This is a genomic window from Mycobacterium sp. NGS51, from assembly GCF_059812525.1.
The window spans coordinates 224,166-281,115 of the sequence record NZ_JCALCV010000005.1; the positions used below are offsets into that span (position 1 = coordinate 224,166).

Consider the following 56,950-nt stretch of genomic DNA (forward strand, 5'->3'; position numbering starts at 1 on the left):
TGCCACTCCGGTGTGCCCGGCGCCGACACAGATGCCGCCGGTTCCAGCAGTAGCGCCAGCCACTGGGCGTCAGTACGCGACCACTCGGGATCGAACGCGTGATAGAGAGGCCGGACCTCTATTGTCCCCACCTTGGCGACCGGGATGGCGCGGGCCAATGTCAATGCCTCGTCGAGGTTCTCCGCTTCAAACACGTAGTAGCCGCAGGCCACTTCGGCGGATTCGGCGAACGGGCCGTCGGTGACAACTGGAGCGTCCGGGCCGCCGGTAATCCGCACCGCGGCCGCCGCCGGCGTCAGCGCGTCGCCACCGCGGAGTGCGGAGGCGGCGCCGGCTTGGAAGCTTTCGAATTCCGCCATCAGCGCGGCCCGCTCGTCGGGCGTGCGGTCTCGCTCCTGGCTGGTCAACAGAGCCAAGTACTGCATTGTGATCACCTCCGGTAGTGAGCGAAACCCCGTGTTTCACTCTCTACCTATTCGACGAACGAGGCGAGGCGAATCCGACAAGCCGCGATCGCCGCTTAGGCCGCCGCCGGCTTGAGATAGGTGACCAGGCTGACGTCCAGCGACTCGTCGGTGAAGTAGTACTCACAACCGCGCAGGTACTTCATGTAGCGCTGGTAGACCTCTTCGGACTGAATCTCGACGGCCTTGTCGTGGTGGGCCTCCAGTGCGTCGCCCCAGATCCGCAACGTCTTGATGTAAGAAGGCCGCAGCGAAAGCGGCTCGGGCACAACGAAACCAGCCTTCTCGCCATGCTCAACCATCATGTTGGTGGTCGGCAGCCGGCCGCCGGGGAAGATCTCGGTGAGGATGAATTTGATGAACCGCGCGGTCTCGAAGGTCAGCTTCTTGCCGCGGGCATGCAAGTCGTACGGGTGGTAGCTGACGCTGCTCTGCACGGTCATCCGGCCGTCGTCGGGCGTGATGTTGAAACAGTTCTTGAAAAACCGGTCGTAATTCTCGTGGCCGAAGTGCTCGAACGCCTCGATGGACACAATCCGGTCGACGGGATCGCTGAAGTCCTCCCAGCCGCGCAGCAGCACCTGGCGTGTGCGATTGGTGTCGATGCTGTCCAGCACCTGCTGAGCGCGGGCGCGCTGGTTCTTGGACAGCGTCAGGCCGATGACGTTGACGTCGTAGCGCTCCACGGCGCGCTTCATCGTGGTGCCCCAACCACAGCCGATGTCGAGCAGCGTCATGCCCGGCTTGAGATCCAACTGATCGAGGTTCAGGTCGACCTTCGCGATCTGGGCTTCCTCGAGCGTCATGTCGTCACGCTCGAAATAGGCGCTGCTGTAAGTCCGAGTCGGGTCCTGGAACAGGCCGAAGAAGTCGTCGGAGAGGTCGTAGTGCGCCTGGATGTCTTCGGGACGCGTTCGTATCTCTATCGGAGCGGCTGGCTTGTCAGGCATTGATGCTTGTCGCCTTTCTGGTGAACTAATTCCCGCGCAACTCATCGACTGGTGAGAGCACCATACCTGTCCTTCACCAGTGCGGGGCGACGACTGGCCTACTTCTCCAGCGTGAACTGATTGACGTCGATATACCCGGTGCGGAACCCCTTCGCGCAGCCGGTTAAGTAGTGCATGTAGCGGTTGTAGACCTCTTCGGACTGGATCTCGATGGCCTTGTCCTTGTTGCCCTCCAGCGCCGCGGCCCAATGGTCGAGCGTCTTGGCGTAGTGCGGCTGCAGCGACTGCCGGCGGGTCAGCGTGAAGCCACCCTTCGACGACCGGTCCTCGACCATCTCGATCGACGGCAGCCGACCGCCCGGGAAGATCTCGGTCATGATGAATTTCAGAAAGCGGGCCAGCTCGAAGGTCAGCGGGATCCCGCGCTCGACCATCTGCGGCCCGGTCAGGCCGGTGATCGTGTGCAGCAGCATCACCCCGTCGTCGGGAAGCGCGCCGTAGGCCATCTTGAAGAAGTCGTCATAGCGGTCGTGGCCGAAGTGCTCGAACGCTCCGATCGAGACGATCCGGTCGACCGGCTCCTCCCATTGCTCCCAGCCCTCCAACAGAATCCGCTTGGTGCGCGGGCTGTCCATCTCGTCAAGCGTCTTCTGCACGTGGGCGGCCTGGTTTTTCGACAACGTCAGGCCGACGACGTTCACGTCGTACTTCTCAATCGCGCGCCGCATGGTGGCGCCCCAGCCGCAGCCGACGTCGAGCAGCGTCATCCCGGGCTGCAAACCCAGCTTGCCCAGCGCCAGGTCGATCTTGGCGATCTGCGCTTCTTCCAGCGTCATATCGTCACGCTCGAAGTAGGCGCAGCTGTAGGTCTGGGTCGGGTCGAGGAAAAGCCGGAAGAAGTCGTCGGACAGATCGTAATGAGCTTGTACATCCTCAAAATGAGGCTTCAGCTTTTGCGCCATGGTGTGCGCCTTCCTGGTTTTACGACGTCTCCGCCTCGACTGAGCGGGACTCCCCACCCGTACCCCCATATCCCCCCGAACATGCTAGTCGATCAGGGGTGGGGAACCGAATTGCGAAACGAGCGGGTATCAGCCTTCGGCGAATGTGGCCGTCAGCTCGCCGATCACCCGGTCCCACAGCTGCTCGGGCAACTCGTGGCCCATGCCGTCGAACGTCACCCAGCGCGCCCCGCGGATTGCCCGCGCCACCGCACGCCCACCGGAGGGCCGCATCAGCTTGTCGGCCCGACCGTGCAGCACCACGGTTGGCGCGGTGATCTGCCGGTCGTAGCCGACCAAGCTGCCGCTGGCCAGCACTGCGCTGAAATGACGGGGAATGCCCCACGGGTAAAAGCTGCGCTCGTAGCCCTCGATGGCCTCTTCGCGGATCTGCTGCTCGGGTGCCGGGTAGGCAGGGCTGCCGATGATCCGGGTGACCCGGACCGCGTTGTCGATGATGACGTCGCGCGGCGATCCTGGTGGCGGTCCGTTGAGCAGCGCCAGCAGCTGCCGCGGTCCGGGCGGCGGCAGGAATCGGCGGTTGTTGCTGGAAAAAATCACCGCCAGCGACCGCGTCCGATCGGCAAATCGCGCCGCCACGATCTGGGCGATCATGCCGCCCATCGAGGCGCCGACGACATGCGCCTGCCGGATCCCCAGATGGTCGAGCACCGCCGCGGCGTCGTCGGCCATCTGTTCCAGCGCGTAGGCCGATGTGCCGGGCAGCCCCAGCCAGAACCGAAGCATCCGCAAAACCAGCGGCCCACCGGAGCTTTGGCCCCGTTCGGTCTTGCTGGACAGGCCGACGTCGCGGTTGTCGTAGCGGATGACGCGCAGACCCTCGGCGACCAGCTTTTCGCAGAACGCGGTGCGCCACAGCAGCAGCTGTGCGCCCAGACCCATGATCAGCAGCACCGGCGGGTCGTCGGGGTCGCCCATGTCCTCGTAGTAAAGCTCGACATCACCCGATCGGGCAGTCCCGGAGCGGACCTGCACTACACCTCCACGTCGCTTTGGTGCTCGCGGCTGACCTCCACCATGAAGTTGGCGAAGTAGCCGGTGAGCTGCGGATCAGACATCATCTGCCAGCGCGGTGCCAGCAGCTTCATATACCGCTCCACGTAGAGGAACTGCTTGCCGATCAGTACCAGCTCGCGGGGCAGCTTGACGTCATAGGCATCGGCCAGCGTGGAGAGCTGCCGGCCGATGTCCGCGTAGGACATGTCGCCCAGCGACTGCATTGTCAGCGGGGTGGCGAACTTCTCCAAGTCCTTGGCTGCCTGAGCCTCGGGTTTCATGGTGCCGACCGCGCCCATCAACACCACGATCTTGCCCGCGGCGGCGTGGTCCTTTTTGACCAACAGCGCATAAACCAGCTCGCGCAGCAGCCAGCGGGTGCGCGGGTCGATGCGGCCCATGATCCCGAAGTCGAAGAACACGATGCGGCCCTGATCATCGACGTAGAGGTTGCCGGCGTGCAGGTCGCCGTGGAACAGGCCGTGCCGCAGTCCGCCCTCGAACAGGCTGAACAGCAGCGCCTTGACCAGTTCGGTGCCGTCGAACCCGGCTTTACGGATCTCGGCGGCGTTGTCGATGCGAATGCCGTGCACCCGTTCCATCGTCAGCACCCGATCGCTGGTGTAGTCCCAGTACACCTGCGGCACTCGGATGTTGCGGCCCAACGGCGAGGCGTGCAGGTGGGAGACCCACGCCTCCATCGACTGGGCCTCCAGGCGGAAGTTCAGCTCCTCGGCCAGGTTGTCGCTGAAATCGGCGACGACGTCCTGCGCGGAGAGCCGGCGGCCCAGCTTGGCCAGTTCGACGGCCTGGGCGAAACGTTTGAGGATCTGCAGGTCGGCGGCGACGCGGCGACGGATCCCCGGCCGTTGGATCTTGACGACGACCTCTTCGCCGCTTTTCAGCGTCGCGTAGTGCACCTGGGCGATAGAGGCCGATGCGAACGGCTTCTCGTCGAACCTGGCGAACAGCTGCGACGGTTCGGCGCCGAGCTCGTCGATGACGAGTTTCTGCACGTCGCCCTGATCGGCGGGCGGCACCTTGTCGAGCAGACCCCGAAATTCCCGGGAAAGCTGTTCTCCGAAGGCGCCTGGGCTGGACGCGATGATCTGGCCGAACTTGACGTAGGTGGGACCCAGGTCAGCGAAGGTCTGGGGCAGCTGCTTGATCACCTTCTGTTGCCAGGGGCCGCGGCCGGGCAGCTTGGTGACGATGCGGGCAGCAGTGCGGGTGAGCTGCCAACCGGTCACGCCCACGCGGGCCGCTTCGACCGGCAACGGCACCCGGTCAAGCTTCGCTAGCTCGCGATGATTGCTGGAACTCATCCGTGCAGTCTATGGGCGGGCGAGCGCGAAGTTCTCCGTCAGCGTCTCGACGATCGGACGCCACACCGGTTCGGGCAGGTCGTGGCCCATGCCGTCGACCACGACAAACCGCGCGCCGGGGATGGCCGCGGCGACCGCCTGCCCGTTACGTGGACGCAGCATCGGATCCGCCGACCCGTGCACCACCACCGTCGGCGCAGTGATCGCCTTGCTGTAGGCCAGCAGGCTGCCGGTGCCCAGCACCGCGTCGACATGGCGCCGCATGCCGGCCGGATAGCTGCCCCGCTCGGCCAGCTGCTGGACCCGCTTGCGCAGGTCTGCATTCGACGGCAGGAAGTTCGGGCCGTTGAGCGCCGCGATGTTGCGCACCTCAAATGCCAGCCGCTGCTCGTCGGATGCGTCTTTACCCGGGGCGTCGAAGACCAGCTTGATCACCGCCCAGGCCGGCGGCGCTGAGAAGAACCGCTTGCCGGTGGTCGACATGATGATGCCCAGCGACACCACCCGGTCCGGCTCGGTGGCCGCCAGAATCTGGGCGATCATGCCGCCCATTGACGCGCCGACGACGTGCGTGCGGCTGATTCCGAGGTGGTCGAGCAGCGCGACGGCGTCCTCGGACATGTCGCGCAGCGTGTAGGGCACCGTGCTGGTCTTACCGATCAAGTAACGCCAGGCACGCCGGTAGGCCGTGCCGTCGGCCCGATGCCCGTCCATCTTGGCCGACAGGCCGGTATCGCGGTTGTCGAACCGCACGACGCGGTAGCCCGCGTCGAGCAACTGCGCGCAAAAACCGTCGGGCCACATCGGCAGCTGGGCACCCAGACCCATGATCAGCAGCACCGGCGGATCGGCGGGGTCGCCGAGGTCCTCGTAGTAGATCTCGACGACGCCGTCCGGGGTTTCGCGGCGCGCGACGCCGCTACGGGTCAGCATGCGTGCGCCACGGCGTCACCCACGGACGTGGTTCCCACTTCTCCAGGCCGGCGATCAGCTCGTACATGGTGGCGCCGTCGATGCTTTCCCGGATGATGTCGGCGTGCCCGGCATGCCGGGCCAGCTCGTTGATCACATGCAGGATCACCCAGCGCACCGACCAGGCCTCGAGACCGTCGGGGAACCACGGAATATCCTCGGGAACCGGCACAGGGGCGTCGAGGTCGACGTTGTCGACGAGCCGCAGTGATTCCGCGTTCTGCGCCTTAAAACCGCCCAGCAGCCCGGCCAGTGTCTCGTCGGGCCGCATCACATGCTGATCGCCGAACTCCTTGGCAATCTCCTCGAACGGCCGAGGGTCTTTGGGCGGGGCAGCCGGGGCGGCAGCGACCCGTGTCATCCAGGTCCGCTGCAGACCGGTGGCGTGCTTGACCAGCCCGCCGATCGACAGGGCGCTCACCGACGGGGTGGCGCGAGCCTGCTCGTCGGTGAGTCCATAGGACACCGCGAAGTAGGCGCTTTGGTGATAGGCCAGATACTCGCGCAGCGCGCTGCGCTCGTCAGCGACCGGTGCGGCCAGAGCGGGCATGGGTAGTCCCTATCACGTCGTGATGCCCAGGCGATCCGCGAGGACCAGAAACGCGACCGCGAAGTCGTTGCCGACGGTGTCTGTGCGCAACCGGTCCCAGTCCAGCTGCTCGCGAACGGCGCGGACAGCCGGCAGCAGCGACGCGAAATCGCAATGGTGTTCGGTCAGCGCGCACAGCTTCTGGGTCATGACCTGCGTCGGTGACAACACCGGCATCCGGAGTGCCAACACGTCGCGGCTGGCCGCCGAATCGAGCAGGTCCGCGTCGACCGGCACGCCGTTGATCCGGTGCAGCACATCGACCAGCGCGCCGTCGAGGCAAGCCTTGAACAGCCAGTCTTCGGGGGTGCGGTCGATGGCGAACCCCGCTGTGGCCAGTGTCTGCGCGGCGGCGTCGGCGTCGGACTCGGCGACGGCGAAGTCGACGTCGTGCACGGGTTCCGGTGCGCCGTACACCCACAGCGCGTAGCTGCCGGCCAGCGCGAACCGGGGCCCGTGCGCCTTGAGCGCCGACGCCGCACGGCGCAGTGCCTCGCGCAACTGTTCATTGGATGCGAATGCGGTCATGTTGGGTAGGTACTACCCATGCGGATGGCCACGTTCAACATCCTGCACGGTCGCAGCGTCCACGACGGCGAAGTCGACGTGGGCCGGCTCGCCGACTGTGTGCGACGACTCGATGCCGACATCCTGGCCCTGCAGGAAGTCGATTGCGACCAGCCCCGCTCGGCGATGGCCGATCTGACCGCGGTGGCCGCCGAGGCCATGGGTGCGGTCAGTCATCGGTTCGTCGCGGCGATCTCCGGCACGCCCGGCGCGACGTGGATGGCCGCCACCGGCGACGAACAGCCGGGCACCGCGGCCTACGGCATCGCGCTGCTGTCCCGGTTTCCGGCGCTGAGTTGGCAGGTGCTGCGGCTGCCGCGGATCCCGGTGAAGTTTCCGATGTATCTGCCGGCGCCGCGGCGGGTGCAGGTGGTCGACGAAGAACCTCGGGCCGCGGTGATCGCCCGGCTCGACACCGACCTGGGCGAGCTGACCGTGGCCAATACGCACTTGTCGTTTGTGCCGGGCTGGAACCGGCTGCAGTTGCGGCGACTGATCCGCGATCTACGCGGCTTCGAGGGCCCGCGGGTGCTGATGGGTGACCTGAACATGAGCCCGGCCACACCGCAGCGTCGGACCCGGTTGCGTCCGCTCGCGTCGGTGCTGACGTTTCCCGTCGATGCCCCCGATCGCCAGCTCGACCACATCTTGACCGACGACAGCCAACTGGTTGCCGAGGCGTGCTCGACGCCCGCGCTGCCGATTTCGGATCATCGGCCGCTTGTTGTCGACGTCTCGCGCCACAACCGGCAATGATCGCGTCATGCTCACACTGTCCCTCGACGTCGGGGGTACGAAGATCGCCGCCGGCCTCGTCGACCCCGATGGCGCGCTGGTCCACGCGGACAGTCGGCCTACTCCGAATAACCAACGCGCAGAAGATGTTTGGGCTCTGGCTCAAACGCTGATCCGCGAGGCGCTGGATGTCGCCGGCGGCACCGTCGGGGCGGTCGGCATCGGATCGGCCGGTCCGATCGACCTGGCCGGCGGCACCGTGAGCCCGGTCAACATCGGCTGCTGGCGTGATTTTCCGCTGCGCGACCGGGTCGCCGCCGCGGTGCCGGGCGTCCCGGTGCGCCTGGCCGGCGACGGGCTGTGCATGGCACTCGGCGAGCACTGGCGAGGTGCCGGACGCGGCGCACGCTTCCTGCTCGGCATGGTGGTCTCCACCGGTGTGGGTGGGGGACTGGTACTCGACGGCGTCCCGTATCAGGGCCGCAGCGGCAACGCCGGACACGTCGGGCATGTGGTCGTCGACATCGGCGGTATGCCGTGCTCGTGCGGGGGCCGGGGCTGCGCAGAGACGATCGCGGCCGGTCCGTCGATGACGTGGTGGGCTCGCGCCAATGGCTGGGGCGGCAGCGATGCGATGGCACTGGCCGAGGCGGCCGCCGCCGGTGAGCCGGTGGCACAACGGGCGTTCGGCCGCGCCGCGGGCGCACTGGCCGCGATGATTGCCTCGGTGGCGGCGGTGTGCGACCTCGACCTCGTCGTGATCGGCGGGGGAGTCGCGAAGGCCGGGGAGGTGCTGTTCGGCCCGTTGGGCGTGGCGCTGGCTGACTACGCCGGCTTGGACTTCCTCGCTGGGCTGCGGGTGGTTCCCGCGGCGCTGGGTGGCGGGGCCGGGCTGGTAGGGGCGGCCCGGCTCGTCACACCTGTCACTTGAGTCACTGGCCAGAACCATGCGGCAGTTGTTACCGCTGCCGACGCTGACCATCGGCTGTTTTGGCTGATAGCCGATGGCCACGCTATTGTGGTGGCCGATCCACCCAAGACCGTTGGTCACCGAGCAATCGGTTGAAGGTCCGGGAACTCCCGGCGGCCCACGCAGGAGGACGAGGCAACCGTACGTCGGCGCGCGCCGACGCCATGTTCACGCCCCGACCGCATCCTGCGTCGGGGCGTTCGTGATTTCCGGGTCGCGACGATCGCAAGCGCGGCGAAGCCGGGCGCAGCGGGTCGTCGCGCGACAGGTAAGACCACCCCAAGGAGGCATGCATGGCCCGGGCTGACAAGGCCGCCGCCGTCACGGATATCGCCGAGCGTTTCAAGGCATCTACGGCCACCGTGATCACTGAGTATCGCGGTTTGACAGTGGCCCACCTGGCCGAGCTGCGGCGATCGCTGGGCGACTCCGCCAGTTATCGGGTGGCCAAGAACACGCTGGTCAAGCAGGCCGCGTCGGAGGCCGGTGTCGTAGGACTCGACGAGCTGTTTGTCGGGCCGACGGCGATCGCGTTCGTCACTGGCGAGGCCGTCGACGCCGCCAAGGCCATCAAGACCTTCGCCAAAGACCACAAGGCGCTGGTCATCAAGGGCGGCTACATGGACGGTCACCCGCTGACCGTCGCCGAAGTCGAGCGGATCGCCGACCTCGAATCCCGCGAGGTGCTGCTGGCCAAACTGGCTGGCGCGATGAAGGCCAACATGGCCAAGGCCGCCGGCCTGTTCAACGCGCCGGCGTCGCAGGTGGCCCGGCTCGCTGCCGCCCTGCAGGAGAAGAAGGCCGCCGAGGCCCCCGCCGCCGAAACCACCGAAACCACCGAATAAGCCCCGTACCCACACCAAGGAAGGACACCACTATGGCCAAGCTCTCAACCGATGAACTGCTCGACGCGTTCAAAGACCTGACGTTGCTGGAGCTCTCGGAGTTCGTGAAGAAGTTCGAGGAGACCTTCGAGGTCACCGCCGCTGCTCCGGTCGCCGTCGCGGCCGCGCCCGGCGCAGCCCCGGCTGCCGGCGCCGAAGCCGCCGAGGAGCAGTCGGAGTTCGACGTCATCCTCGAGGCCGCCGGCGACAAGAAGATCGGCGTCATCAAGGTCGTGCGCGAGATCGTCTCGGGCCTGGGCCTCAAGGAGGCTAAGGACCTGGTCGACGGCGCGCCCAAGCCGCTGCTGGAGAAGGTCGCCAAGGAGGCCGCCGACGAGGCCAAGACCAAGCTCGAAGCTGCCGGCGCCACCGTCACCGTCAAGTAATTCGATTCGCAACAGCCCCCGGAGCGCTTACGCTCCGGGGGCTTCGCGTATTGCCGAGCGCTGCGACTGCTCGACCCGTTCGGGTAGATCACCCAGCGCGACAAGAAGATTTTTCGTCATCGCGGCCAGCACCGGCCCGACGGCCGCGCCGTCGCCGCCGTAGTAGCCGGCCAGCTCGAGCATCACGAACCCGTGGATGGCCGCCCAGAACTGGGCGGCCACCGCCACCACGGCGGCGTCGTCGTCGGCCGAGCCGGCTGAACCCCCGGCGATCCGGCCCGCCTGCATCGCGCGGTGCACCGGTCCCACCACCCGCGCGAAGCTGGGATAGCGGTCGCTGATCTCGGCCACCGACAAGGCGACCACGTTGTGTGCCGGTGCGTTGATCCCGTGCGCGCTGGTGCTACCGAACATCAGCCGATACATATGCGGGCGTTGGATCGCGTAACGCCGGTAGGCGATGCCGGTAGCCATCAGGTCAGCGACCGGATCGTCGGTCGACGGCACTGCCAGCGCATCGGCGAACTGCCGCAGACCCTCCTCGGCCACCGCGGCGATCAACGCCTGCATCCCGCCGAAATGGGTGTACACCGCCATGGTCGAGGTGCCGGCCCCGCCGGCGACCTTGCGCGTCTGCAACGCGTCGGGCCCATGCTCGTCGAGCAGGCTCACCGCCGCATGCACCAACCCCGCACGCGCAGTCGGCTCGGTCTGGGAAGTCATCATTGCCATCTTGGCACAGCAGGCGTACGGTCCATAACATCGAAATAACATCGTTATAGGAGCTGAGATGACCGCTAACGCCAGCACCAAGACCCGCAACCCGTACCTCGAGGGCTACCTGGCGCCGGTGGCCACCGAGGTCACCGCGACCGACCTGCCGGTGACCGGTCATATCCCCGAGCACCTCGACGGGCGCTACCTGCGCAACGGCCCCAACCCGGCCGCCGAGGTCGACCCCGCCCTCTATCACTGGTTCTCCGGCGACGCGATGGTGCACGGCGTCGCCCTGCGCGACGGGCAGGCCTGCTGGTATCGCAACCGCTGGGTGCGGACCCCGGCGGTGTGCGCCGCGCTCGGCGAACCCGAACCCACCGGCCTCGACCCGCGCGCCGGGATGCTTTCCGTCGGCCCCAACACCAACGTGCTGACCCACGCCGGACAAACGCTTGCGCTGGTCGAAGGCGGCGGCGCCAACTACCGGCTCACCGATGAGCTCGACACGATAGCGCCCTGCGACTTCGACGGCACCCTGGCCGGCGGCTACACCGCCCACCCGCACCGCGACCCGGCCACCGGCGAACTGCACGCGGTGTCCTACTCCTTCGCGCGCGGGCGAACCGTGCAGTACTCGGTCATCGACACCCAGGGACGCGCCCGCCGGACCGTGGACATCGCGGTGACCGGATCGCCGATGATGCACGACTTCTCGCTGACCGACAAATATGTGGTGATCTACGACCTGCCGGTGACCTTCGACCCGGCGTCGGTGTTGCCGGCGACGGTCCCGCGCTGGCTGAGCGCGCCGGCCCGGCTGGTGGCGCAGGCGGTGCTCGGACGGGTCCGGATGCCCAGCCCGATCACCGCGATGGTCAACCGCGATAGCCGGCCCATCCACACGATGCCCTACAGCTGGGATTCCGACTATCCGGCGCGCATCGGCGTCATGCCCCGCGAGGGCGGCAACCGCGACATCAAATGGTTCGACGTCGAACCGTGCTACGTCTACCACCCGCTCAACGCCTACTCGGAAACCCGCGAAGGCGCCGAGGTGCTGGTGCTCGACGTGGTGCGCTACACCCGGATGTTCGACCGCGACCGGCGCGGTCCCGGCGACAGCCGGCCCACTCTCGACCGCTGGACCATCAACCTGGCGTCGGGAGCGGTGACCACCGAACGCCGCGACGACCGGCCGCAGGAGTTTCCCCGCATCAACGAGAGCCTGTTGGGCGGCAAGCACCGATTCGGCTACACCGTCGGCGTCGACGGCGGCTTCCTGGACGACGGCGACACCGACATGTCCAGCGCGCTGTACAAGCACGACTACCTGACTGGGTCGGCCACCGCAGCCGCGCTCGACCCCGACCTGCTGCTCGGCGAGATGTCGTTCGTGCCCAATCCGGTGGCCGCCGCCGCCGAGGACGACGGCATCCTGCTCGGGTATGGCTATCACCGCGGCCGCGACGAAGGCCAACTGCTCTTGGTCGATGCGCAAACCCTCGAGTCGGTGGCAACGGTTCATCTGCCGCAGCGGGTGCCGATGGGTTTTCACGGCAACTGGGCGCCGCGGTATTAGACGTACGTGTCATTGCTGGCAGGCCGCCGCGACCGCGGACGATAGTCGTGTCGCTGGTCGCGTGCATGCGCTAAAGTGACTGAAACCACAGGCCACACCAGCAACGTCATCGAGAGGATTTCGCATGGGTATCGGCATCCAGGTCGAAGGACTGACCAAGTCCTTCGGATCCCAGCGAATCTGGGAAGACGTCACCATGGACATCCCGGAGGGCGAGGTCAGTGTGCTGCTGGGCCCCTCAGGTACCGGCAAATCAGTGTTCTTGAAGTCGTTGATCGGCCTGCTGCGCCCCGAGCGCGGATCGATCATCGTCGACGGCACCGACGTCACCGAGTGCTCGGCCAAAGAGCTTTATGACATCCGCACCCTGTTCGGTGTGATGTTCCAGGACGGCGCACTGTTCGGCTCGATGAACCTCTACGACAACACCGCGTTCCCGCTGCGCGAGCACACCAAGAAGAAGGAAAGCGAGATCCGTGACATCGTCATGGAGAAGCTGACCCTGGTCGGTCTGGGCGGCGACGAGAAGAAGTTCCCCGGCGAGATTTCCGGCGGTATGCGCAAGCGCGCCGGCTTGGCCCGCTCGCTGGTGCTCGACCCGAAGATCATCCTCTGCGACGAGCCCGACTCGGGTCTGGACCCGGTCCGTACCGCCTATCTGAGCCAGTTGCTCATCGACATCAACGCCCAGATCGACGCCACGATTCTGATCGTCACGCACAACATCAACATCGCCCGCACGGTGCCCGACAACATGGGCATGCTGTTCCGTCGCAAGCTGGTGATGTTCGGTCCGCGCGAGGTGTTGCTGACCAGCGACGAGCCGGTGGTCCGCCAGTTCCTCAACGGCCGCCGGATCGGGCCGATCGGGATGTCGGAGGAAAAGGACGAGGCCACCATGGCCGAAGAGCAGGCGCACTTGGACGCCGGCCACCATGACGGCGGCGTCGAGGAGATCGAGGGTGTGCCGCCGCAGATCACTGTCACGCCGGGAATGCCCGAACGCAAAGCGGTCGCCCGGCGCCAGGCCCGGGTCCGGGAGAACCTGCACACTCTGCCCAAGGGTGCCCAGCAGGCGATCCTCGACTCCCTCGAGGGCACCAATGAGTACTCAGCCAGCGAGTTCGGCGACGAGGGTGACCGTGGCCGCCATCGCGACTACGACGCACCCACCGAGACGATCCGTACTCAGTAAGCGACAACGGCGCGCAATATGTGGAAGGAGTTCTGCTGACAAGTTGGCGCGTCAACCCTTGACGGGAGGGCCTGAAGGGGCCAATCTGTTGGGCAGCATGTGTGCACGGGAAGGCGAAGACGGCGGCCAGCGCCAGATCGCCGGTACCCCCGGAGCGCGGTAGTTGAGGAATGCGCCGTCCTGCGCTATTGTTGGACGTTGCGCTGGCTGCCTCCTGCCCACCTCACCCGCCACTTGACACCGTGGTCCTAGCCTGAGCCCGTTCCGGCTCAGCGATCTAGCTGCGTGCGTGAGTTTCGGACAGTTCGTTCGCCAGCCGAACCGACACAGTTATCGCGGCGAACAGGTCCGGTGCCCGCCGGCTTTCGTTAGTCGCACGAGGTGCTGGAAGGATGCATCTTGGCAGTCTCGCGCCAGAGCAAGAAGAACCCCTCAGGTACTCAGATTTCGTCAAATGGCTCCGTTCCCGGAGCGCCTAACCGAATTTCTTTCGCCAAACTGCGTGAACCGCTCGAGGTTCCCGGTCTTCTCGACGTGCAGACCGATTCCTTCGAGTGGCTGATCGGCGCGCCCCACTGGCGCGAAGCGGCCGCTGCCCGCCCTGATGGCAGGACCACCGGCGGCTTGGAAGAGGTGCTCGAAGAGCTGTCGCCGATCGAGGACTTCTCCGGCTCGATGTCGCTGTCCTTCTCCGACCCGCGGTTCGACGAGGTCAAGGCACCCGTCGACGAGTGCAAAGACAAGGACATGACGTACGCGGCCCCGCTGTTCGTCACGGCCGAGTTCATCAACAACAACACCGGCGAAATCAAGAGCCAGACGGTGTTCATGGGCGACTTCCCGATGATGACCGAGAAGGGCACGTTCATCATCAACGGCACCGAGCGGGTGGTGGTCAGCCAGCTGGTCCGCTCGCCCGGCGTGTACTTCGACGAGACCATCGACAAGTCGACCGAGAAGACGCTGCATTCGGTCAAGGTGATCCCGAGCCGCGGCGCGTGGCTGGAGTTCGACGTCGACAAGCGCGACACCGTCGGGGTGCGCATCGACCGCAAACGTCGTCAGCCGGTGACCGTGCTGCTCAAGGCGCTGGGCTGGACCAGCGAGCAGATCACCGAGCGGTTCGGCTTCTCCGAGATCATGATGTCGACGCTGGAGAAGGACAACACCGCGGGCACCGACGAGGCCCTGCTGGACATCTACCGCAAGCTGCGCCCGGGCGAGCCGCCGACCAAGGAATCGGCGCAGACCCTGCTGGAGAACCTGTTCTTCAAGGAGAAGCGCTACGACCTGGCCCGCGTCGGCCGCTACAAGGTCAACAAGAAGCTCGGCGTCAGCGGCGCTTCGACGACCACCCTGACCGAAGAGGACGTCGTCGCCACCATCGAGTACCTGGTGCGCTTGCACGAGGGGCAGCCCACGATGACCGCCCCGGGCGGCGTCGAGGTGCCGGTGGAAACCGACGACATCGACCACTTCGGCAACCGGCGGCTGCGCACGGTCGGTGAGCTGATCCAGAACCAGATCCGGGTCGGCATGTCCCGGATGGAGCGGGTGGTCCGCGAGCGGATGACCACTCAGGACGTCGAGGCGATCACGCCGCAGACCCTGATCAACATCCGCCCGGTGGTTGCTGCGATCAAGGAGTTCTTCGGCACCAGCCAGCTCTCCCAGTTCATGGACCAGAACAACCCGCTGTCGGGTCTGACCCACAAGCGTCGCCTCTCGGCGCTGGGCCCCGGCGGTCTGTCCCGTGAGCGTGCCGGCCTGGAGGTCCGCGACGTGCACTCCAGCCACTACGGCCGGATGTGCCCGATCGAGACGCCGGAGGGTCCGAACATCGGTCTGATCGGATCGTTGGCGACCTACGCGCGGGTGAACCCCTTCGGCTTCATCGAGACGCCGTACCGCAAGGTGGTCGACGGTGTAATTACCGACGAGATCCACTACCTGACCGCCGACGAGGAAGACCGCCACGTGGTGGCGCAGGCCAACTCGCCGATCGACGACGACGGCCGGTTCACCGAGGCCCGGGTCCTGGTGCGCCGCAAGGGCGGCGAGGTCGAGTACGTGTCCTCGGCCGAAGTGGACTACATGGACGTCTCGCCGCGCCAGATGGTCTCGGTCGCGACCGCGATGATCCCGTTCCTCGAGCACGACGACGCCAACCGCGCCCTGATGGGTGCCAACATGCAGCGCCAGGCGGTTCCGCTGGTGCGCAGCGAGGCGCCGCTGGTGGGCACCGGGATGGAGTTGCGCGCCGCGATCGACGCCGGCGACGTCGTCGTCGCCGACAAGAGCGGCGTCATCGAGGAGGTGTCGGCCGACTACATCACCGTGATGGCCGACGACGGCACCCGGCAGACCTACCGGATGCGCAAGTTCGCCCGGTCCAACCACGGCACCTGCGCCAACCAGCGTCCGATGGTCGACGCCGGCCAGCGGGTGGAGGCCGGCCAGGTGGTCGCCGACGGGCCGTGTACCGACAACGGCGAGATGGCGCTGGGCAAGAACCTGCTGGTGGCGATCATGCCGTGGGAGGGTCACAACTACGAGGACGCGATCATCCTGTCCAACCGCCTCGTCGAGGAGGATGTGCTGACCTCGATTCACATCGAGGAGCACGAAATCGACGCCCGCGACACCAAGCTGGGCGCCGAGGAGATCACCCGGGACATCCCGAACGTCTCCGATGAGGTGCTGGCCGACCTCGACGAGCGCGGCATCGTGCGCATCGGCGCCGAGGTTCGCGACGGCGACATCCTGGTCGGCAAGGTCACCCCGAAGGGAGAGACCGAGCTGACCCCGGAGGAGCGACTGCTGCGGGCGATCTTCGGTGAGAAGGCCCGCGAAGTCCGCGACACCTCGCTAAAGGTGCCGCACGGCGAGTCCGGCAAGGTGATCGGCATCCGGGTGTTCTCCCGCGAGGACGACGACGAGCTGCCGGCCGGGGTCAACGAACTGGTCCGCGTCTACGTCGCCCAGAAGCGCAAGATCTCCGACGGTGACAAGCTGGCCGGCCGGCACGGCAACAAGGGCGTGATCGGCAAGATCCTGCCCGTCGAGGACATGCCGTTCCTGCCGGACGGCACCCCGGTGGACATCATCTTGAACACCCACGGGGTGCCGCGACGGATGAACATCGGCCAGATCTTGGAAACCCACCTGGGCTGGTGCGCACACAGCGGCTGGAAGGTCGACGGCGCGCCGGACTGGGCGGCAAGGCTGCCTGAGGAACTGCTGGAGGCCGAGCCGAACAACATCGTGGCCACGCCGGTGTTCGACGGCGCCCAGGAAGCTGAGCTGCAAGGCCTGCTGTCCTCGACGCTGCCCAACCGGGACGGCGAGGTGCTGGTCAACGGCGACGGCAAGGCGGTGCTGTTCGACGGCCGCTCCGGTGAGCCGTTCCCGTACCCGGTGACCGTTGGCTTCATGTACATCATGAAGCTGCACCACCTGGTGGACGACAAGATCCACGCCCGCTCCACCGGCCCGTACTCGATGATCACCCAGCAGCCGCTGGGCGGTAAGGCGCAGTTCGGTGGCCAGCGGTTCGGTGAGATGGAGTGCTGGGCCATGCAGGCCTACGGCGCGGCCTACACCCTGCAGGAGCTGTTGACCATCAAATCCGATGACACCGTCGGCCGGGTCAAGGTGTACGAGGCGATCGTCAAGGGCGAGAACATCCCCGAGCCGGGCATCCCCGAGTCGTTCAAGGTGCTGCTCAAAGAGCTGCAGTCGTTGTGCCTCAACGTCGAGGTGCTCTCCAGCGACGGTGCCGCCATCGAGATGCGCGACGGTGACGACGAGGACCTGGAACGCGCTGCGGCGAACCTGGGAATCAACCTGTCCCGCAACGAATCTGCCTCTGTAGAAGATTTGGCTTAATTATTTCCTTGTTACTACACCCGCAAAGGGGAAAGGGAGTTACGTGTTAGACGTCAACTTCTTCGATGAACTCCGCATCGGCCTGGCCACCGCGGAGGACATCCGCAACTGGTCTTTCGGCGAGGTCAAAAAGCCGGAGACCATCAACTACCGCACGCTCAAGCCGGAGAAGGATGGCTTGTTCTGCGAGAAGATCTTCGGACCGACTCGCGACTGGGAGTGCTACTGCGGCAAGTACAAGCGCGTGCGCTTCAAGGGCATCATCTGTGAGCGCTGTGGCGTTGAGGTGACCCGGGCCAAGGTGCGCCGCGAGCGGATGGGCCACATCGAGCTGGCCGCACCGGTGACCCACATCTGGTACTTCAAGGGTGTGCCGAGCCGGTTGGGCTACCTGCTGGACCTGGCGCCCAAGGATCTCGAGAAGATCATTTACTTCGCCGCCTACGTCATCACCGGCGTCGACGACGAGTTGCGGCACAACGAGTTGTCCACTCTCGAGGCCGAGATGGTGGTCGAGAAGAAGGCCATCGAGGACCAGCGCGACGCGGACCTGGAGGCCCGCGCCCAGAAGCTGGAAGCCGACCTGGCCGAGTTGGAGGCCGAAGGCGCGAAAGCCGATGCGCGGCGCAAGGTTCGCGACGGCGGTGAGCGCGAGATGCGTCAGCTGCGCGACCGCGCGCAGCGCGAGCTGGACCGGCTGGACGAGATCTGGACGACCTTCACCAAGCTGGCCACCAAGCAGCTGATCGTCGATGAGAACCTCTACCGCGAGCTCGTCGACCGCTACGGCGAGTACTTCACCGGCGCGATGGGCGCGGAGTCGATCCAGAAGCTGATCGAGAACTTCGACATCGACGCCGAGGCCGAGTCGCTGCGCGACACCATCAAGAACGGCAAGGGGCAGAAGAAGCTTCGCGCCCTCAAGCGGCTCAAGGTGGTCGCGGCGTTCCAGCAGTCGGGCAACTCGCCGATGGGCATGGTGCTCGACGCGGTGCCGGTGATCCCGCCGGAGCTGCGCCCGATGGTGCAGCTCGACGGTGGCCGGTTCGCCACGTCCGACCTCAACGACCTCTACCGCCGGGTGATCAACCGCAACAACCGACTCAAGAGGCTGATCGATCTGGGTGCGCCCGAGATCATCGTCAACAACGAGAAGCGGATGCTGCAGGAGTCGGTGGACGCGCTGTTCGACAACGGCCGTCGTGGCCGGCCGGTCACCGGGCCGGGTAACCGCCCGCTGAAGTCACTGTCGGATCTGCTCAAGGGTAAGCAGGGCCGGTTCCGGCAGAACCTGCTCGGTAAGCGGGTGGACTACTCCGGCCGTTCGGTCATCGTGGTGGGCCCGCAGCTCAAGCTGCACCAGTGCGGTCTGCCCAAGCTGATGGCGCTGGAGCTGTTCAAGCCGTTCGTGATGAAGCGGCTGGTCGACCTCAACCACGCGCAGAACATCAAGAGCGCCAAGCGGATGGTGGAGCGTCAGCGTCCGCAGGTGTGGGACGTCCTCGAAGAGGTCATCGCCGAGCACCCGGTACTGCTGAACCGCGCACCGACTCTGCACCGGTTGGGTATTCAGGCCTTCGAGCCGATGCTGGTGGAGGGCAAGGCCATTCAGCTGCACCCGCTGGTGTGTGAGGCGTTCAACGCCGACTTCGACGGCGACCAGATGGCGGTGCACCTGCCGTTGAGCGCCGAGGCGCAGGCCGAGGCCCGCATCCTGATGCTGTCGTCGAACAACATCCTGTCGCCGGCGTCGGGTCGCCCGCTGGCCATGCCGCGACTGGACATGGTGACCGGGCTGTACTACCTGACCACCGAAGTCGACGGCGACACCGGCGAATACGTGGCCGCTGCCAAAGACCGCGCCGAGACGGGCGTGTACGCATCGCCGGCTGAGGCGATCATGGCCGCCGACCGCGGCGTGTTGAGCGTGCGGGCCAAGATCAAGGTGCGGCTGGAGCAGCTGCGTCCGCCCGCCGAGGTCGAGGCCGAGTTGTTCGGCGCACATGGTTGGCAGCCGGGGGATTCCTGGATCGCCGAGACCACGCTGGGCCGGGTGATGTTCAACGAGCTGCTGCCCACGGGCTACCCGTTCGTGAACAAGCAGATGCACAAGAAGGTGCAGGCTGCGATCATCAACGATCTGGCCGAGCGTTACCCGATGATCGTCGTCGCCCAAACCGTCGACAAGCTCAAGGACGCCGGTTTCTACTGGGCCACCCGCTCGGGTGTCACCGTCTCCATGGCCGACGTGTTGGTTCCACCGCGTAAGCAGGAGATCCTCGACTCGTACGAGGAGCGCGCCGACAAGGTCGAAAAGCAGTTCCAGCGTGGTGCTTTGAACCACGACGAGCGCAACGAGGCGCTGGTGGAGATCTGGAAGGAAGCCACCGACGAGGTCGGTCAGGCGCTGCGCGAGCACTACCCCGACGACAACCCGATCATCACGATCGTCGACTCCGGTGCCACGGGTAACTTCACCCAGACCCGGACGCTGGCCGGCATGAAGGGTTTGGTGACCAACCCGAAGGGTGAGTTCATTCCGCGGCCGATCAAGTCGTCGTTCCGTGAGGGCCTGACGGTGTTGGAGTACTTCATCAACACCCACGGCGCGCGAAAGGGCTTGGCCGACACCGCGTTGCGTACCGCCGACTCGGGCTATCTGACCCGCCGTCTGGTCGACGTGAGCCAGGACGTCATCGTGCGCGAGGCGGACTGCGGCACCGAGCGCGGTATCACCGTCGAGATCGCCGAGCGTCAGCCCGACGGCGCGTTGATCCGCGACCCGTTCATCGAAACGTCGGCCTATGCCCGCACTTTGGGCACCGACGCGGTTGATGAGAAGGGCAAGGTCGTGGTTGCTCGCGGTCACGATCTGGGCGACCCCGAGATCGACGCGCTGCTGGCGGCCGGCATCACGCACGTGAAGGTGCGGTCGGTGCTGACCTGCGCGACCGGCACCGGCGTGTGCGCGACGTGTTACGGGCGCTCGATGGCGACCGGCAAGCTGGTCGACATCGGTGAGGCCGTCGGTATCGTCGCGGCCCAGTCCATCGGCGAGCCCGGCACCCAGCTGACCATGCGCACCTTCCACCAGGGTGGTGTCGGTGAGGACATCACCGGTGGTCTGCCCCGGGTGCAGGAGCTCTTCGAAGCCCGCATCCCACGCGGTAAGGCGCCGATCGCCGACGTCACCGGACGGGTCCGCCTCGAGGAGGGTGAGCGCTTCTACAAGATCACCATCGTCCCGGACGACGGTGGCGAGGAAGTGGTCTACGACAAGCTCTCCAAGCGTCAGCGGCTGCGGGTGTTCAAGCACGAGGACGGCACCGAGCGGCTGCTGGCCGACGGCGACCACGTCGAGGTCGGCCAGCAGTTGATGGAAGGCTCCGCCGACCCGCACGAGGTGCTGCGCGTGCAGGGCCCGCGCGAGGTGCAGATCCACCTGACCAAGGAGGTCCAGGAGGTCTACCGGGCGCAGGGTGTGTCGATCCACGACAAGCACATCGAGGTGATCGTCCGGCAGATGCTGCGCCGGGTGACCATCATCGACTCGGGCTCAACGGAATTCCTGCCCGGCTCGCTGATCGACCGCGCGGAGTTCGAGGCCGAGAACCGTCGGGTGGTGGCCGAGGGCGGCGAGCCCGCCGCCGGTCGCCCGGTGCTGATGGGTATCACGAAGGCGTCGCTGGCCACCGATTCGTGGCTGTCCGCGGCGTCGTTCCAGGAGACCACTCGAGTGCTGACCGATGCGGCGATCAACTGCCGCAGCGACCGGCTCAACGGTCTGAAGGAGAACGTGATCATCGGCAAGCTGATCCCGGCCGGTACCGGGATCAACCGCTACCGCAACATCCAGGTGCAGCCGACCGAGGAGGCCCGGGCCGCCGCGTACACGATCCCGTCCTACGAGGATCAGTACTACAGCCCGGATTTCGGTGCCGCCACCGGGGCCGCGGTCCCGCTGGACGACTACGGCTACAGCGACTACCGGTAACAAGCACGAGAAAGCCCCGGGTCCCATGCCCCGGGGCTTTCTCTTTGCCCCTCGCGAGCAGACGCTCCCTCGCGAGCAGACGCAGAATCGCACGGCGCAGGCACCGTGCGTACGATTCTGCGTCTTGTCGGCGCCGTTATCGCCAGGGTGGCTAGCCAATCCTGGCTAACGCCCACATGCTTCGGGTGTGCATGCCGGTGCCTTAGCCCTTCTCGACGCGGCCGGTGGATTCGCGACGACAGCCCAGTTGCTCACCGTGATGACCCGCCAGGAACTCGACGTCCAAGTGAAGAACGGTGACCTCACTAGGGTGTGGTACGGCATTTACGCGGGCGTTGAACCAGACCTATTAGGCCGCCTGCGGGCACTCGATCTGTTCACGGGGCGTCATGCGGTGGCATGTATGGGAACCGCCGCAAAGTTGTACGGCTTCGATGTCCAAAACACCACCGCTATACACGTCTTGGATCCTGGGGTGCGGATGCGGCCTACGACTGACCTAATGGTCCATCAACGCACCGGTGCCGAATTGCGGCATGTCGCAGGTCGTCTCGCCACGGCGCCGGCATGGACGGCTGTGGAGCTTGCGCGAGAACTCCAACGGCCGCGAGCACTCGCAACCCTCGACGCTGCCCTCCACTCCACGTGGTGCACGCGTAACGAACTTGAAAGAGCAGTGCTGCAGCAGCGAGGCCGGCGCGGCATCGTCGCCGTGCGTGAGCTACTTCCTCATGCCGACGCGAGGGCCGAGTCGGCAATGGAGAGCGAAGCGCGACTCGTGATGATCGACTACGGTCTACCTCCTCCGGAGCTTCAGTACGAGATCCGCGGCGGTCGTGGCGAGGTATGGCGCGTCGACTTCGCATGGCCGCACGCTCGTGTGGCGGCAGAGTACGAGAGCGTTGAGTGGCACGCAGGCCGGCTTGAGATGCTCAGGGATAAAGCGCGCTTCGCAAGTGTGCAAGAGCTTGGCTGGACTGTTATTCCAATCGTGGTCGACGACGTCAGACGCTACCCGGGTCGCCTAGCGGAACGCATCGACGGTCACTTGGCCCGTTCCCAAGCTGTGAGTTGAGAGTTGACGCGAGCAGACGCAGAATCGCACGACGCGGGCACCGCGCGTGCGATTCTGCGTCTGCTCGCCGGTAACCGTGACCGACTAGACTTGCCGCGTGCTCATCGGTTCGCATGTCAGCCCGCAGGATCCCCTTGCCGCCGCGGCAGCCGAAAACGCCGACGCGATACAGATCTTTCTCGGCAATCCGCAAAGCTGGAAGGCACCCAAACCACGCGACGACGCGGCTGAGCTGAAGGCATCGGCGGTCCCGATCTACGTGCATGCGCCATATCTGATCAACGTCGCCTCGGCGAACAACCGGGTGCGGATCCCGTCACGCAAGATTCTGCAGGACACCTGCAATGCCGCAGCGGACATCGGGGCTGCGGCAGTGATCGTGCACGGTGGCCATGTCGCCGACGACAGCGACCTGGACGCCGGTTTCGAACGGTGGCGCAAAGCGATGGACCGGCTGGAAACCGAAGTTCCGCTCTATCTGGAGAACACCGCCGGCGGCAATCACGCGATGGCCCGCCACTTCGACACCATTGCGCGACTCTGGGATCAGATTGGCGACACCGATATCGGCTTTTGTCTGGACACCTGTCACGCGTGGTCGGCGGGCGAGGCGCTGGTCGGCGCCGTCGATCGGATCAAGGCGATCACTGGACGCATCGACTTGGTGCACTGCAACGACTCGCGGGATGCGGCCGGCTCGGGCGCGGACCGGCACGCCAACATCGGTACCGGACAGATCGATCCGCAGCTACTGGTGGCCGTCGTCAAGGCCGCTGGCGCGCCGGTCATCTGCGAAACCGCCGACCAAGGCCGCAAGGACGACATTGCTTTTCTGCGCGACCACCTCAGCTAGCGGTGGCCGTCCCAGTCGAGGCTCATTACACCTCTTGAACAGTTGTCGGCAAAATGTAACACTGGACTCATGCCCGATACCCATGTCGTCACCAACCAGGTCCCGCCGCTGGAGGACTACAACCCGGCATCGTCACCGGTTCTGACCGAGGCGCTGATCCGCGAAGGCGGGCAGTGGGGCCTCGACGAGGTTACCGAGGTCGGCGCGATTTCCGGCAGCGCCGAAACCCAACGGTGGGGCGAGCTGGCCGACCGCAACCGGCCGATCCTGCAGACCCACGACCGCTACGGCCACCGTGTCGACGAGGTGGAGTACGACCCCGCCTACCACCAGCTGATGCGCACCGCGATTGCCCACGGCCTGCACGCCGCGCCGTGGGCGGATTCCCGGCCCGGTGCCCATGTTGTGCGAGCCGCCAAGACCGGCGTGTGGACCGCCGAGCCCGGTCACATGTGCCCGATCTCGATGACCTATGCCGTCGTGCCGGCGCTGCGGTGCAACCCTGAGCTCGCCGACATCTACGAACCGCTGCTGACCAGCCGCGAGTACGACCCGGACCTGACAGTGCCGACAACCAAAGCCGGTATCACCGCAGGCATGTCGATGACCGAAAAGCAGGGCGGCTCTGATGTGCGTGCCGGCACCACCCAGGCCACCCGCAACGCCGACGGCAGCTACCGCCTGACGGGTCACAAGTGGTTCACCTCGGCGCCGATGTGCGACATCTTCCTGGTGCTCGCACAGGCACCCGATGGCTTGTCGTGCTTCCTGCTGCCCCGGATGCTGCCCGACGGCACCCGCAACCGCATGTTCTTGCAGCGGCTCAAGGACAAACTCGGCAACCATGCCAACGCCTCCAGCGAGGTCGAGTACGACGGCGCCACCGCCTGGTTGGTCGGGGAAGAGGGCCGCGGGGTATCGACCATCATCGAGATGGTCAACCTGACTCGGCTGGACTGCGCGCTGGGCAGCGCCACCAGTATGCGCACCGGGCTGACCCGTGCCGTCTATCATGCCCAGCACCGCAAGGCTTTCGGCGCCTACCTGATCGATCAGCCGCTGATGCGTAATGTGTTGGCAGACTTGGCTGTCGAGGCCGAAGCAGCCACCATGGTGGCGATGCGGATGGCCGGCGCCACCGACAACGCGGTACGCGGTGACGAGAGCGAGACGCTGCTGCGCCGCATCGGACTGGCCGCGACCAAGTACTGGGTATGCAAGCGCGCCACCCCGCACGCCGCCGAGGCGATGGAATGCTTGGGCGGCAACGGCTATATCGAGGACTTCGGTATGCCCCGGTTGTACCGCGAAGCGCCGCTGATGGGCATCTGGGAGGGCTCCGGCAACGTCAGCGCCCTGGACACGTTGCGCGCCATGGGAACCCGCTCGGAATGCGTCGACGTGCTCTTCGCCGAGTTGGCCAACACCGCCGGCCACGATCCACGGCTGGACGCCCACGTCGACCGGCTCAAGCCACAGTTGGCGGATCTCGAGACCATCCAATACCGGGCCCGTAAGATCGCCGAGGACATCTGCCTGGCGCTGCAGGGTTCGCTGTTGGTGCGGCACGGTCATCCGGCTGTCGCCGAGGCATTTCTGGCCACCCGGCTCAGAGGACAGTGGGGCGGCGCCTACGGAACCATGCCCACTGGGTTGGATCTCGCGCCGATTCTCGAGCGTGCAATGGTCAAGGGATGACGCACGCGATCAGACCGGTCGACTTCGACAACTTGAAAACGATGACCTATGAGGTCACCGACCGGGTTGCCCGAATCACTTTCAACCGGCCCGAAAAGGGCAACGCGATCATCGCCGACACCCCGTTAGAGCTGTCAGCGCTGGTCGAGCGCGCGGACCTCGACCCCAACGTGCACGTGATCCTGGTGTCGGGTCGGGGCGAAGGATTCTGCGCCGGCTTCGATCTCAGCGCCTACGCCGAAGGCTCGTCCTCAGCCGGTGGCGGCAGCACCTACAAGGGGACCGTGCTCGACGGCAAAACCCAGGCCGTCAACCACCTGCCGAACCAGCCCTGGGACCCGATGATCGACTACCAGATGATGAGCCGGTTCGTGCGCGGGTTCTCCAGCCTGATGCACGCCGACAAGCCCACGGTGGTCAAGATCCACGGTTACTGCGTGGCCGGCGGCACCGACATCGCGCTGCACGCCGACCAGGTGATCGCCGCCTCCGACGCCAAAATCGGCTACCCGCCGACCCGGGTGTGGGGCGTGCCGGCCGCCGGACTGTGGGCGCACCGGCTCGGTGACCAGCGCGCCAAACGTCTTCTGCTGACCGGTGATTGCATCACCGGCGCCCAAGCCGCCGAATGGGGACTGGCGGTTGAGGCGCCCGACCCGAAAGATCTCGACGAACGCGCCGAGCGACTCGTCGAGCGCATCGCCGCAGTGCCGGTCAACCAGCTCATCATGGTCAAGCTCGCACTCAACACCGCGCTGTTGCAACAAGGTGTGGCGACCAGTCGGATGGTCAGCACCGTGTTCGACGGCGTGGCCCGGCACACGCCCGAAGGCCACGCGTTCGTCGCCGATGCGGTCGAGCACGGCTTCCGCGACGCGGTCCGGCACCGGGACGAGCCCTTCGGGGACTACGGCCGCAAAGCATCTGAGGTGTAGGCGATGCCCAGGACGCTGGCACGCATGACAGCCCGGTCGGTGGTGTTGTCCGTGCTGCTCGGCGCTCACCCGGCCTGGGCCAGCGCAGCCGAATTGATCAGGCTCACCAGCGATTTCGGTATCAAGGAAACCACGTTACGAGTGGCGCTGACTCGGATGGTCGGCGCCGGAGACCTGATCCGGTCGGCCGACGGCTACCGGCTCTCCGACCGGCTGTTGGCCCGCCAGCGCCGTCAGGACGAGGCGATCAGCCTGCGCGTGCGGCGCTGGCATGGCGACTGGACCATGGTGATCGTCACCAGCGTCGGCACCGACGCCCGCAGTCGCGCCGATCTACGAAACACTCTGCACGACAAAAGATTCGGTGAGCTACGCGAAGGGGTATGGATGCGCCCCGATAACCTCGACCTCGAACTGAAGCCAGACATCCGGGACCGGGTACGGATCGTGAAGGCTCGCGACGACGCGCCCGCCGAGCTGGCCGGCCAGCTGTGGGACATGCCGACGTGGGCACGGGCCGGTTATCGCATGCTCGACGAGATGTCATCTGCCACCGACGTTCCCGCCAGGTTCACGGTGGCCGCCGCGATGGTGCGCCATCTGCTGAGTGACCCTATGCTGCCGGCTGAACTGCTACCCGCGGATTGGCCGGGCGAGAGGTTGCGGGCAGCCTACAACGACTTTGCCGCCGAACTGACCGCGCGGCGCGACGGTATCCGATTAGTGGAGGCGACATGAGTGATCCGGTGCGTGCCGAGCGCAGTGGGCCGGTTACCACGGTGATTTTGAATCGGCCGGAGGCCCGCAACGCCGTCAATGGCCCGACAGCCGCCGCCCTGTTCTCCGCATTCGAAGAGTTCGACCGGGATGACGCCGCATCGGTGGCGGTGCTGTGGGGCGACCACGGAACATTCTGCGCGGGAGCGGATTTGAAGGCGTTTGGCACTACTGACGCCAACGCCGTGCACCGGAGCGGACCCGGTCCGATGGGGCCCACGCGGATGGTGTTGTCCAAACCGGTGATCGCCGCGGTCAGCGGCTATGCGGTAGCAGGTGGGCTGGAATTGGCGTTGTGGTGCGATCTGCGGGTCGCCGAGGAGGACGCGGTGTTCGGCGTGTTCTGCCGCCGTTGGGGAGTGCCGCTGATCGACGGCGGCACCATCCGACTGCCGCGTCTGATCGGGCACAGCCGGGCGATGGACATGATCCTGACCGGTCGCGGCGTCGATGCCACCGAAGCCCAGGCGATCGGCCTGGCCAACCGCGTCGTGCCCAAAGGACAGGCCCGTACAGCCGCCGAGGAGCTGGCAGCGCAGCTGGCCGCACTGCCGCAGCAGTGCATGCGATCAGATCGGTTGTCGGCGCTGCACCAGTGGGGGATGGTCGAATCAGACGCGCTGGACTATGAATTCGCCAGCATCTCCCGCGTCAAGGCCGAGGCGACGGCAGGAGCGGGCCGCTTCGCAGCCGGCGCCGGCCGGCATGGCGCGAGCAGCTAACCCTCGTTGACCTTGTTGCCCGAGCCGAGGTTCTCGACCGTCGGCTTGCCGTTTTTGTAGCTGATGGTGTTGTTGAAGCCGACGATATTGAGTTGCTTGTCGATCTTGTCGAAGGTGATTTTGTTGTCGGCGCCGCCGATGCTGACCGTCGAGCACGTGCCTTTGACGGTCAACTTGTTGTTGGAGCCGCCCACGTTGAGCGATTTCCCGTCACCGCAATCGAGATCCGTTGTGGTGCCGAACGATCCGTAGTTGATAACGTTCCCGAGCTCGAACTGTGCACCTGTGCTTTCGGTCGTGCTCGTCGTCGACGGTGTCGCGTTCTTGTCATTCGACCCGCAGCCGGCCAGCCCGAACGCGGCCAGCGCGGTGACGGCGAGCGCCCCGGCTACCGATGCCCGGGAGCGGCCCCCGGTGTACGCGTGCATTTCTCCTCGATTCGTCCGGGTGGTGGGTGAACGTCAATCAGCGTCCGCAGACTTTCACACTGCGGCGCGATTGATGCGGTTGGTCATGCCCAGTTCACGGCCGCGGTCCCAGATGACCGGGTCACCGTTGTGGAAGTACACCGTTTCGTCAGTGCCGTAGACGGTGATGTCGTTGATGACCGTGTCGGCGACGATGGTGTTGCTCGTACCCATCACCGTCACCGCCCAGCAGGTGCCCAGCGCGTTGACCGTGTTGAACGTCCCGTTGACGATCAGCGTCGCATTGTTGCAGTCCACCGTCGTCTCGACGCCTTCTCCGGTGATGTGGGTGTCGCCGTTTTTGGCGTGTGCGGCCGGCGCTCCGACCGCCAGTACGAGCGGGATGGTGATCGCGCAGGCGACCAATGTTCGGCCCAGGCTTATCGATTTCACCGCGGGGTCCTCTCGCCATGGCGCGTGATTGCTCGACTGAGCCTACGTGCCTTGTCCTAGGTGGTGGCCGGCTTCCTCCATTTGCCGATGGGTTTGATGGTCCGGAGTTGTTCTCGGGCCTACCTCCGACGGCCCGCGTCGTCGCCGGACTAGAGTTCTTCGCTGACCCTGGTGCATTGCAAAAGACGGGTCGACGTGAACCGAAGGGCGATCGCCGTGGCAGCTGAACCGGAACCACAGGTTGGTCGGTCGCGTGCCGCCGGCAAGTCTGCAGCCCGACCAACCAAACTCAGCCGCGAGATCATCATCAACGCCGCACTGACCTTCCTCGACCGGGAAGGCTGGGACGCGTTGACCATCAACGCGCTGGCCACCCAGTTGGGCACCAAGGGCCCGTCGCTGTACAACCATGTGCACAGCCTGGAAGATCTGCGCCGCACAGTGCGGACGCGGGTGATCGACGACATCATCACCATGCTGAATCGAGTCGGTGAGGGCCGCGCCCCCGACGACGCGGTCCTGGTCATGGCGGGCGCCTACCGCAGCTATGCCCATCACCACCCCGGTCGGTATTCGGCGTTCACCCGGATGCCACTCGGCGGCGATGACCCCGAGTACGCCGCAGCCACCAGGAGCGCCGCCGCCCCGGTGATCGCGGTGTTGTCGTCGTACGGCCTCGACGGCGAACAGGCCTTCTACGCGGCATTGGAGTTCTGGTCGGCGTTGCACGGTTTCGTGTTGCTGGAAATGACCGGCGTCATGGACGACATCGACACCGACGTGGTGTTTTCCGACATGGTGCTGCGGCTGGCGTCCGGAATGGAGCGCCGCAGCAGATAAGCGCGGCAGTAGGTAGGCCGGGCCAGGCGGCCCCTAGACTCGTGGAGAATCTGCACCCGATCCACGGAGCTGTTGTCACCATGCCCGAGGAGTTCCAGCTTGAATCCGCTACCCATCTCGCCGTCGTCTTGGCCTGGCTGGCCGGGGCCACCGTCGGTGCCTACCTGCTGGGCTGGGGGGTGTCTTGGCTGTTGCGCCGCATCGGCCGGCGCAGCGACTTGATCCAGGACGTCGACACCCTGACCCGCCGATCGTTTCGCGCCCTGCTCATGGTGATCGCCGCACACATCGCGGTGGACGCGACCATCGATGCGTCGGTGTCCTGGCGGGACAACGTCGATCACCTGCTGCGCATCGTGACGATCGCGGCCACCACCTGGCTGTTCGCCAGTCTGGTTCAGGTCGCGGAGCGGCGCACCATCGCACGCTTCGCCGGCGGTGACGCCGGTATCGCCGACGCCGACCGGCAGCGCCGACGGATCCGGACCCAGGCCATGACGCTGCGGCGGCTGGCGATCGCCATCCTGATCGTGCTCGGGGCCGCCGCGGCGCTGATGACTTTCCCCTCGTTCACCCAGGTCGGCAAGACGCTGTTCGCCTCGGCCGGGGTGCTATCGGTGGTGGCCGGTCTTGCCGCGCAGACCTCGCTTGGCGCGGTGTTCGCCGGGATGCAGATCTCGTTCTCGGATGCGATCCGGGTCGGCGACGTGGTGGTGCTGGAAGGCGAGTGGGGCCGCATCGAAGAGATCACCTTGACCTACGTGGTGGTCCAGATCTGGGATCAGCGCCGACTGGTGCTGCCCACCACGTACTTCACCACCAAACCCTTCGAGAACTGGACGCGTTACTCGACCGACCTGCTCGGCACGGTGGTCTTCGATGTGGACTTCACCGTCCCGGTGGACGAAATGCGTGCCGAGCTGCAACGCCTGCTCGCCGAGAACGAACTGTGGGACGACCGCTCGGGCTCGCTGGTGGTGCTCGACGCGGTCGGCGGCTTTCTGCGGGTGCGGGTCACGCTCAGCGCGTCGAACTCCGGTGATCTGTTCACCCTGCGATGCGCGGTGCGCGAAGGCCTGGTCGACTGGCTGCAACGCACCCACCCGGGCGCGCTGCCGCGCTGGCGGTTCGAAGGGCCGCACTCGGGCAGCGACGCCGAACTGGTGGGGGCCGGCAACGGCCGCGGCGGGGCGCAATAGCGTCGCCGCGGAGCACAATAACGTGGGCCCGGGCGGGCCGCAGCCGAGGCTGGTCGTCGCCGCTTTGACCTGCTCGACTAGCGGCGGGTATTGTGGATACTCGCGCCTGGCGGCGTAGGGCGCCTTGGGGACGTAAGGTGCGCACGCCGGGCCAATTCGCATGTCCATGACGCTACGGATTGAATCCGGGGCAGACGCGTGCGACACACCCGGCCGCGGGGTACTGCGGCAGGGCATAACAGCAGGACAGAGACGGAAAAACAGAAAGCCGGTAGATGCCAACCATTCAGCAGCTGGTCCGCAAAGGGCGCCGCGACAAGATCGGCAAGGTCAAGACCGCGGCCCTCAAGGGCAGCCCGCAGCGCCGTGGCGTGTGCACGCGCGTGTACACCACGACCCCGAAGAAGCCGAACTCGGCGCTTCGGAAGGTGGCGCGTGTCAAGCTGACCAGTCAGGTTGAGGTCACGGCCTACATCCCCGGCGAAGGCCACAATCTGCAGGAGCACTCGATGGTCCTGGTGCGCGGCGGCCGGGTGAAGGACCTGCCGGGCGTGCGCTACAAGATCATCCGCGGCTCGCTGGACACCCAGGGCGTCAAGAACCGCAAGCAGGCTCGCAGCCGTTACGGCGCCAAGAAGGAGAAGGGCTGATGCCGCGCAAGGGTCCCGCGCCGAAGCGCCCGCTGGTCAATGACCCGGTCTACGGGTCGCAGCTGGTTACTCAGCTGGTGAATAAAGTTCTCCTGCAAGGGAAGAAATCGCTGGCCGAACGCATTGTTTATGGTGCGCTCGAGCAAGCCCGGGACAAGACTGGCACCGATCCGGTGATCACTCTCAAGCGGGCTCTGGACAACGTCAAACCGGCCCTGGAGGTCCGCAGCCGTCGAGTCGGTGGCGCTACCTATCAGGTGCCTGTCGAGGTGCGGCCGGAGCGGTCGACCACGCTGGCGCTGCGCTGGCTGGTCAGCTTTTCCCGGCAACGCCGGGAAAAGACCATGGTCGAGCGGCTGGCAAACGAGATCCTGGATGCCAGCAATGGTCTTGGAGCCTCCGTCAAGCGGCGTGAGGACACCCACAAGATGGCCGAGGCCAACCGCGCCTTCGCGCATTATCGCTGGTAGGGAGCCGCAGCGGCGACCATCTGGCAGCGTCGCCGGAGGCGAGAACGACAGCTAACCAAGCAACCGAAAGAGTGGGAAGACTTCTGTGGCACAGAAGGACGTGCTGACTGACCTGAGCAAGGTCCGCAACATCGGCATCATGGCGCACATCGACGCCGGCAAGACGACGACCACCGAGCGGATCCTGTACTACACCGGCGTCAACTACAAGATCGGTGAAACGCACGACGGCGCCTCCACCACCGACTGGATGGAGCAGGAGCAGGAACGCGGCATCACCATCACCTCGGCGGCGGTGACCTGCTTCTGGAACGAGAACCAGATCAACATCATCGACACCCCGGGCCACGTCGACTTCACCGTCGAGGTGGAGCGCAGCCTGCGGGTGCTCGACGGTGCGGTCGCGGTGTTCGACGGCAAAGAGGGCGTGGAGCCGCAGTCCGAGCAAGTGTGGCGCCAGGCCGACAAGTACGACGTGCCGCGGATCTGCTTCGTCAACAAGATGGACAAGATCGGCGCCGACTTCTACTTCACGGTGCGCACCATCGAGGAGCGCCTGGGCGCCAAGCCGCTGGTCATCCAGCTGCCGATCGGCGCCGAGCACGAGTTCGAAGGCATCGTCGACCTGGTCGAGATGAACGCCAAGGTGTGGCGCGGCGAGACCAAGCTCGGCGAGACCTACGAGACCGTCGAGATCCCCGCCGACCTGGCCGACAAGGTCGAGGAGTACCGCACCGCGCTGCTGGAGATCGTCGCCGAGACCGACGAAGAGCTGCTGGAAAAGTACCTGGGCGGCGAGGAACTGTCCGTGGCCGAGATCAAAGCAGCGATTCGCAAGCTGACGGTGGCCTCCGAGCTCTACCCCGTGCTGTGCGGCAGCGCGTTCAAGAACAAGGGCGTGCAGCCGATGCTCGACGCGGTCATCGACTACCTGCCGTCGCCGCTGGACGTCGAATCGGTACAAGGCCATGTGCCCGGCGATGAGAGCGAGATCATCACCCGCAAGCCCAGCACTGACGAGCCGTTCTCCGCGCTGGCATTCAAGATCGCGGTGCACCCGTTCTTCGGCAAGCTGACCTACGTGCGGGTGTACTCCGGGAAGGTGGAGTCGGGCTCACAGGTCATCAACGCCACCAAAGGCAAGAAGGAGCGGCTGGGCAAGCTGTTCCAGATGCACGCCAACAAGGAGAACCCGGTCGACACCGCGTCGGCCGGCCACATCTACGCGGTGATCGGACTCAAGGACACCACCACCGGTGACACGTTGAGCGACGCCAACCAGCAGATCGTGCTGGAGTCGATGACGTTCCCCGACCCGGTCATCGAGGTGGCCATCGAGCCCAAGACCAAGAGCGACCAGGAAAAGCTGAGCCTCTCGATCCAGAAGCTGGCCGAAGAGGACCCGACGTTCAAGGTGCACCTGGACCAGGAGACCGGCCAGACGGTGATCGGCGGCATGGGCGAGCTGCACCTGGACATCCTGGTCGACCGGATGCGTCGCGAGTTCAAGGTCGAGGCCAACGTCGGCAAGCCGCAGGTGGCCTACAAAGAGACCATCCGCCGCAAAGTGGAGAGCGTCGAGTTCACCCACAAGAAGCAGACCGGCGGCTCGGGTCAGTTCGCGAAGGTCATCATCACGCTGGAGCCGCTCGTCGACGGCGAAGAGGGCGCGACCTACGAGTTCGAAAACAAGGTCACCGGTGGCCGCATCCCGCGGGAGTACATCCCGTCGGTGGACGCCGGCGCGCAGGACGCCATGCAGTACGGTGTGCTGGCCGGCTACCCGCTGGTCAACCTCAAGGTGACCCTGCTCGACGGCCAGTACCACGACGTGGACTCGTCGGAGATGGCGTTCAAGATCGCCGGCTCCCAGGCGCTGAAGAAGGCGGCCGGACAGGCGCAGCCGGTGATCCTGGAACCGATCATGGCCGTCGAGGTCACCACCCCTGAGGACTACATGGGCGACGTGATCGGCGACTTGAACTCCCGCCGTGGTCAGATCCAGGCCATGGACGAACGCAGCGGTGCGCGCGTGGTCAAGGCGCATGTGCCGCTGTCGGAGATGTTCGGCTACGTCGGCGACCTGCGGTCGAAGACACAGGGTCGGGCAAACTACTCCATGGTGTTCGACTCGTACGCCGAAGTACCGGCGAACGTGTCGAAGGAGATCATTGCGAAGGCGACGGGCGAGTGATTTCGCCCGGGGAGTAACCTTGCCCGGTCACTACCGCGGCACAAGTGAAGAAACCAACACTGCTTTAACAAGCACCAACAAGTCCAGGAGGACACAGAAGTGGCGAAGGCGAAGTTCGAGCGGACGAAGCCGCACGTCAACATCGGGACCATCGGTCACGTTGACCACGGCAAGACCACGCTGACCGCGGCTATCACCAAGGTCCTGCACGAGAAGTTTCCCGATTTGAACGAGTCGCGGGCATTCGACCAGATCGATAATGCGCCCGAGGAGCGTCAGCGCGGTATCACGATCAACATCTCTCACGTGGAGTACCAGACCGACAAGCGCCACTACGCGCACGTCGACGCCCCGGGCCACGCTGACTACATCAAGAACATGATCACCGGCGCCGCGCAGATGGACGGCGCGATCCTGGTGGTCGCCGCCACTGACGGTCCCATGCCGCAGACCCGTGAGCACGTGCTGCTGGCGCGTCAGGTCGGCGTGCCCTACATCCTGGTCGCGCTGAACAAGGCTGACATGGTCGACGACGAGGAGCTGCTCGAGCTCGTCGAGCTGGAGGTCCGTGAGCTGCTGGCTGCCCAGGAGTTCGATGAGGACGCCCCGGTCATCCGGGTGTCGGCGCTCAAGGCGCTCGAGGGCGACGAGAAGTGGGTCGAAGGCATCGTCGAGTTGATGAACGCCGTCGACGAGTCGATTCCGGACCCGGTCCGCGACACCGACAAGCCGTTCCTGATGCCCGTCGAGGACGTCTTCACGATCACCGGCCGTGGCACCGTCGTCACCGGCCGTGTCGAGCGCGGCGTGATCAACGTCAACGAAGAGGTCGAGATCGTCGGCATCAAGCCGACCAGCACCAAGACCACGGTCACCGGTGTGGAGATGTTCCGCAAGCTGCTCGACCAAGGTCAGGCCGGTGACAACGTCGGTCTGCTGCTGCGCGGTATCAAGCGTGAAGACGTCGAGCGCGGCCAGGTCGTCACCAAGCCCGGCACCACTACGCCGCACACCGAGTTCGAGGGCCAGGTCTACATCCTGTCCAAGGACGAGGGCGGCCGGCACACGCCGTTCTTCAACAACTACCGTCCGCAGTTCTACTTCCGTACCACCGACGTGACCGGTGTGGTGACGCTGCCGGAGGGCACCGAGATGGTGATGCCCGGTGACAACACCGACATCGCGGTGAAGCTGATCCAGCCCGTCGCCATGGACGAGGGTCTGCGCTTCGCGATCCGCGAGGGTGGCCGCACCGTCGGCGCCGGCCGGGTCACCAAGATCGTCAAGTAGTTTCGACCAAAAGCACAGAGCCGATCGCAAGCGCGGCGCAGCCGGGCGCAGCGGGTCGGCGACCAAAAGCACAAGCGGCGCTCATCCGAAAGGGTGGGCGCCGCTTTGCGCCATTCGACAGTGCCGACCGGGTCATCGCGAGCGTGACCCGGCTGGGCAACATCACCGCACGCAAGCTCGTCGTCTTAGTCGACCCCGCGACGCAGAGATTCCAAATCGACTGGGAGCGCAGCGCTTTGGTCAATGGTCTGGTTCCAGCGCAATTCACTGTGGCAGAAGACAACAAGACGTACGATTTGAGCGGGCAGGCCGGGCCGCTGATGGAGATCCTGCAGATCCTCAAAGCCAATAACATTCCGGTGAATCGGATGCTCGACGTGCGGTCCAATCCTGTGCTGCGGCAGCAGATTCGGGCGGTGGTGCGGCGGGCGGCAAGCCGGACCGCAGAAGACGCAGCCGTTGACGGCCCGTCGGCCGCGGGATCGCCGGCTGCGGTGATCGCACCGGTGCAGTCCATCGGGGAGCGGTTGCAGGAACTCGAGACGCTGCATGCTTCCGGCGCGCTAACCGATGCGGAGTACGCCAGCAAGCGCGCCGAGATCATCGCCGAGATCTGACCCTCAGCTGTTCCGGCTGGGCCTGTCTAGAACACGTTTCAGTTCCGCTGCTAGCCTCATCGGCAGTTGGTGAAAGGGGTGTCCGTGACTACAGCAGCGGGGTCTTTGCAAGGACGCGTCGCGTTCGTCACCGGCGCTGCCCGGGGACAGGGCCGCGCTCACGCGGTCCGATTGGCGCGCGAGGGCGCCGACGTCATCGCCCTGGACATCTGTGCGCCGGTATCCGAGAGCATCACCTACCCGGCAGCCACCCCTGAGGATCTCGCCGAGACAGTCCGCGCGGTGGAGGCCGAGGGGCGGAAGGTGCTGGCGCGTGAGGTGGACATCCGTGACAGCGCGGCGCTGCAGCAGTTGGTGGCCGACGGCGTCGAGCAGTTCGGCCGGCTCGACATTGTGGTGGCCAACGCGGGTGTGCTGAGCTGGGGCCGGGTTTGGGAAATCACCGAGGAGGAATGGGACACCATCATCGGTGTCAACCTCTCCGGTACCTGGCGCACCGTCCGCGCGGTGGTGCCGGCAATGATCGAGGCCGGTAACGGCGGGTCCATCGTGGTGGTCAGCTCGTCCGCCGGGCTGAAGGCCACTCCCGGCAATGCCCACTATTCGGCGTCCAAGCATGGCCTGGTCGGGCTGGCCAACGCCTTGGCCATCGAACTGGGCGAGTTCGGCATCCGCGTCAACACCATCCATCCGTATTCGGTCGACACCCCGATGATCGAGCCGGAGATGATGATGAAAATCTTCGCCGAGCACGGGCACTATGTGCACAGCTTCCCCCCGATGCCGGTGCAGCCCAAGGGGTTTATGACCGCAGACGAGGTCGCCGACGTCGTGGCCTGGCTGGCAGGCGACGGATCAGGGACATTGTCGGGAACGCAAATTCCGGTCGACAAGGGCGCCTTGAAGTACTAACGCAGGGCGGCCCACCATTCGTCGCCGCGATCGTGTATGAACTCCACGTGACTACTAGCGAGGGGGGCAAGGGCCCCGCAAACGGAATCGTGGTCGTCGGCGGGGGGCTCGCTGCGGCTCGGCTGGCTGAACAGCTTCGCCGGGCGGAGTACACTGGCCCGCTCACCATCGTCAGCGACGAAGCGCATTTGCCCTATGACCGGCCGCCGCTGTCAAAGGAGGTATTGCGCAGCGAGGTCGACGACGTGACGCTCAAACCGCGTGAGTTCTACGACGAACGCGAGATCACCCTGCGTCTGGGTTCGGGGGCCACCGGTCTGGACACCGCGGCACAAACCGTGACGCTGGACGACGGGACGGTGCTGGGCTACGACGAGCTCGTCATCGCGACCGGGCTGGTGCCGCGGCGCATTCCGGCGTTTCCCGATCTGGAAGGCATCCGTGTGTTGCGCTCATTCGACGAGTGTCTGGCGTTGCGCAGCCACGCGTCTGCCGCACACCGTGCCGTCGTCGTCGGTGCCGGATTCATCGGCTGTGAGGTCGCGGCAAGCCTGCGCGGTCTGGGGGTCGAGGTGGTGCTGGTGGAGCCGCAGCCGGCGCCGCTGGCGTCGGTGCTAGGCCGGCAGATCGGTGAGTTGGTGGCACGGCTGCACCGTGCGGAGGGTGTCGACGTGCGTACTGGCGTCGGGGTCGCGGAGGTTCGCGGTAGTGGCCACGTCGAAACGGTCGAGCTGACCGACGGCGCTGAGGTGGCGGCTGATCTGGTGGTGGTCGGGATCGGTTCCCGGCCGGCGACCGAGTGGCTGGAGGGCAGCGGCATCGAGGTCGACAACGGCGTGCTCTGCGACATGGCCGGGCGCACCAGCGTGCCCAACGTGTGGGCGCTCGGCGACGTCGCCTCGTGGCGCAGCCCGGCGGGACACCAAGTGCGAGTAGAACATTGGAGCAATGTCGCTGAGCAGGCTAGGGTCGTGGTGCCCTCGATGCTTGGCCGAGATGTCCCGTCGAACGTCGTGGTCCCGTACTTCTGGAGCGACCAATACGACGTCAAGATCCAGTGCCTGGGCGAGCCGCACGCCACCGACACCGTGCACCTCGTCGAGGACGACGGCCGCAAGTTCCTGGCCTATTACGAGCGCGACGGTGCGGTGGTCGGCGTCGTCGGTGGTGGCATGCCCGGCAAGGTGATGAAGACCAGGGCCAAAGTCGCTGCGAGTGCGCCGATCTCGGAAGTCCTGGGCTGATCCCCCCTGCGCGAGCGTGCGTGTCCCCGGCCGACACGCCGAACTAATCTCCGGGTTTACGCACGCTCGCGGGAGGGGCTGGAACGTCTATTGCCAGGTGACCGGCGGACCGTGCGGCGAGCAGTCGGCCAGTATCCGACCTTCACCACTGGGCCAGCTGCGGGCGCGCAACAGAAACTCCACCGGGCTGTCCGGTGTTCGCCGTTGCGGCTCCAGCGTGAGGTGGACAAACGGCGACTCGGCTCCGGCCTGGGCGGCCACCGCATCGATGCCGACGTCGACGGCTGCTTGCTCGTCGCGGGAGAGATACTGCCTCGTGATGGAGTGCCACAGCACCGTCGTCGTGCCCGGCGTCACGGTAAGACCGGCGACGGCCGCACCGGCCCGGCAGCTCGTCAGCGGAGCAGCGACGCGCCGAGCGACGCTGATCGCCCCGCGCAGCCGCTGCAGCCGGAGGGGCATATCGGGCCACACGTAGCTCAGCAACGTCAACTCGCCGTCGCGGCCGGTGGCGTCGACCGGCGCCAGGTCATAGCCGTGGCGTTCGACGATCTGCAACCTGCCCGGCGGAGGCGGTTGACCTCGCCACGCGTCGTCGATGGTCACCGGCGAGTCGCCGGGTCCCCATTGCCCGCCCGGGTAGCGATACCGGTAGTAGTCGGCCCGCAGGTTCAGCCCGGCGCTGCAGCCGATCTCGAAAAGCCGTACTGGTAAGCCGAATTGGCGAGTCAGGATCAGCAGCGCCCCGATCAGCGCGGCCGAGCGGCCCACCTCGTTGGTCTGCGGTGGCTGATCGAGCGCGGCGCGCAGCCCGTCGGCATGGTCGGCGGCGACCCGCACGATATCGGGCCAGGCCGCATCGGCATCCCAGTGGCCGCCGGTGCTGGGATACCAGCGCCGCAGCACCGGTGCGCGACCGTCGAGCACCAGTCGGTGCAGGCCGCCGAGCAGTCGTAGCGGCACGGCCAGCCGTGCGGGATCGTGTTCATGGCCGGAAAGGATGTCGGCAAAAATTCCCGCGGCGTTGACGTCGCCACCTACCCGACTGAGCAGGTCGCCGTACATCGGCGAGCCCAGTTCGGCACAGGCTTGGCCCTGCACCCGGAGCGACCGCAACAGCGGGGTGTCGCTGTTCACGGCTTCAGCCGGTCCAGTCCGGCGCGGACGACGTCGAATGCGCCGGCGAGCGCCTGGGGTAACGACACTGACTCGTCATCCAGCCATTGCTCATAGGCGCTCAGCGCCACCCCGAGCATCATCCATGCAATGGTCTGCGGCAACAGGTCAGACGGCTTGGCGCCGGACCTCCGCGCCACGAAGTCTGCAATGACTTCTCGCCAGCCGGCATACATCGTCATCGAATACGCTTGCAGCTCAGCAGTTTGCAGGATCACTCGCATACGCTGACGGTGCCGGACCGTCTCCGAGTCGTCGAAAGTGTTGAACGCCAACAAGGCTGTGCGCAGCGCTTCGCCCAGCGGCACGTCCGCATCGACGTGGTCGAGCAGTTCGCGCAGGTGCTGAAGGTGGGCATCGAAATCACCCCAGGGGATCGCGTTCTTCGAGGCGTAGTAGCGGAACAGTGTGCGCCGGGCGATGCCCGCCGCCTGCGCGACATCGTCGACGCTCACCTCGTCGAACCCGCGGGCTGCGAACAACCCCAGGGCCACGTCGGTGATGTGGTGCGGGGTCGTCGAGCGGCGCCGGCCCACCCGCGAGTGAGGCATCATGACATCACCTTCCTGGGGGCCCTCTTCCGTTCTGGCACTCGATGCCATATTCTGGCCAAGATTGTGACCGGGCTGACACCCACTTGTCGAGCCCCTGACAACGAAAGGCCACACCATGGAGCCGAACCAGACCGACGTCGACACCGAGCTCGTCACCGAGACCCTGGTGGAAGAGGTGTCCATCGACGGGATGTGCGGGGTCTACTGAGCGTGCCCGCGGGCGAATTCAGCCCGGACACCGGCTGGCGGTTGCACCCACAAGTCGCCGTGCGGCCCGAGCCGTTCGGTGCGCTGTTGTATCACTTCGGCACTCGCAAACTGTCGTTTTTGAAGAACCGCACAATCCTGGACGTCGTGCAGTCGCTGGACGACCACGCCGACGTGCGAACCGCCTGCCGTGCCGCAGGGATCGACGACGCGCAGCAGCGTCCGTATGTGAACGCACTGAGTGTGTTGGCGGCCTCGAACATGCTGGTGCCCAGGGATCCAAAGGAAGTGAGCCAATGACAGCGGTCGTACCCCGGCTCGTGGAGCAATTCGAGCGCGGCCTGGACGCTCCGATCTGCCTGACCTGGGAGCTGACCTACGCCTGCAATCTGGCGTGCGTGCACTGCCTGTCCTCGTCGGGTAAGCGCGATCCGCGTGAATTGTCCACGCGGGATTGCCAAAACATCATCGACGAGCTGGAACGCATGCAGGTGTTCTACGTCAACATCGGCGGCGGTGAGCCAACGGTGCGACCGGACTTCTGGGACCTGGTCGACTACGCCACCGAACACCACGTGGGTGTGAAATTCTCGACCAATGGGGTGCGGATCACCCCCGAGGTCGCGGCGCGACTGGCGGCCAGCGACTACGTCGATGTGCAGATCTCCCTGGACGGCGCGACCGCGGAGGTCAATGACGCCGTCCGCGGTGCCGGGTCCTACGCCATGGCGGTACGGGCTCTGGAGAATCTGGCCGCTGCGGGATTCTCCGACGCCAAGATTTCGGTGGTCGTGACTCGCCACAACGTGGGCCAGCTCGACGAATTCGCAGCGCTGGCAAGCCGTTACGGCGCCACCTTGCGGATCACCCGGTTGCGGCCGTCTGGCCGAGGCGCCGACGTCTGGGACGACCTACACCCAACGGCTGACCAACAGGTCCAGCTCTACGACTGGCTGGTCGCCAACGGCGAGCGGGTGCTCACCGGCGACTCGTTCTTCCACCTGTCGGCGCTGGGCGAACCCGGGGCGCTGGCCGGGCTGAACATGTGCGGGGCCGGCCGGGTGGTCTGCCTGATCGATCCGGTGGGCGACGTGTACGCCTGCCCATTCGCCATCCACGATCGCTTTCTGGCCGGAAATGTGTTGTCCGACGGTGGTTTCGACAATGTCTGGAAGAACGCTCCGCTGTTTCGCGAGTTGCGCGAACCGCAGTCGGCCGGGGCTTGCGGCAGCTGTAACCATTACGACAGCTGCCGGGGCGGTTGCATGGCAGCCAAGTTCTTCACCGGTCTGCCGCTGGACGGGCCGGACCCAGAATGTGTGCAGGGCTACGGCGCGCCGGCGCTGGCCCGCGAGCGCGACAAGCCGCGTCCGGCCGGTGACCACTCCCGCCGCAGCCGGCCGGTGCCGTTGACGCTGTCGACGCGCCCACCGCAGCGACTCTGCAACGAAAGCCCGGTCTAGCCGTGGCGCGCGATGCCTGGTTCGAGACCGTTGCGATCGCTCAGCAGCGGGCCAAGCGGCGGCTGCCCAAGTCGGTGTACGCCGCGCTGATCGCCGCCAGCGAGAAGGGCATCACGGTATCGGACAATGTCGAGGCGTTCGGCGAACTGGGCTTCGCGCCGCACGTCGTCGGTGCGATTGCCAAACGAGACTTGTCGACTACCGTTATGGGACAAGACATCTCGCTGCCGGTGATCATCTCGCCCACGGGTGTGCAGGCGGTGCACCCCGACGGTGAGGTGGCCGTCGCGCGAGCGGCCGCGGCGCGGGGCACCGCGATGGGGCTCTCCTCGTTCGCCAGTAAGCCCATCGAGGAAGTCATCGCGGCCAACGACAAGCTGTTCTTCCAGCTCTATTGGCTCGGCGACCGCACCGCGATCGCCGAGCGGGTCGAACGGGCCCGCGAGGCCGGCGCCGCCGGGCTGATCGTCACCACCGACTGGACCTTCTCGCACGGCCGGGATTGGGGCAGCCCCAAGATCCCCGAGCAGATGAACTTGCGCACCGCGGTTCGCATGATGCCGGAAGGCCTGACGCGGCCGGGCTGGCTGCTGCAGTGGGCGAAGACGATGCGGCCACCGAGCTTGCAGGTACCCAACCAAGCCCGGCGGGGCGAACCGGGACCGCCGTTCTTCGCTGCCTACGGCGAATGGATGGCCACCCCGCCGCCGACCTGGGAAGACATCGCCTGGCTGCGCGAGCTCTGGGGCGGGCCGTTCATGCTCAAGGGCGTGATCCGGGTGGACGACGCCAAAAGAGCTGTGGATGCCGGAGTTTCGGCGATTTCGGTGTCCAACCATGGCGGCAACAACTTGGACGGCACACCGGCGGCAATCCGCGCGCTACCCGCCGTCGTCGACGCGGTCGGTGACCAGATCGAGGTATTGCTGGACGGTGGTATCCGCCGGGGCAGCGACGTCGTGAAGGCGGTGGCGTTGGGGGCCCGTGCGGTGATGATCGGCCGCGCATATCTGTGGGGCCTGGCGGCCGGCGGACAAAGCGGAGTCGAGAATGTGCTCGACATCCTCCGTAGTGGCATCGACTGTGCGCTGACTGGGCTGGGCCAGGCTTCGGTGCATGACCTCAGCCCCGACGACGTCGTGGTGCCTCCCGGGTTTGCTCGCGCACTCGGCGTGCCCACCGGCGACCGCGGCTAGCCGGCCCGCGGCGAAACCAGCGGGAGTTCTGATACTCGCGTGGCAGGCGTGGCAGAGGTGGACGAGGGTGACAAAACCACCAGGATGGTGGAAAAAATTTCATCTGGACAACCAACAACCAATGCACGGCAGGTGAATTCGTCCTACCATCGGCGGGTGGCCGTCCTCGGCGAACTCAGCAGCTCGACGTCGGGCCAGCTACGCGGCGTGTCGTCGGCGGTACTGATCCCGGTGGGATCCACCGAGCAGCATGGCCCGCACCTCCCGCTGGACACCGACACGCGGATCGCGACTGCGGTCGCCACAGCGGTCGCCGCACGTCTGGCCGAGTTGCCGGGGCACGACGACCAGGCCCAGCACTGGCTGGTCGCGCCGGCCATCGGCTACGGCGACAGCGGCGAGCACCAAAGCTTTCCGGGAACCATTTCCATCGGCACCGACGCCCTGGCGATGCTGCTGGTTGAGTTCGGCAGGTCGGCGACCTGCTGGGCCCAGCGCCTGCTGTTCGTCAACGGTCACGGCGGCAATGTCGTCGCCCTGGACCGCGCGGTCCGCCTGCTGCGATCCGAAGGACGCGACGCGGCGTGGACTGCGTGCACGGCGCGTGATGCTGATGCCCACGCCGGCCACACCGAAACTTCCGTGTTGCTGCACATTTCACCCGCTGATGTGTTGACCGACCAGTGGTGTTCGGGTAATGGTGCCCCGCTGTCCGACCTGCTGCCAACGATGCGCCGCGGGGGAGTCGCGGCAGTCAGCGAGGTGGGCGTGCTAGGGGACCCGACGACGGCGACCGCGACCGAGGGGCAGCGAATCTTCACCGAGATGGTCGACGGCTGCGCGCGCGCAGTGCTGCGCTGGGCGCCGCGCGCCGACGGGATGCTGACATGACCCAGACCCGGCTGCCGGACGGGTTTGCTGTCCAGGTCGACCGACGCGTGCGGGTGCTCGGTCGCGGGTCGGCTCTGCTGGGCGGCTCACCCACCCGTTTGCTGCGGCTGGCGCCGGCCGCGCAGGACATGCTGGCCGACGGCCGGCTGAAGGTGCACGACGCACCCAGCGCCGAGTTGGCACGCACCCTGCTGGACGCGACGGTGGCGCATCCGCGGCCGGCTGGCGGCCCGTCACACCGGGACGTCACGGTGGTAATTCCGGTGCACGACAACGCATGTGGGCTACGCCGGTTGCTGGCCTCGTTGCGCGGACTTCGAGTGATCATCGTCGACGACGGTTCGTCGGAGCCGATCGAGCGCGACGACTTCGCGGGTGCGCACTGTGACGTCGAGGTACTGCACCACCACCGCAACAAGGGACCCGCGGCAGCCCGCAACACCGGACTGGGCGCGTGCAACACCGACTACGTCGCGTTTCTGGACTCCGACGTGGTTCCGCGCCGCGGCTGGCTGGAAGCTCTGCTCGGTCATTTCTGCGACCCCACCGTCGCCTTGGTGGCGCCCCGCATCATCGGTCTGACACAAAGCGACCACCTGGTGGCCCGCTACGAGGCGGTGCGTTCGTCGCTGGACCTCGGGCAGCACGAGGCCCCCGTCATTCCCTACACGAACGTCGCCTACGTCCCCAGCGCGGCCATCATCTGCCGTACTGCCATGCTGCGCGACGTCGGCGGGTTCGACGACACGCTGCAGGCCGGTGAAGATGTCGACCTGTGCTGGCGGCTCGTCGAAGCCGGTGCCCGGTTGCGCTACGAGCCGATCGCTTTGGTAGCGCACGATCACCGCACCGAACTGCGAGATTGGATTGCGCGCAAGGCGTTTTACGGTGGATCGGCGGCGCCGCTGTCGGCGCGCCACCCTGACAAGACGGCGCCGCTGGTGATCTCCGGCTGGGCGCTGGCAGCCTGGATTCTGATGGCGGTCGGCTCCGGGTTGGGATATCTGGCGTCGCTGCTGCTGGCCGCAGCGACTGGTCGTCGTATCGCCAAGTCCATGGAGGGGCCCGACACCCAGGTCTGGGATGTCGTGGCGGTGGCAGCCCGGGGCCTCTGGTCGGCGGCGCTGCAACTGGCGTCGGCGATCTGCCGGCACTATTGGCCGGTGGCGCTGCTGGCGGCGATGCTGTCCCGACACTGTCGGCGCGCCGTGGTGATCGCCGCTGTCGTCGACGGGGTAGTGGACTGGCTGCGTCGCCGGGGAGTTACCGACGACGAAGCCAGACCCATCGGGCTGGTGACATACCTGCTGCTGAAGCGCCTCGACGATCTGGCATACGGACTCGGATTGTGGTATGGCGTGGTACGGGAACGCAATATCCGACCACTCAAGCCGCAGATCCGGATCTGATCACCAGTTGAGCGCAGCCGCCCTGCACAGTGATGTGCTGATCATCGGCGCGGGAAGCGCTGGATCAGTTGTAGCTGAGCGGCTTTCCGCCGACCCGCAGTGTGCGGTGACGGTGCTGGAGGCCGGCCTCGGCCTCACCGACCCGCAGCTGCTGGCACAGACCGCCAACGGCCTGCAGCTGCCGATCGGGGCGGCCAGCCCGCTGGTGTTGCGTTATCAGGCCCAACTGACCGAGCAGCCGCCCCGGCACATGCTGATCATGCGCGGCGCGACCATTGGCGGTTCGGGCGCGGTCAACGGCGGCTATTTCTGCCGCGGGCTGCCCCGTGACTTCGACGGCTACCAGCTCCCCGGGTGGGCGTGGTCAGACGTGCTCGACCATTTTCGGGCCATCGAGACGGACCTGGATTTCGGTGGACCCGTACACGGCGACCGAGGGCCGATCCCAGTGCGCCGGACAGCCGAAATCGTCGGCAGCACTGCTGCTTTCATGTCTGCAGCGCAGCAGTCCGGCTTTGACTGGATCCCCGACTTGAACGACGCCGGTCACGAGATGCCGACCGGCGTGGGTGCCGTCCCCCTCAACATCGTCGACGGCATTCGCAACGGTTCGGGCAGAACGTATTTGGCGCCCGCACTGCAGCGGCCCAACCTGGCCCTGCTGGCGCAGACACGTGTGATGCGATTGCGCTTCGCAGGTGTGCGCGCAGTGGGCGTCGACGCGAGTGGCCCATGTGGGGCGATGACGTTGACCGCTGATCGAATTGTGCTGTGCGCCGGTGCAATCGAGTCGGCGCATCTGCTCATGCTGTCCGGTGTCGGCGACGAAGACATGTTGCGTGGTGCCGGTATCGACGTAGTGGTACCGCTACCGGTCGGAATGGCCTGCAGCGACCACCCGGAATGGGTACTGCCGACGAACTGGCCGATCGCCACCCGCCGGCCGGTAGTGGAAGTTGTGCTGAGCACGTCGGACAACCTCGAAATACGCCCGTACACAGGCGGGTTCGTCGCGATGGTCGGTGACGGCACCGCGGGCCATCCGGACTGGCCACACATCGGCATTGCTCTGATGCAGCCGCGCTCCCGCGGGCGGATCACACTGGTGTCCGGTGATCCCGCGGTGCCGCCGCGAATCGAGCACCGCTACGACACGGAGCCCGATGACATCGCCACCCTACAGCGAGGAGCCGAGCTGGCTCGCGAATTGGCTAGGGCGGCAACGTCGGTCGGTCCGCCCGCCTGGTCGACGTCGCAACACCTGTGCGGCAGCGCCCCGATGGGCGCCGACGCTGATTCGCTCGCGGTCGTCGACCCCCAGTGCCGGGTACGCGGTATCGAGGGATTATGGGTGATTGACGGGTCGGTACTACCGACGGTCACCAGCCGCGGCCCGCATGCCAGCATCGTCATGCTCGGTCACCGGGCCGCAGAGTTCGTCAGGTGAGTTGGACCGGCGGGACACGATTCGCCGGACCCAACGCAACTGTTGTCCGTCCCGACCCGGCGCCCACGCGGCAATGAGCAGCGCTGCTACGGCGATGATCACCCCGAGCACCAGAAACGACGACTGGGTGGCCTCCAGGAATGCGGTGCGGCTCAGGACAGCGAGCTGAACGCCTTGCGGCCCAAGCCTGTCGGAGATCTCCAACGCCTGGGCCAGTGAATGAGAGGCCGGTGCGCGCAACGGCTCGGGAAACGCTGCCAGGTGCGGTGTGATGACGTTGCCATACCGCGCCGCCAGGATGGATCCGGCCAGCGCGATTCCGAGGGCGGCCCCAACCTCGCGGGTGGTGTCGTTGACCGCCGAGGCAACGCCTTGCTTCTCGTCGGGCACTGCCGCCATGATCGCCGAAGTCGTTGGGGCCGTGCATAGTCCGATCCCCGTGCTGACCACCAGCAGCGGCCACATCATGTCCCAGTACGGCGAATTCACCTCGAGTGCGCGCATCCACAAAAAGCCGGCCGAGATCAGCAGCAAGCCGACGAAAATCACCAACCGCAGTCCCAATCGGGGCAGATACCACTGAGACAGGACCGAAAACGTCAGCATCGGCAGCATCAGCGGACTGAAGGCGATTGCCGTGCCCATCGGGCTGTAGCCCATCACCAATTGGACGAACTGCATCATGACGAAGAAGAACCCGAACATCGCCACGAAGAAGATCGTGATGGTGGCCGCGCCGGTGGCAAAATCCGGACGGCGGAACAACCGGACATCCAGCAGCGGATGGCGGCGTCGCAGCTCGACGAATCCGAACAGCGCGGCCAGCAGCACGCCCACCCCCAGCGGTCCATAGACCATCGGGTTGCTCCACCCTCGCTCGGGCGCCTCAACCACGCCGAAGACGAAAACCGCTACGGCGCCACCGATCAGCACCGCCCCCGCCCAATCCAGCGGGGTCGCCTCATCGTCGCGCGAAGACGACACCGTGCAGGCCAGCACGAAGATCAGTGCGGCGCCACCGGCAAAGGCCCAGAAAATCGACTCCCACGGCCAGAAGTACAGCAGCGCCCCCGACCCGAGCATCCCGATCACCCCGCCACAGCCGGCAACGCCCGCCCAGATGCCGACCGCCTTCATGCGTTCGTCCTGGCGATACGCGGCGGTCAACAGCGACAGCGTGGCAGGCATGATGAATGCGGCGCCGACGCCCGCCACGCCCCTGGCCACAATGATCTGCAGGGGACTGCTGAACACCGCCGCCGCCACCGAGGCGATCGCGAAAATCGCCAGGCCGATCAGCAGCGCGCCGCGCCGGCCATAGCGGTCGCCGATAGCCCCGGCGGGCAGCAGCAGGCAGGCCAGCACGACGGTGTAACCGTCGACCACCCAGGTCAATTGGGACTGCGTGGCCGAGGTTGCCACCGCAATGTCGCCCAGCGCGGTGTTCAACGCGACCATCGAGGCAATCACGAGCGACACGCCCATGCAGGCCACCATGACCGTCCAGATTCGTGCGCGATTGGACCCGAGCGCGGTGCCGACATCAGTACGCTGGTCAGGCCGGACGAGGGTTTCGGCCACAGCGGGTGCCCCCTTTCGGTGGCAAAGGTATTTTTGAGACTAACAGTCTCGTAGGTAGACCGATAGTCTCGGTTTTAAACGGAGGTGGTACTCATCACCGGCAGCAGTACCGATCCCCGGCCGGCGCGATCCCGGGCCCGGTTGCTCGAGGCCGCTACCGCGCTACTGCGCTCGGGAGGGCCCAGCGCGGTGACCGTCGACGCGGTCACTCGTGGCGCCAACGTAGCCCGGGCTACGTTGTACCGCCACTTCCCCAGCGGAAATGATTTGCTGGCAGCGGCTTTCAATAGTCTGATCCCGCCGGCGCCCATGCCTTCCGAAGACGGCAGCCTGCGTGATCGGCTCATTGCAGTGGTGCTGGGCTTCGGTCAATCGATCGCCGAGGCGCCCGGCATGCTGACCGCGATGTCGTGGCTGGCGCTGGGGCGCGACTTGGAACAGATGCCAGAGGCCCGGGGCGTTCATGCCGCCGACAGTGCTGCAATCAACACGCTGCGCGAGCACATCGCTGCGCAGTACGCGGCCCCGTTTGACGCGATTTTCGATAGCCCGGAGGCTGCGGAGTTGGGCGACATCGACCGGTCCCGTGCGATTGCCCTGTTGATCGGCCCGCTGGCATTGGGCCGACTGTCGACTTTGCCGGATTTCGACTACCGGGAATGCGCCCGAGCCGCTGTCGACGGTTTCCTGTATGTGCAGCGCGCGCAGCAAACGCCGCTCAGCGCAGCGAGTACCGAATCGGCAGGTGCTTGAGCCCGCCGACGAACACCGTCGCGATCAGCTCCGGGTTCCCGTTCAGCTCAATGGATTTCAGCCGGGGCAGTAATTCGGTGAAGAAGCTGTTCACCTCCATGCGCGCCAGCGCGGCCCCCAGGCAGAAGTGCACGCCGTAACCGAACGCCAGGTGCTTGTTCGGGTCGCGGCCGACGTCGAAGCGGAACGGATCGTCGAACACCTCCTCGTCCCGGTTGGCGGAGACATAGGACAGATACACCGATTCGCCTTCAGCGATCGGGATCCCGCGCACGCTGGTGGCCGCGGTGGCGGTGCGCATGAATTCCTTGACCGGAGTCACCCAGCGGATCATTTCCTCGGTGGCCAACGGCATCAGGTCCAGGTTGTCGGTCAGCCGCCGGCGTTGATCGGGGTTCTCGATCAGCGCCTGCAGGCCGCCGGCGATCGTTGCGCTGGTGGTGTCGTGGCCCGCGGTCGCGATGATCACGTAGTAGGACGCGGTGTCGAGATCGGAGAGCGGTTGCCCGTCGACGCGGGCGTTGGCGATCGCCGAGGCCAGGTCCTCGGTCGGTTGCTCGCGGCGTGACGCGGTGATGGCGTTGAAGTAACCGAAGAAGTCCAGCAGGATTTGGAGCTGTTCTTCAGGGGTGTTGCCGCGCTTGAACTCCTCGTCGTCGCCGCCGAAGAGTTCCTGGGTGAGTCTGAGCATGCGGGGAAAGTCCGATTCCGGCAGGCCCAGCAGCGACATGATCACGTACAGCGGGTAATTCACGGCGACTTCTTGCACGAAGTCACATTCGGTTCCGGCGGCCATCATCTTGTCGACGTAGATCTTGGCCAGCTCGTCGACGCGGACCTTGAGCGCGCGCATCGCCTTGGGCCGGAACCAGTCGGCGCCGATCGCCCGCACCACCCGATGTTGCGGGTCGTCCATGTGGATCAGGGTGCGCAGCCCCATCCCGGAGTCCAGTTGTGCGCGCGCAAAGTCGTCCTGCTCGGCAGTCGCCAGCAGCGGGCGTGGCTCGTTGACCCACAGGTTGTTGTCCCGCTCGATGTCCATGATGTCGGCGTGTTTGGTGATCGCCCAGAACGGTCGGTACGGCGGGCAGTCGACGAGCGACACCGGCGCATGGGCGCGCAAATGGGTCAGCGCCGCATGCAGCCGCGGCTCGTCGGCGTAGGAGGTCGGGTCCGCGAAGACCTTGGCGGCCTCGTCAATGATCGGTGTGCTCATCGGCTTCCTCACCTGCTGGCGTGATTTCTCGACGGGTGCGCCCGGGCGGCCATGCAGGCCGCAAGCGGCCCGAAAAGCAGTCAGGCAACAAGATCCAGAATTTTTCAGTGTCCGTCATCCCAAAATCCGCGGGAGCGGTTTCGAGAGATCCGTAGGCTGAACCCTTGTGTCGATCCGATTGCTTCGCCGTGGCCGCGCCTGCGCCGCGCTGCTGGCGGCGGCGATAGTTGTGGCCGGCTGCGGCCACGGCGGTAGCGCGGTGCCGCACCGGCCGGCGCCCGCTTATGCCGGACCGTTGGATGCCGCTGTCGTGCGCACCCCGGTGGGATCGATGCGTGGCCTCGTCGCCGCGGATTACCGCCTATTCCAAGGCATTCCATATGCGGCACCGCCGGTCGGGGCGCTGCGGTGGCAGCCGCCGCGGCCGGCGGCGCGATGGGCGGGGACACTGAACGCCACTAAACCGGGGCCCCAATGCACTCAGGAGACCCGCTCGGGGAAGACCAGCGAGAACTGCCTGTCCCTCAACGTGTGGACGCCCACCCCGGGTCGAGCCGACAAGCGCCCGGTGATGGTATGGATTCACGGGGGCGGCTTCGTCAACGGTAGTGGCGACATCTACAACGCGCGGTGGTTGGCCGCCAAGGGCCACATCGTCGTCGTCACGCTCAACTACCGGCTGGGGGCACTCGGATTCCTCGCCCACCCGTCGCTCGGCGCGCCCGCTGACTTGGGCAACTACGGTCTGGCCGATCAGCAGGCCGCGCTGCGTTGGGTCCGAGACAACATCGCAGCCTTTGGCGGCGATCCGGCCAAAGTCACCATCGCCGGCGAGTCCGCGGGCGGCATGTCGGTGTGCGACCATTTGGCCGCACCCGCGTCGGCGGGGCTGTTCCGCGCGGCAATCATCCAGAGCGCGCCGTGTCAGGCACAGGCCGACCTGGCGACCGCCCAGCGCATCAGCCTGGATTACGCGGCGTCGGTGGGCTGCCCCGATCCCGCCGCCGCCGCGCAGTGCCTGGGAGCGTTGCCGGCGACGGCGCTGACCCAACCGCCCTGGTACACCAACATCGGCGACGCCAATGCGCTGACCGGGCCGGTCGTCGGCACCGGGTTGCTGCCGGTTGGTCCGATCGCGGCGTTCGGCGGCGGTCGGGCCGCCCGGGTCCCGGTGCTGATCGGCGTCAATCACGACGAATTCACGATGTTCGCTGCGCTGCGGTACGCGCGCAGGAATCACGGTGTCACCAGCGCCGAGTACCCCAATGTGTTGACGGACATCTTCGGCGCCGACGGTCGGAGCGTGCTGGCGCACTATCCACCGGAGCGCTATGGCGGGGACGTGTCGCTTGCCTACTCCGCAGCGGTCACCGACGGAGTCTTCTCGTGTGTCGCCGACCGGATGGCGGTCGCGTTGAGCCGTAACGCACCGGTGTATGCCTACGAGTTCGACGATCCACACGCGCCGGCGCCGGATTCGTTGCGGCACGCGCCTTTTCCGGTCAGTGCCAGCCATTCGTTAGAGCTGCGGTACCTGTTCAACGTCGGCGGCGCCCCGCCGCTGAATCCCGCCCAGCGCGCGCTGTCGGACCAAATGATCGCCTACTGGAGCCGATTCGTGAGCACTGGCACGTCCGAGGCCACCGGTCAACCCGATTGGCCCAAGCTGAGTGGTGATCACGCCCCGTGGATGTCGTTGCGTCCCGACGGCAGCAGAGTCACCACCACCTTCGAGGCCGACCACCAATGCGCGTTCTGGGCGACGCTGAAGGGCAGATCGTAGGGCCGGTCGATCTCGGCATGGGCCGCGTCAGCGCGCCGGTGTCACCCAGGTTGTGATGTCGGCGTGCACGACCTCGACGCCGGTACGGTCGGTGATGCTGACCGGCACCACGAGATCGACACCGTCGGTGATCTGTTCGAAGTCCGGCGGGTCCAGCCGCGCCACCGCCCGCAGCGACGTAGTGGCCTTCTCCAGGTACTGCACACTCATCGACTTGGGGATCCAGCGATGGCTGCGCGGCACGGTGGCTTCCATCAGCATCCCCATCGCGACCTCGGCCGCGTTGCAGCACGCAATCGCGTGCACGGTGTGCAGGTGGTTGTAGACGAAGAACCACTTGGGCACCCGCACCTCGGCCAGCCCCGGCTCCATCCGCACCACGTGCGGCAGCACCGAGACGAAGTACGGGACCCGCGCCATGGCGGCCGCCGAGAACAACCGGGTGCCGCCCGGACGCCCGGACAGTCGTTTCCACGCGGTATAAGTGCTGGTCCGACCGGTCATGCCGACAAACCTTACTCCGGAGTAAGGAGCCGGCGCCGCGGCCCATGGCGTCGCTGACTAGCCTGGGCGGTCACCGGGCCGCCGCAATTTGGCCGCTGCCACGATCTGGGGCATACTGTTCAGGTTGCCTTGGGCCGGGTTCGCGCCTGGCCGGGCATACGACCGGCGCCCAGACGGGCGCGTCCGGTCCCATCCTCGGAACGCGACCAATTTCGGCCGCGGACCAGGCTGCGTGCGGGCGACACACCCGACCGCGGGGGCCGGTGGACCACGACAGGTAAACAGCGGCGCAACATCCGGCGCGACGCCAGATCGATCCAGATCGATCGACGCGCTGCGGGACACCGGGTCCGGACATTGGAGAGTGAGGTAGGAGAAGCGTGGCGGGACAGAAGATCCGCATCAGGCTCAAGGCCTACGACCACGAGGCCATTGACGCCTCGGCGCGCAAAATCGTCGAGACGGTCGTCCGGACCGGCGCCAGCGTGGTGGGTCCGGTGCCGCTGCCGACCGAGAAGAACGTGTATTGCGTCATTCGCTCTCCGCATAAATACAAGGACTCGCGGGAGCACTTCGAAATGCGCACGCACAAGCGGTTGATCGACATCCTCGATCCGACGCCGAAGACCGTTGATGCGTTGATGCGTATCGATCTGCCGGCCAGCGTCGACGTCAACATCCAGTAGGAGATCCAGAGCAATGGCGAGAAGAGGCATTCTGGGCACCAAGCTGGGCATGACGCAGGTGTTCGACGACAACAACCGAGTTGTTCCGGTGACGGTGGTCAAGGCGGGACCCAACGTGGTGACTCGAATCCGCACACCGGAGCGTGACGGCTACAGCGCAGTGCAGTTGGCCTACGGCGAAATCAGTCCTCGGAAGGTCAACAAGCCGCTAACCGGTCAGTATGCTGCTGCCGGGGTCAACCCGCGTCGGCACCTGGCCGAGTTGCGGCTCGACGACGCCGACGCGACAGCGGAATACGAGGTCGGCCAGGAGTTGACCGCTGAAATCTTTTCCGCCGGCAGCTACGTCGACGTGACCGGCACCTCCAAGGGCAAGGGCTTTGCCGGGACCATGAAGCGGCACGGTTTCCACGGGCAGGGCGCCAGCCACGGCGCTCAGGCGGTGCACCGCCGGCCGGGTTCCATCGGCGGCTGCGCTACGCCGGCGCGGGTGTTCAAGGGCACCCGGATGGCCGGGCGGATGGGTAACGATCGGGTGACCACGCAGAACCTGTTGGTGCACAAGGTCGATGCCGAGAACGGCGTGCTGCTGATCAAAGGTGCGGTCCCTGGCCGCAATGGTGGACTCGTCGTGGTCCGCAGCGCGATCAAACGAGGTGAGAAGTAATGGCTGGCATCAAGATTGACGTCAAGACCCCGGACGGCAAGAACAGCGGCTCCGTCGAGTTGCCCGCTGACCTGTTCGATGCGCCGGCGAATATCGCGTTGATGCACCAGGTGGTCACCGCCCAGCGGGCGGCGGCGCGGCAGGGTACGCATTCGACCAAGACGCGCGGCGAAGTACGCGGTGGTGGTCGTAAGCCGTACCGGCAGAAGGGCACCGGGCGGGCCCGCCAGGGCTCGACACGGGCTCCGCAGTTCACCGGCGGTGGTGTCGTGCACGGCCCCAAGCCGCGCGACTACAGCCAGCGCACCCCGAAGAAGATGATCGTGGCCGCGCTGCGCGGCGCGTTGTCCGACCGGGCGCGCAACGACCGTATCCACGCGATCAGTGAGCTGGTGTCGGGGCAGACGCCGTCGACCAAGAGCGCCAAAGCTTTTCTGGCCACGCTGACCGACCGCAAGCAGGTGCTGCTGGTGATCGGACGCGCGGACGAGACCGGTGCGAAGAGCGTGCGCAACCTGCCGGGTGTGCACGTGCTGGCGCCCGACCAGCTCAACACCTACGACGTGCTACGCGCCGACGACGTGGTGTTTTCCGTGGAGGCACTCAACACCTACATCGCGGCCAACACTCCCGAGGAGGTTTCGGCCTGATGGCGACTGTCACTGATCCCCGCGACATCATCTTGGCGCCGGTCATCTCGGAGAAGTCCTACGGGCTGATCGACGACAACGTCTACACGTTTTTGGTGCACCCCGATTCGAACAAGACGCAAATCAAGATCGCGATCGAGAAGATCTTCTCGGTCAAGGTCGCTGCGGTGAACACCGCGAACCGGCAGGGTAAGCGCAAGCGCACCCGGACCGGATACGGCAAACGTAAGGACACCAAGCGCGCCATCGTCACGCTGGTGCCGGGCAGCAAGCCGATCGACCTATTCGGGGCACCGGCGTAGTCGAGGATAGAGAGACTTAACAGACATGGGAATTCGCAAGTACAAGCCGACGACTCCGGGTCGTCGCGGTGCCAGCGTGTCCGATTTCTCCGAGATCACTCGCTCGACTCCGGAGAAGTCGCTGGTGCGTCCGCTGCACGGTCGCGGCGGACGCAACGCGCACGGCCGGATCACCACCCGCCACAAGGGCGGCGGGCACAAACGTGCCTACCGGGTGATCGACTTTCGCCGCAACGACAAGGACGGCGTCAACGCGAAGGTCGCGCACATCGAGTACGACCCGAACCGCACCGCCCGGATTGCCTTGCTGCACTACCTTGACGGTGAGAAGCGTTATATCATTGCACCGCAGGGACTCTCGCAGGGTGATGTGGTGGAGTCGGGCGCCAATGCCGACATCAAGCCGGGCAATAACCTTCCGCTGCGCAACATTCCGGCCGGTACGCTGATCCACGCCGTGGAGCTGCGCCCGGGCGGGGGTGCCAAACTGGCCCGCTCGGCGGGATCGAGCATCCAGTTGCTCGGTAAAGAGGGCACCTACGCGTCGCTGCGGATGCCCAGCGGTGAGATCCGCCGCGTCGACGTGCGCTGCCGCGCCACCGTCGGCGAGGTGGGCAATGCCGAACAGGCAAACATCAACTGGGGTAAGGCCGGTCGGATGCGTTGGAAGGGCAAGCGCCCGTCGGTCCGCGGTGTGGTGATGAACCCCGTCGACCACCCGCACGGCGGTGGTGAGGGTAAGACGTCCGGTGGGCGTCACCCGGTCAGCCCGTGGGGCAAGCCCGAGGGACGTACCCGCAAGCCGCACAAGCCCAGTGACAAGCTCATCGTCCGACGCCGGCGCACCGGCAAGAAGCACCGCTAGGAGTAGCCGATGCCACGCAGCCTGAAGAAGGGTCCGTTCGTCGACGACCACCTGCTCAAGAAAGTCGACACGCAGAACGAGAAGAACACCAAGCAGGTCATCAAGACCTGGTCGCGGCGGTCGACCATCATCCCGGACTTCATCGGCCACACGTTCGCCGTGCACGACGGACGTAAGCACGTGCCGGTGTTCGTCACCGAAGCGATGGTGGGTCACAAACTCGGCGAGTTCGCACCGACGCGCACGTTCAAGGGACACATCAAAGACGACCGGAAAGCCAAGCGGCGATGACCAGCACCACTACCGAATTTCCTTCTGCGGTCGCCAAGGCGCGCTTCGTGCGTGTCTCACCGACCAAAGCACGCCGGGTGATCAACCTGGTGCGTGGCAAGTCCGTGTCCGAGGCGCTCGACATCCTGCGGTGGGCGCCGCAGGCGGCCAGCGCGCCGGTGGCCAAGGTCATCGCCAGCGCGGCGGCCAACGCCCAGAACAACAATGGGCTCGACCCGTCGACTCTGGTGGTGGCCAGCGTCTTCGCCGACGACGGCCCCACCGCCAAGCGGATCCGTCCGCGCGCTCAGGGCCGTGCCTTCCGGATCCGTCGGCGTACCAGCCACATCACCGTGGTGGTGGAGAGCCGGCCGGTGGCCGACGAGCGATCGCAGTCAGCGCGGGCGCGCCGCGCCCAGGCCAGCAAGGCAGCCGCCAAGAAGGCGCCGGCCAAGCAGGCGCCGGCCAAGAAAGCACCCGCCGACAAGGCGCCCGCAAAGAAGGCATCCGCCAAGAAGGCGCCAGCCAAGAAGTCCACGGAAACCTCCAAGAAGACTTCTGAGACTTCCGAAGCGAAGGGAGGCTCGCAGTAGTGGGCCAGAAGATCAATCCGCACGGCTTCCGGCTGGGTATCACCACCGACTGGAAGTCACGCTGGTACGCCGACAAGCAGTACGCCGACTACGTCAAGGAAGACGTGGCGATCCGCCGCCTGCTCTCCAGCGGGCTGGAGCGCGCCGGAATCGCCGACGTGGAGATCGAGCGCACCCGCGACCGGGTCCGGGTGGACATCCACACCGCCCGGCCGGGGATCGTCATCGGCCGCCGCGGCACCGAGGCCGACCGCATCCGCGCGGACCTGGAGAAGCTGACCGGCAAGCAGGTCCAGCTCAACATCCTCGAAGTGAAAAACCCTGAGTCCCAAGCACAGTTGGTGGCGCAGGGCGTAGCCGAACAGCTGAGCAACCGCGTCGCGTTCCGCCGCGCCATGCGTAAGGCGATCCAGTCGGCCATGCGTCAGCCCAATGTCAAAGGCATCCGGGTGCAGTGCTCCGGTCGCCTCGGCGGCGCTGAGATGAGCCGCTCGGAGTTCTACCGCGAAGGTCGAGTTCCGCTGCACACGCTGCGCGCCGACATCGACTACGGCTTGTACGAAGCCAAGACCACCTTCGGCCGCATCGGCGTCAAGGTATGGATTTACAAGGGCGACATCGTCGGTGGGAAACGGGAGCTGGCCGCTCCCACGGGTGGCGCCGACCGCCCGCGTCGTGAGCGGCCGTCGGGCACCCGTCCGCGCCGCAGCGGTGCCGCCGGCACGACGGCCACCAGCACCGATGCCGGACGCGCCGCCTCGGGTGCCGAAGAAGTCGCTGCGCCGGCTGCCGTCGCTGCGGAGCCGACCGCCGAAACGCAGAGCACGGAGAGCTGAATCATGTTGATTCCCCGTAAAGTCAAGCACCGCAAGCAACATCATCCCCGTCAGCGTGGCATCGCCAGCGGCGGCACCACGGTGAGCTTCGGCGACTACGGCATCCAGGCCCTCGAGCACGCCTACATCACCAACCGGCAGATCGAGTCCGCTCGTATCGCCATCAACCGGCACATCAAGCGTGGCGGCAAGGTGTGGATCAACATCTTCCCGGACCGCCCGTTGACCAAGAAGCCCGCCGAGACCCGGATGGGTTCGGGTAAGGGTTCGCCGGAATGGTGGATCGCCAACGTCAAGCCGGGGCGGGTGCTCTTCGAGCTCAGCTACCCGAA

56 protein-coding genes and 1 pseudogene (2 of these 57 only partly in view) are annotated in these 56,950 nt (G+C 66.1%); 41 read left to right on the plus strand and 16 right to left on the minus strand.

Going from position 1 to position 56,950, the window contains the following annotated elements:
• The 8 genes from AC5Y5W_RS08965 to AC5Y5W_RS09000 all read right to left on the minus strand — a co-directional run.
• Nucleotides 1–425 carry the 5' portion of a YciI family protein gene (locus tag AC5Y5W_RS08965; RefSeq protein WP_499888429.1) on the minus strand. Its footprint begins 274 nt before the window's first position, so only the first 425 of its 699 coding nucleotides appear in the window; its start codon is at nt 423–425; the stop codon falls past the left edge of the window.
• A gap of 95 nt (nt 426–520) precedes the next feature.
• The gene (gene mmaA4 / locus AC5Y5W_RS08970) at nt 521–1,414 is read right to left on the minus strand and encodes a hydroxymycolate synthase MmaA4 (RefSeq protein ID WP_500009841.1); all 894 of its coding nucleotides are present in this window, start codon (nt 1,412–1,414) and stop codon (nt 521–523) included.
• Between the two features lie 98 nt (nt 1,415–1,512).
• A complete protein-coding gene (mmaA2, locus tag AC5Y5W_RS08975) occupies nt 1,513–2,376 on the minus strand; it encodes a cyclopropane mycolic acid synthase MmaA2 (protein ID WP_500009840.1) in 864 nt (287 codons plus the stop codon).
• Nucleotides 2,377–2,505: 129 nt separating this feature from the next.
• The gene (locus AC5Y5W_RS08980) at nt 2,506–3,411 is read right to left on the minus strand and encodes an alpha/beta fold hydrolase (protein ID WP_500009838.1); all 906 of its coding nucleotides are present in this window, start codon (nt 3,409–3,411) and stop codon (nt 2,506–2,508) included.
• Complete coding sequence (locus AC5Y5W_RS08985; RefSeq protein ID WP_500009837.1) at nt 3,411–4,757, minus strand: ABC1 kinase family protein; 1,347 nt, start codon at nt 4,755–4,757, stop codon at nt 3,411–3,413. The genes AC5Y5W_RS08980 and AC5Y5W_RS08985 overlap by 1 nt, the downstream gene beginning before the upstream one ends.
• A 9-nt stretch (nt 4,758–4,766) precedes the next feature.
• On the minus strand, nt 4,767–5,690 hold the full coding sequence (locus tag AC5Y5W_RS08990) for an alpha/beta fold hydrolase (RefSeq protein WP_500009835.1): 924 nt from the start codon (nt 5,688–5,690) through the stop codon (nt 4,767–4,769).
• The gene (locus AC5Y5W_RS08995) at nt 5,677–6,279 is read right to left on the minus strand and encodes a DinB family protein (RefSeq protein WP_500009834.1); all 603 of its coding nucleotides are present in this window, start codon (nt 6,277–6,279) and stop codon (nt 5,677–5,679) included. The genes AC5Y5W_RS08990 and AC5Y5W_RS08995 overlap by 14 nt, the downstream gene beginning before the upstream one ends.
• Nucleotides 6,280–6,291: 12 nt before the next feature.
• Nucleotides 6,292–6,846, minus strand: a complete 555-nt coding sequence (locus AC5Y5W_RS09000) for a nucleotidyltransferase (protein WP_500009832.1) — start codon at nt 6,844–6,846, stop codon at nt 6,292–6,294.
• An 18-nt stretch (nt 6,847–6,864) separates the two neighbouring features.
• Here AC5Y5W_RS09000 and AC5Y5W_RS09005 point away from each other — a divergent pair, with 18 nt between their 5' ends.
• From AC5Y5W_RS09005 to rplL, 4 genes are all read left to right on the plus strand, one after another.
• The gene (locus tag AC5Y5W_RS09005; RefSeq protein ID WP_500009831.1) at nt 6,865–7,641 is read left to right on the plus strand and encodes an endonuclease/exonuclease/phosphatase family protein; all 777 of its coding nucleotides are present in this window, start codon (nt 6,865–6,867) and stop codon (nt 7,639–7,641) included.
• A 7-nt stretch (nt 7,642–7,648) separates the two neighbouring features.
• Nucleotides 7,649–8,551 (plus strand): ROK family protein, encoded by a 903-nt coding sequence (locus tag AC5Y5W_RS09010; protein ID WP_500009829.1) that lies wholly within the window; start codon nt 7,649–7,651, stop codon nt 8,549–8,551.
• A gap of 332 nt (nt 8,552–8,883) precedes the next feature.
• Nucleotides 8,884–9,435: a 50S ribosomal protein L10 gene (gene rplJ, locus AC5Y5W_RS09015; RefSeq protein WP_500009828.1), complete on the plus strand. Its 552-nt coding sequence runs from the start codon at nt 8,884–8,886 to the stop codon at nt 9,433–9,435.
• Nucleotides 9,436–9,467: 32 nt separating this feature from the next.
• Complete coding sequence (rplL, locus tag AC5Y5W_RS09020) at nt 9,468–9,860, plus strand: 50S ribosomal protein L7/L12 (RefSeq protein WP_500009827.1); 393 nt, start codon at nt 9,468–9,470, stop codon at nt 9,858–9,860.
• Nucleotides 9,861–9,887: 27 nt separating this feature from the next.
• Here the strand turns inward: rplL and AC5Y5W_RS09025 are convergent, their stop codons facing one another.
• The gene (locus AC5Y5W_RS09025; RefSeq protein WP_500009826.1) at nt 9,888–10,583 is read right to left on the minus strand and encodes a TetR/AcrR family transcriptional regulator; all 696 of its coding nucleotides are present in this window, start codon (nt 10,581–10,583) and stop codon (nt 9,888–9,890) included.
• A gap of 67 nt (nt 10,584–10,650) precedes the next feature.
• On the opposite strand from AC5Y5W_RS09025, the gene AC5Y5W_RS09030 reads away from it, so the two are divergent.
• The 10 genes from AC5Y5W_RS09030 (at nt 10,651) to AC5Y5W_RS09075 (ending at nt 27,293) form a co-directional block, all read left to right on the plus strand.
• Nucleotides 10,651–12,156 (plus strand): carotenoid oxygenase family protein, encoded by a 1,506-nt coding sequence (locus AC5Y5W_RS09030; RefSeq protein WP_500009824.1) that lies wholly within the window; start codon nt 10,651–10,653, stop codon nt 12,154–12,156.
• A 124-nt stretch (nt 12,157–12,280) separates the two neighbouring features.
• Entirely contained in the window at nt 12,281–13,351 is a 1,071-nt protein-coding gene (locus AC5Y5W_RS09035) for an ABC transporter ATP-binding protein (RefSeq protein ID WP_500009822.1), read from the plus strand.
• A gap of 399 nt (nt 13,352–13,750) precedes the next feature.
• Nucleotides 13,751–17,239, plus strand: coding sequence for a DNA-directed RNA polymerase subunit beta (gene rpoB / locus AC5Y5W_RS09040; protein WP_500009821.1), 3,489 nt, complete (start codon nt 13,751–13,753; stop codon nt 17,237–17,239).
• A 43-nt stretch (nt 17,240–17,282) separates the two neighbouring features.
• Nucleotides 17,283–21,233: a DNA-directed RNA polymerase subunit beta' gene (locus AC5Y5W_RS09045; RefSeq protein WP_500009820.1), complete on the plus strand. Its 3,951-nt coding sequence runs from the start codon at nt 17,283–17,285 to the stop codon at nt 21,231–21,233.
• 187 nt (nt 21,234–21,420) lie between these two features.
• The gene (locus AC5Y5W_RS09050; RefSeq protein WP_500009819.1) at nt 21,421–22,308 is read left to right on the plus strand and encodes a type IV toxin-antitoxin system AbiEi family antitoxin; all 888 of its coding nucleotides are present in this window, start codon (nt 21,421–21,423) and stop codon (nt 22,306–22,308) included.
• A gap of 97 nt (nt 22,309–22,405) precedes the next feature.
• The gene (locus tag AC5Y5W_RS09055; protein WP_500009817.1) at nt 22,406–23,161 is read left to right on the plus strand and encodes a deoxyribonuclease IV; all 756 of its coding nucleotides are present in this window, start codon (nt 22,406–22,408) and stop codon (nt 23,159–23,161) included.
• Nucleotides 23,162–23,230: 69 nt separating this feature from the next.
• Nucleotides 23,231–24,859: an acyl-CoA dehydrogenase family protein gene (locus tag AC5Y5W_RS09060; protein ID WP_500009816.1), complete on the plus strand. Its 1,629-nt coding sequence runs from the start codon at nt 23,231–23,233 to the stop codon at nt 24,857–24,859.
• The gene (locus AC5Y5W_RS09065; RefSeq protein WP_500009815.1) at nt 24,856–25,794 is read left to right on the plus strand and encodes a crotonase/enoyl-CoA hydratase family protein; all 939 of its coding nucleotides are present in this window, start codon (nt 24,856–24,858) and stop codon (nt 25,792–25,794) included. Before AC5Y5W_RS09060 ends, AC5Y5W_RS09065 begins: the two co-directional genes overlap by 4 nt.
• A gap of 15 nt (nt 25,795–25,809) precedes the next feature.
• A complete protein-coding gene (locus AC5Y5W_RS09070; RefSeq protein WP_500010011.1) occupies nt 25,810–26,532 on the plus strand; it encodes a PaaX family transcriptional regulator C-terminal domain-containing protein in 723 nt (240 codons plus the stop codon).
• Nucleotides 26,529–27,293, plus strand: a complete 765-nt coding sequence (locus tag AC5Y5W_RS09075) for a crotonase/enoyl-CoA hydratase family protein (protein ID WP_500009814.1) — start codon at nt 26,529–26,531, stop codon at nt 27,291–27,293. Before AC5Y5W_RS09070 ends, AC5Y5W_RS09075 begins: the two co-directional genes overlap by 4 nt.
• Here AC5Y5W_RS09075 and AC5Y5W_RS09080 read toward each other — a convergent pair.
• Nucleotides 27,290–27,721 carry a DUF3060 domain-containing protein gene (locus tag AC5Y5W_RS09080; protein WP_500009812.1) on the minus strand — a complete coding sequence of 144 codons (432 nt, stop codon included), beginning with the start codon at nt 27,719–27,721 and terminating at the stop codon, nt 27,290–27,292. The genes AC5Y5W_RS09075 and AC5Y5W_RS09080 overlap by 4 nt on opposite strands.
• A 54-nt stretch (nt 27,722–27,775) precedes the next feature.
• Nucleotides 27,776–28,138, minus strand: a complete 363-nt coding sequence (locus AC5Y5W_RS09085; protein ID WP_500010010.1) for a DUF3060 domain-containing protein — start codon at nt 28,136–28,138, stop codon at nt 27,776–27,778.
• Between the two features lie 231 nt (nt 28,139–28,369).
• On the opposite strand from AC5Y5W_RS09085, the gene AC5Y5W_RS09090 reads away from it, so the two are divergent.
• The 9 genes and pseudogenes from AC5Y5W_RS09090 to AC5Y5W_RS09130 all read left to right on the plus strand — a co-directional run bounded on the left by AC5Y5W_RS09090 (nt 28,370) and on the right by AC5Y5W_RS09130 (nt 37,569).
• The gene (locus AC5Y5W_RS09090) at nt 28,370–28,993 is read left to right on the plus strand and encodes a TetR/AcrR family transcriptional regulator (RefSeq protein ID WP_500009810.1); all 624 of its coding nucleotides are present in this window, start codon (nt 28,370–28,372) and stop codon (nt 28,991–28,993) included.
• 80 nt (nt 28,994–29,073) lie between these two features.
• Nucleotides 29,074–30,192: a mechanosensitive ion channel family protein gene (locus AC5Y5W_RS09095; protein WP_500010009.1), complete on the plus strand. Its 1,119-nt coding sequence runs from the start codon at nt 29,074–29,076 to the stop codon at nt 30,190–30,192.
• 275 nt (nt 30,193–30,467) lie between these two features.
• Nucleotides 30,468–30,842, plus strand: a complete 375-nt coding sequence (gene rpsL / locus AC5Y5W_RS09100) for a 30S ribosomal protein S12 (RefSeq protein ID WP_003923350.1) — start codon at nt 30,468–30,470, stop codon at nt 30,840–30,842.
• Entirely contained in the window at nt 30,842–31,312 is a 471-nt protein-coding gene (gene rpsG / locus AC5Y5W_RS09105; protein WP_499888383.1) for a 30S ribosomal protein S7, read from the plus strand. The genes rpsL and rpsG overlap by 1 nt, the downstream gene beginning before the upstream one ends.
• 85 nt (nt 31,313–31,397) lie before the next feature.
• Nucleotides 31,398–33,506, plus strand: coding sequence for an elongation factor G (gene fusA / locus AC5Y5W_RS09110; RefSeq protein ID WP_500009809.1), 2,109 nt, complete (start codon nt 31,398–31,400; stop codon nt 33,504–33,506).
• A 99-nt stretch (nt 33,507–33,605) separates the two neighbouring features.
• Entirely contained in the window at nt 33,606–34,796 is a 1,191-nt protein-coding gene (gene tuf / locus AC5Y5W_RS09115; RefSeq protein WP_500009808.1) for an elongation factor Tu, read from the plus strand.
• Nucleotides 34,797–34,891: 95 nt separating this feature from the next.
• Nucleotides 34,892–35,413, plus strand: a pseudogene (locus AC5Y5W_RS09120) (SHOCT domain-containing protein); the annotation flags it as partial.
• Nucleotides 35,414–35,497: 84 nt separating this feature from the next.
• A complete protein-coding gene (locus AC5Y5W_RS09125; protein WP_500009807.1) occupies nt 35,498–36,325 on the plus strand; it encodes a mycofactocin-coupled SDR family oxidoreductase in 828 nt (275 codons plus the stop codon).
• 32 nt (nt 36,326–36,357) lie between these two features.
• A complete protein-coding gene (locus AC5Y5W_RS09130; protein ID WP_500009805.1) occupies nt 36,358–37,569 on the plus strand; it encodes an NAD(P)/FAD-dependent oxidoreductase in 1,212 nt (403 codons plus the stop codon).
• A gap of 87 nt (nt 37,570–37,656) precedes the next feature.
• Here AC5Y5W_RS09130 and AC5Y5W_RS09135 read toward each other — a convergent pair whose 3' ends face one another.
• Complete coding sequence (locus tag AC5Y5W_RS09135; protein ID WP_500009803.1) at nt 37,657–38,706, minus strand: DUF2332 domain-containing protein; 1,050 nt, start codon at nt 38,704–38,706, stop codon at nt 37,657–37,659.
• The gene (mftR, locus tag AC5Y5W_RS09140; protein ID WP_500010008.1) at nt 38,703–39,296 is read right to left on the minus strand and encodes a mycofactocin system transcriptional regulator MftR; all 594 of its coding nucleotides are present in this window, start codon (nt 39,294–39,296) and stop codon (nt 38,703–38,705) included. Before mftR ends, AC5Y5W_RS09135 begins: the two co-directional genes overlap by 4 nt.
• A gap of 118 nt (nt 39,297–39,414) precedes the next feature.
• Here mftR and mftA point away from each other — a divergent pair, with 118 nt between their 5' ends.
• The 7 genes from mftA (at nt 39,415) to mftG (ending at nt 45,912) form a co-directional block, all read left to right on the plus strand.
• Nucleotides 39,415–39,507: a mycofactocin precursor MftA gene (gene mftA / locus AC5Y5W_RS09145; protein WP_499888372.1), complete on the plus strand. Its 93-nt coding sequence runs from the start codon at nt 39,415–39,417 to the stop codon at nt 39,505–39,507.
• Entirely contained in the window at nt 39,492–39,806 is a 315-nt protein-coding gene (gene mftB / locus AC5Y5W_RS09150; RefSeq protein WP_500009801.1) for a mycofactocin biosynthesis chaperone MftB, read from the plus strand. The genes mftA and mftB overlap by 16 nt, the downstream gene beginning before the upstream one ends.
• Entirely contained in the window at nt 39,803–40,969 is a 1,167-nt protein-coding gene (gene mftC / locus AC5Y5W_RS09155; protein WP_500009799.1) for a mycofactocin radical SAM maturase, read from the plus strand. Before mftB ends, mftC begins: the two co-directional genes overlap by 4 nt.
• A gap of 2 nt (nt 40,970–40,971) precedes the next feature.
• Nucleotides 40,972–42,165: a pre-mycofactocin synthase MftD gene (mftD, locus tag AC5Y5W_RS09160; protein WP_500009798.1), complete on the plus strand. Its 1,194-nt coding sequence runs from the start codon at nt 40,972–40,974 to the stop codon at nt 42,163–42,165.
• A gap of 132 nt (nt 42,166–42,297) precedes the next feature.
• A complete protein-coding gene (gene mftE / locus AC5Y5W_RS09165; RefSeq protein WP_500009797.1) occupies nt 42,298–43,056 on the plus strand; it encodes a mycofactocin biosynthesis peptidyl-dipeptidase MftE in 759 nt (252 codons plus the stop codon).
• Nucleotides 43,053–44,465, plus strand: a complete 1,413-nt coding sequence (gene mftF, locus AC5Y5W_RS09170) for a mycofactocin biosynthesis glycosyltransferase MftF (protein ID WP_500009796.1) — start codon at nt 43,053–43,055, stop codon at nt 44,463–44,465. Before mftE ends, mftF begins: the two co-directional genes overlap by 4 nt.
• 7 nt (nt 44,466–44,472) lie before the next feature.
• Nucleotides 44,473–45,912, plus strand: coding sequence for a mycofactocin dehydrogenase MftG (gene mftG / locus AC5Y5W_RS09175; protein WP_500009795.1), 1,440 nt, complete (start codon nt 44,473–44,475; stop codon nt 45,910–45,912).
• Here the strand turns inward: mftG and AC5Y5W_RS09180 are convergent.
• Nucleotides 45,835–47,493, minus strand: a complete 1,659-nt coding sequence (locus AC5Y5W_RS09180; protein WP_500009793.1) for an MFS transporter — start codon at nt 47,491–47,493, stop codon at nt 45,835–45,837. The two genes, mftG and AC5Y5W_RS09180, sit on opposite strands and share 78 nt — an antisense overlap.
• Nucleotides 47,494–47,577: 84 nt before the next feature.
• Here AC5Y5W_RS09180 and AC5Y5W_RS09185 point away from each other — a divergent pair, with 84 nt between their 5' ends.
• A complete protein-coding gene (locus tag AC5Y5W_RS09185) occupies nt 47,578–48,246 on the plus strand; it encodes a TetR/AcrR family transcriptional regulator (protein WP_500009792.1) in 669 nt (222 codons plus the stop codon).
• Here the strand turns inward: AC5Y5W_RS09185 and AC5Y5W_RS09190 are convergent.
• The gene (locus tag AC5Y5W_RS09190) at nt 48,212–49,462 is read right to left on the minus strand and encodes a cytochrome P450 (RefSeq protein WP_500009790.1); all 1,251 of its coding nucleotides are present in this window, start codon (nt 49,460–49,462) and stop codon (nt 48,212–48,214) included. The two genes, AC5Y5W_RS09185 and AC5Y5W_RS09190, sit on opposite strands and share 35 nt — an antisense overlap.
• Before the next feature lie 166 nt (nt 49,463–49,628).
• Between AC5Y5W_RS09190 and AC5Y5W_RS09195 the strand changes: the two genes are divergently transcribed.
• Nucleotides 49,629–51,245, plus strand: coding sequence for a carboxylesterase/lipase family protein (locus tag AC5Y5W_RS09195; RefSeq protein ID WP_500009789.1), 1,617 nt, complete (start codon nt 49,629–49,631; stop codon nt 51,243–51,245).
• A 27-nt stretch (nt 51,246–51,272) separates the two neighbouring features.
• Here AC5Y5W_RS09195 and AC5Y5W_RS09200 read toward each other — a convergent pair whose 3' ends face one another.
• Nucleotides 51,273–51,749 carry a hotdog fold domain-containing protein gene (locus AC5Y5W_RS09200; RefSeq protein WP_500009788.1) on the minus strand — a complete coding sequence of 159 codons (477 nt, stop codon included), beginning with the start codon at nt 51,747–51,749 and terminating at the stop codon, nt 51,273–51,275.
• Nucleotides 51,750–52,129: 380 nt separating this feature from the next.
• Here AC5Y5W_RS09200 and rpsJ point away from each other — a divergent pair, with 380 nt between their 5' ends.
• The 9 genes in view from rpsJ to rplP are tightly spaced (at most 25 nt apart) and all read left to right on the plus strand, a layout consistent with a single transcriptional unit that may run on beyond the window.
• On the plus strand, nt 52,130–52,435 hold the full coding sequence (rpsJ, locus tag AC5Y5W_RS09205) for a 30S ribosomal protein S10 (RefSeq protein ID WP_003873519.1): 306 nt from the start codon (nt 52,130–52,132) through the stop codon (nt 52,433–52,435).
• A 13-nt stretch (nt 52,436–52,448) separates the two neighbouring features.
• Nucleotides 52,449–53,102: a 50S ribosomal protein L3 gene (gene rplC / locus AC5Y5W_RS09210; protein ID WP_500009787.1), complete on the plus strand. Its 654-nt coding sequence runs from the start codon at nt 52,449–52,451 to the stop codon at nt 53,100–53,102.
• Nucleotides 53,102–53,752, plus strand: a complete 651-nt coding sequence (gene rplD, locus AC5Y5W_RS09215) for a 50S ribosomal protein L4 (RefSeq protein WP_500009786.1) — start codon at nt 53,102–53,104, stop codon at nt 53,750–53,752. The genes rplC and rplD overlap by 1 nt, the downstream gene beginning before the upstream one ends.
• On the plus strand, nt 53,752–54,054 hold the full coding sequence (gene rplW / locus AC5Y5W_RS09220; RefSeq protein ID WP_499888340.1) for a 50S ribosomal protein L23: 303 nt from the start codon (nt 53,752–53,754) through the stop codon (nt 54,052–54,054). Before rplD ends, rplW begins: the two co-directional genes overlap by 1 nt.
• 25 nt (nt 54,055–54,079) lie before the next feature.
• Nucleotides 54,080–54,919, plus strand: coding sequence for a 50S ribosomal protein L2 (rplB, locus tag AC5Y5W_RS09225; protein ID WP_499888337.1), 840 nt, complete (start codon nt 54,080–54,082; stop codon nt 54,917–54,919).
• Between the two features lie 9 nt (nt 54,920–54,928).
• Nucleotides 54,929–55,210 carry a 30S ribosomal protein S19 gene (gene rpsS / locus AC5Y5W_RS09230; protein ID WP_073880559.1) on the plus strand — a complete coding sequence of 94 codons (282 nt, stop codon included), beginning with the start codon at nt 54,929–54,931 and terminating at the stop codon, nt 55,208–55,210.
• Nucleotides 55,207–55,782 carry a 50S ribosomal protein L22 gene (gene rplV, locus AC5Y5W_RS09235; protein WP_500009785.1) on the plus strand — a complete coding sequence of 192 codons (576 nt, stop codon included), beginning with the start codon at nt 55,207–55,209 and terminating at the stop codon, nt 55,780–55,782. The genes rpsS and rplV overlap by 4 nt, the downstream gene beginning before the upstream one ends.
• Nucleotides 55,782–56,618: a 30S ribosomal protein S3 gene (gene rpsC / locus AC5Y5W_RS09240; RefSeq protein ID WP_499888331.1), complete on the plus strand. Its 837-nt coding sequence runs from the start codon at nt 55,782–55,784 to the stop codon at nt 56,616–56,618. The genes rplV and rpsC overlap by 1 nt, the downstream gene beginning before the upstream one ends.
• Before the next feature lie 3 nt (nt 56,619–56,621).
• Nucleotides 56,622–56,950, plus strand: partial view of a 50S ribosomal protein L16 gene (rplP, locus tag AC5Y5W_RS09245; protein ID WP_065014863.1) — the 5' portion only. 88 nt of this gene lie beyond the right edge of the window; only the first 329 of its 417 coding nucleotides appear in the window; its start codon is at nt 56,622–56,624; its stop codon lies off the right edge, out of view.

Coding starts and splice junctions, on each gene's coding strand:
- rplJ (WP_500009828.1), top strand. CDS start 8,884: ATGGCCCGGGCTGACAAGGCCGCCGCCGTCACGGATATCGCCGAGCGT.
- mmaA2 (WP_500009840.1), bottom strand. CDS start 2,376: ATGGCGCAAAAGCTGAAGCCTCATTTTGAGGATGTACAAGCTCATTAC.
- mftR (WP_500010008.1), bottom strand. CDS start 39,296: ATGCCTCACTCGCGGGTGGGCCGGCGCCGCTCGACGACCCCGCACCAC.
- AC5Y5W_RS09035 (WP_500009822.1), top strand. CDS start 12,281: ATGGGTATCGGCATCCAGGTCGAAGGACTGACCAAGTCCTTCGGATCC.
- mftC (WP_500009799.1), top strand. CDS start 39,803: ATGACAGCGGTCGTACCCCGGCTCGTGGAGCAATTCGAGCGCGGCCTG.
- mftA (WP_499888372.1), top strand. CDS start 39,415: ATGGAGCCGAACCAGACCGACGTCGACACCGAGCTCGTCACCGAGACC.
- AC5Y5W_RS09030 (WP_500009824.1), top strand. CDS start 10,651: ATGACCGCTAACGCCAGCACCAAGACCCGCAACCCGTACCTCGAGGGC.
- AC5Y5W_RS09200 (WP_500009788.1), bottom strand. CDS start 51,749: ATGACCGGTCGGACCAGCACTTATACCGCGTGGAAACGACTGTCCGGG.
- AC5Y5W_RS09060 (WP_500009816.1), top strand. CDS start 23,231: ATGCCCGATACCCATGTCGTCACCAACCAGGTCCCGCCGCTGGAGGAC.
- mftF (WP_500009796.1), top strand. CDS start 43,053: ATGACCCAGACCCGGCTGCCGGACGGGTTTGCTGTCCAGGTCGACCGA.
- AC5Y5W_RS09075 (WP_500009814.1), top strand. CDS start 26,529: ATGAGTGATCCGGTGCGTGCCGAGCGCAGTGGGCCGGTTACCACGGTG.
- AC5Y5W_RS09005 (WP_500009831.1), top strand. CDS start 6,865: ATGCGGATGGCCACGTTCAACATCCTGCACGGTCGCAGCGTCCACGAC.
- rplV (WP_500009785.1), top strand. CDS start 55,207: ATGACCAGCACCACTACCGAATTTCCTTCTGCGGTCGCCAAGGCGCGC.
- AC5Y5W_RS09010 (WP_500009829.1), top strand. CDS start 7,649: ATGCTCACACTGTCCCTCGACGTCGGGGGTACGAAGATCGCCGCCGGC.
- rpsG (WP_499888383.1), top strand. CDS start 30,842: ATGCCGCGCAAGGGTCCCGCGCCGAAGCGCCCGCTGGTCAATGACCCG.
- rpsS (WP_073880559.1), top strand. CDS start 54,929: ATGCCACGCAGCCTGAAGAAGGGTCCGTTCGTCGACGACCACCTGCTC.
- rplL (WP_500009827.1), top strand. CDS start 9,468: ATGGCCAAGCTCTCAACCGATGAACTGCTCGACGCGTTCAAAGACCTG.
- AC5Y5W_RS09080 (WP_500009812.1), bottom strand. CDS start 27,721: ATGCACGCGTACACCGGGGGCCGCTCCCGGGCATCGGTAGCCGGGGCG.
- AC5Y5W_RS08990 (WP_500009835.1), bottom strand. CDS start 5,690: ATGCTGACCCGTAGCGGCGTCGCGCGCCGCGAAACCCCGGACGGCGTC.
- AC5Y5W_RS08995 (WP_500009834.1), bottom strand. CDS start 6,279: ATGCCCGCTCTGGCCGCACCGGTCGCTGACGAGCGCAGCGCGCTGCGC.
- AC5Y5W_RS09065 (WP_500009815.1), top strand. CDS start 24,856: ATGACGCACGCGATCAGACCGGTCGACTTCGACAACTTGAAAACGATG.
- mmaA4 (WP_500009841.1), bottom strand. CDS start 1,414: ATGCCTGACAAGCCAGCCGCTCCGATAGAGATACGAACGCGTCCCGAA.
- AC5Y5W_RS09000 (WP_500009832.1), bottom strand. CDS start 6,846: ATGACCGCATTCGCATCCAATGAACAGTTGCGCGAGGCACTGCGCCGT.
- rplD (WP_500009786.1), top strand. CDS start 53,102: ATGGCTGGCATCAAGATTGACGTCAAGACCCCGGACGGCAAGAACAGC.
- rplC (WP_500009787.1), top strand. CDS start 52,449: ATGGCGAGAAGAGGCATTCTGGGCACCAAGCTGGGCATGACGCAGGTG.
- AC5Y5W_RS08985 (WP_500009837.1), bottom strand. CDS start 4,757: ATGAGTTCCAGCAATCATCGCGAGCTAGCGAAGCTTGACCGGGTGCCG.
- rplB (WP_499888337.1), top strand. CDS start 54,080: ATGGGAATTCGCAAGTACAAGCCGACGACTCCGGGTCGTCGCGGTGCC.
- AC5Y5W_RS09025 (WP_500009826.1), bottom strand. CDS start 10,583: ATGACTTCCCAGACCGAGCCGACTGCGCGTGCGGGGTTGGTGCATGCG.
- rpsL (WP_003923350.1), top strand. CDS start 30,468: ATGCCAACCATTCAGCAGCTGGTCCGCAAAGGGCGCCGCGACAAGATC.
- AC5Y5W_RS09190 (WP_500009790.1), bottom strand. CDS start 49,462: ATGAGCACACCGATCATTGACGAGGCCGCCAAGGTCTTCGCGGACCCG.
- AC5Y5W_RS09095 (WP_500010009.1), top strand. CDS start 29,074: ATGCCCGAGGAGTTCCAGCTTGAATCCGCTACCCATCTCGCCGTCGTC.
- rplW (WP_499888340.1), top strand. CDS start 53,752: ATGGCGACTGTCACTGATCCCCGCGACATCATCTTGGCGCCGGTCATC.